The sequence below is a fragment of the Pseudomonas sp. RIT-PI-AD genome (genome assembly GCF_025642785.1).
Taxonomy (GTDB): domain Bacteria; phylum Pseudomonadota; class Gammaproteobacteria; order Pseudomonadales; family Pseudomonadaceae; genus Pseudomonas_T.
Window position 1 is genome coordinate 1 of sequence record NZ_JANZKU010000017.1, and the last position, 56915, is coordinate 56915.

Sequence of the window (56915 nt, forward strand, 5' to 3'; positions counted from 1 at the left end):
GGCGACCGAGGAGCAGACCTCGGTGGTGGAATCGCTGAACATGGACATCACCGAGATCAACACCCTCAACCACGAAGGCGTGGAAAACCTGCATGCCACGCTGCGCGCCTGTGCGGACCTGGAGCAGCAGGCGGTACGCCTGAAGCAGTTGGTGGACAGCTTCCGCATTTGACGACGGGGATCAGGCCGCCTCGCGTGAAGCGGCCAGCGTCCGAAAGTCCCCATCCGAGGAAAATATTCAGGCGGAGTATTGACTTAGCTCCGCCCCCTGCGTAAATTTCGCCACCTCGCAAGGCGATCGGCTGATTAGCTCAGCTGGGAGAGCACCTGCATCACACGCAGGGGGTCGGCGGTTCGATCCCGTCATCAGCCACCAAATTGCGAGACTGGGCGAAAGTCCAACTGAAGCGCAGCGGTAGTTCAGTCGGTTAGAATACCGGCCTGTCACGCCGGGGGTCGCGGGTTCGAGTCCCGTCCGCTGCGCCATATTTGCTTCCACAGGCCCCCTGAACGCCTGGAAGCTACGAAAAAGCGGCCTTGAGCCGCTTTTTTCGTTTCTGATTCACTGAAACCCATCTCCAGCCAGTTACTTGCACGCGTTCGAGTACACCGCGGGCGGCGCGTGTGACCATCCCTCGCCATCGTTTTTTCGTTCGGTTCTTCCTAGCGCTGGGCCCTGTAGCCATTCCGGGCCCGGTAGGAGATGTCCGATGACTTCAAGCCCTAGGCGATGACCGAAACGGGGATGGTTCATTTCTTCGGTCGGTGACGGCTCGCAGCGCCGATGTTTTCGTTTCCATCGACAGGCACTTACGCACTTATTCCGGTATCCCTCCCGAGGCGATGCCTGTCGGAGGAGGGAGAGGCTATGCCCTTAGAGGCCATGCCTAGTCGACGGCATGGATTCAAAGCAAGGAGAAGCTGGCGGAAACCCTATGAGCCTGCCTTCGGCAGACGAGCAGGCGGCATGCCGGACGCCTAGGCATTCCGGAATGCCGCCATAAGGGATGGTTGCAGGTATGTCGGAGCAGCTGGCACTCAGTCCTCTATCTCAGAGGATGTTGAACGGATACTCGGTGATGATGCGCAGGTCGTCGGCCTGGCCACCGCGTTCCCCGCTGCGATAACTGGCTGCACGGACTCTGAAGGATAGATTTTTTGCAGGCCCACTTTGAATGACATAGCGCGTTTCGAAGTTTCGCTCCCAGGCTTCGCCATCCAGGTCAGTACCGGACCCATTCTTGAAATCGTAGCCTTTCACGTAGCGAGCCATGAAGCTCAAGCCGGGCACGCCATAGGGTGCCATGTTCAGATCGTAGCGGACCTGCCAAGACTTCTCGTCTTCGTAGTCGAAGTCGGAATATTGAACGGAGTTGGCAAACCAATAATTAGCTCCGCCGTCAGGGCCGTAAATGTAATCGCCTTTACCGGTGACTGCCTGATAAGCCGCTGAGAAGGAATGTGCGCCCAGGCTGTATATGGTCCGGAAACTCCAGATGCGGTTATCCAGATCGCCGCTGCGGGCAGTGCCTATGCTCTTGGTGTCGTAACCGTTGAAATCGAAAGTTAGCGACTGCTCGTCTGAAAGCGGCAAGGCATAGTTGGCATTGATGTAGTACTTCCGAAAGTAATCTTCGGTCTTCGCATAGTAGAGGCTTGTAGACAAGCGATCGGTGAGTTTATAGACGCCCCCGAGATAGTCGACCGAGGTCATCCGTGCGCTGTCGTAGGATGATTGATTGCGGTTCGTCAATGCTGTCAGATGACCGGCATCTATCTGCAGGTTCTTGAACTCTTTACTGGTCAATGTCAGTCCGTCCAAGGTCTCCGGCAGGAGGCGACTATCGGACGTATAGGCTACGGGGACCGAGCCTAGCTGAGTGCCGTACTTCAGGACCGTATTCGAGATGCGCATTTTGAATACACCGCCGCCCTTGGAGTATTCGTCCTTTGCACCGTCGCTGTCGGCCTCCAGGAGGTTGGTGCCGCCGCCGTAGCGACCTCCGCCAGTATCCAACTTCATGGCGTACATGCCGATCAGGTCAATGCCGAATCCAACCGTGCCCTGCGTGAAGCCCGACTCCACTATCCCGACAAAGCCCTGCGCCCATTCCTCGCCGTAGCTCTGCGCGGCGTTGCTCGCACGGTTATCGCGATTCATATACATGTTGCGGGCTTTTATCGACGCCTTGGTGCCATCGATAAAACCTGTCGATTCCGACTGCCCATTGGCAAGTGCAACCGGGCTGGTCAACAGGGAAAAGATAACGGCGGTAGAACTGACTTTGCTGGCATTCATTGAAGCGGCTCCTCATACATTATCCCTCCGCAAAAAGGCGGAGAGTATCTATCGGCAGTCGTTCAGCGTGCAGAGACGGCCTGCCTTATAGGCGGCAGTACCTTTTTAAAAGCTGATTTCCAGTTCGGCAGATTTTTATCGAGCGGTTTTAACGTATTTCTGATCCGTCTAGCTTTCGAATAAGAATGCGGGCGCGATAAGTAAGCGTACTTACTCACGCTTCCTCGACTCAGGAAAGGCGACGGCTTTCGGCGACTATACCAGTGGCTTCAGAGGGAGCACATACGTCATCTAGTTGACCTCAGCGTAAGCCAAGCTTACGCTCGGGCAATGGCTAAATTCCTTATCCCGTCGTTGAACTGGCTCCGCGTCTTCGAGGCTGCAGCCAGACACCAGAGCTTTTCCAAAGCGGGAAAGGAGCTTTACATGTCCGGCGCTGCGGTGAGTCAGCAGGTTTTTGCGTTGGAAACCTGCCTCGGTCGGCCACTGTTCGAGCGTACTGCCAACCGAATCCAGCTAACGCCAGAAGGCAGTGATTTCCTCCCTACCGTTCAAATCTCCCTGGGCGCGATCGAGACCAAGGCGGCCTCGCTTTTCGCGCCGAAGCGAATCGAGCGGGTGTCGCTGCTGGCCAGCCAACTGATGGCCATGAGTTGGCTGCCGCGCGTATTGGCGGAGTTCGATCGGGACAACCCTTCCATCCGTGTAGAGCTTCTGATGGAGGGGTCGCACATGAAGGACGTGCCCGATATCGCGATCCGGTTCGGTGAAGAGCCCCAGCTCGTCCGTCACCCTGGAAGGCTGATGGGGCTCTCGTATGTAGTCCTGTGCCGGAAGGAAGACGTCGCCAACATCAACTCCCTCGATGACTTGCTGTCGTTTCGTCTTTTGGAAAGGACCTCTCACGCCATGGGGTGGATGGGACTGCTCAGCCATCACTTCGGTCCCATGCAGGGGCGGCAACTCAAGCTCGAGAAGGCGGATGTCACGCCACTGGCTCTGATGATGGTAAGCCAGGGTCTGGGCCTCGCCGTTTGCCCCGTGCCGGTTTCTCTCCCCCTGGCCGATGCCCTGGGCCTGGAGGTATGTCCCTTGGTCCCGCGGACTCCCGGGCCTGGAATCTACTACCTGGAGCATCCGTCGAATCGGCCGCAGAGTGCCGCCGTTCAAAAGCTTGAACAAGCGCTGCACGCGGCGGCCCAGGCATCCATGCGAGCCCATCACATGTAGCTGGGACCGTTGTTCCGGCGCCGGCGGGCTGGACGGGTTACAGAGTCGGCGGATTGCCAAGATGAACGACGATGCCGGGGGCGTTTCGTCGGGCGCTACCCTTCCTGGATATCCCGCTTGCTCCGCGACGCAATTGCATGCGCCGCCTGTATGAAATCCTCGACATACCGGGCGTTGCGGCTCGTCCTCATCCGGCCGAGCAGGAAATGGTCGTCTATTATCGGAGTCAATTGGCGGATCGCTACCCTGCCGACAGCGGTACCCGCCATGGCCGGGTGCATGATGCTGACGCCCATCCCGGCGGCGACGAACTCGCACACCGACGGCGCGGTATTCGCTTCCAGGATATAGCGCGGAGTCAGGCCATGCTGGGCGAAGGCATCATCGGTGATGCGACGCATCTCGACGCTATTGTCGAAGGCGATGAACGGCTCGTCCTTTAGCTGTTTGATGCTGATGCTTCTCTTCCTGACCAGTGGGTGACCCAGTGGAAGCAAGCAAATAAGCGGTTGACGCAAGAGCGGCTGCAATTCCAGGTCCGGATGATCGATGTTGGTGTTGAGCAGCCCTACGTCTATCTGGCGGGTAGCCAACCAATCGGCCAAGACCACCGAAGCCCGAACCTTCACCGACACGAAGACTTCCGGATGGATTTCACGGAATCCGGCGATGACCTCTCGGGTGAATGCGCCCGATAGCGCCGGCAACACGCCGACGATCAGGTGACCGCCTTCTTCGCGTTTTACCACCTCCACGGCGGATGCCAGCTGATGCAGGCCGGCGAAGATCCGATCGACTTCCTGATAGAGGCGCATGCCTTGGGGGGTAGGGGCCAGTCGCCCCTTGGTGCGCTCGAACAGGTGCAGGCCGGTCTGGTGTTCCAGTTGCGCCAGCAGCTTGCTGACCGCGGGCTGGGTCACGTAGAGCGCAGTCGCCGCGGCGCTTACCGTTCCGCTTTCTATCACGGCACGGAAGGCCTCCACCTGCCGTAGATTGATAGTCATCACCCTATAACCTCTTGGAATGGAACACCCGTAAATAGTGTTTGGACATTCTAGGTTGGCGAATTGGAAGATATCAACGACACCTTGATAGGCAGGTCGCAACCCATGCTTTACGCAGTCAAACGAATCCTGCTGGGAATCCCCACCCTTCTGGTCATGTTCACCCTCATCTTCCTGCTCGTGCGGGTAGTGCCGGGCGACGCCGCGACCGTAATCCTCGGCGACCAGGCCAATGCTGCATCGCTGGCTGCGCTGCGTATTCAACTCGGCCTGGATCAACCGCTTTGGCAGCAGTACCTCTCAGCGCTATGGGCGGCGATGCGAGGCGACCTCGGCGTATCGATGGTGACCAACAGGCCGGTGATGGAGGAAATACTCCGGGTATTGCCCCACACGTTGAATCTGGCCGCCGCATCCATGCTGCTCGGATTGCTTCTGGGGTTGCCCATGGGGATATTCGCGGCCTTGTACCGTAATCGCTGGCCGGATTATGTCGGGCGTCTCTTTTCGCTGATCGGGCTTTCTCTGCCCGCATTCGTCGCGGGCATCTTGTTGCTCTTGGTTTTCGCCATCCAACTTCAGTGGTTCCCGGTCATTCCGATGGAGGGCGGTTTCTTCGAAACCTTGCGAGCCCTGGTATTACCCGCCATTACATTGGGCTTCGTGATGAGCTCATACGTGGCACGGGTCACCCGCGCGTCGATGCTCACTGTATTGGACGAGGACTATATACGCACGGCACGGGCAAAAGGCATTGCGCCCTTTCGTTTCATCATGCGCCATGCCCTGGCCAACGCCTTGTTACCCATCATTACCATTACCGGACTTTATTTCGGCACGCTGATTGGAAATGCAGTGTTGACCGAAGTGGTATTCAACCGATCGGGGATGGGCCGACTCATTCTCGGCGCTCTTAACACCCGCGATTATTCATTGCTGCAAGGACTGATGATCGTCTTCGCCGCTTTTATCGTAATGGCGAACGTCATTACCGATCTGCTCTATGGACTGGCCGATCCGCGCGTGAGGGTAGGGCGATGAACGGCCTTGCGTTATTCACCCGCTTTTTCCGTTTGCTGTCGCGGGGCGGTGCATTCGGTTGGCTGGGGTTTGTTCTGTTGGTAGCGATCGTGCTTGCTGCAATCTTCGCGCCCTGGCTGTCGCCCTATGATCCAATTAACCAGGACATCGTCCATCGGCTGTTACCGCCCTCGGCGGATTATTGGCTCGGTACGGATAGTTTTGGCCGCGATGTGTTCTCGCGGATTCTCTACGGCGCCCGCGTCTCCCTGCTGGTGGGCTTCGTTTCAATCCTCATCGCCATTGTCGTGGGAACTGTCATCGGTGTGGTCTCCGGCTATGTCGGCGGGAAGTTCGACCAACTGGTCATGAGCGTCGTCGATGTGATGCTCGCATTCCCCTCGCTTTTGCTTGGAATGCTCGTGGCCGCCGTCCTGGGCGCCAGCCTCGAGAACCTGATCATCGCCATCGCGATTACCGAGATCGCACCTTTCGTTCGTCTGGCGCGGGCTCCGACGCTTGCCTTGAAGGAGCGCGAGTTCGTGGAGGCCGGTCGTGCGCTTGGCTTCAGCCATGGGCGGATCATGGCCGTGCATATCCTTCCCAACCTGATTGCCGACGTGCTGGTGATGGGATCGTTATGGATGGCCACGGCGATCCGGACCGAGGCGTCGCTCAGTTTCATCGGCCTGGGCGTCCGTCCACCGAGCGCCACCTGGGGCGGAATGATCCGCGACGGCTTCGACAACATCCTCGATGCGTGGTGGTTGGCGGTATTCCCGAGCATCGCCGTCTTGCTGGCCGTATTGGCGCTCAATCTCCTGGGCGACGCCTTGCGTGACGCCATCGATCCCAAATATCGCAAGGGCTGATCCGATGACCCCATTACCCTCCCAGGTGTCAGTGGCCGCAGACGATGTCGTCTTGGACATACGGGCGCTACGCACGGAATTCATGATCGGCGGCCAGTGGCACGGGGCGGTTCGCGACCTGACCTTGAGCGTGCGTAAGAACGAAACCTTGGCTCTGGTCGGTGAGTCTGGCAGCGGCAAAAGCATAACGGCCCTGTCGATACTGGGTCTCCTGCCGGAAAAGGTGGCACGGATCGGCGCCGGGCAGTTGCTGTTCGGGGGGCGCGATCTCACCCGCTTGAGCCGCGATCAATTGCGCGACGTTCGCGGCGGGGAAATCGCCATGGTGTTCCAGGAACCCATGACCTCGCTGAACCCCACCATGCGAGTGGGCGAGCAGATTGGAGAAATGATCCGGGCACATCGCCCTCTATCGGCTAAGGAGACGCGGGAGGAAGCGGTAAAGCTGCTCCTTCAAGTGGGCATCCCGTCGGCAGAGCGGCGCGTCGACGATTACCCCCATCAGTTCTCTGGCGGCATGCGTCAGCGAGTCATGATCGCCATCGCGATCGCATGCCGACCAACGCTCTTGCTGGCGGACGAGCCGACGACCGCGCTCGATGTGACGATTCAAGCCCAGGTGCTTGGCGTGCTCGACAAGCTCAAGCGCGAGCAGGGCATGTCGATGCTGTTCATCACCCACAACCTTGGCGTGGTTGCGCTGATCGCCGACCGTGTTGCCGTCATGTATGCGGGGCAGGTCGTCGAGTTGGCGTCGGTCACCGAGCTATTCGCCAAGCCCACCCATCCCTACACCGAAGCCTTGCTGAAAGCCATGCCAAGGGTCGACCGGGATAGCGATGACCTCGCTCCCATTCCGGGTGCCGTCCCCTCGCTCATCAATATGCCCATCGGTTGCGCCTTCGCGAACCGCTGCCCGCTGAAAGAGCCCCGCTGCGAGCAGGAGTCGCCGCTGTTGGCGCCCTTGCCCACCAACGGCGATCACGGCGTCCGTTGTTTTGTCCGCAATCCGGAGGCCCTATGAGCGCGCCCGAGTCCGGTTCCCTGGGAGTCGTCGTCAAGAACCTGCGCAAGCACTACGTCAGCGGCGGCGGCTGGTTCGGCCGCGACAAACAGGTGGTCAGGGCAATCGCGGATGTGTCCTTGACCGTTCCGAAGGGCGTTTCCGTCGGTTTGGTGGGGGAGTCCGGGTGTGGCAAATCGACCGTTGCGCGTGCCGTCCTCCGCCTGGTCGAGCCCGATGACGGAACCATTTTCCACGACGGCGTGGACGTGCGCGCGCTGACCGGCAAGGCGCTCCGGGAACACCGGCGCAACGCGCAACTGGTGTTCCAGGACCCGTTCGCCTCATTGAATCCGAAACGGACCATCTGGCAGACCCTCGAAGAGCCGCTGCGGGTGCATCGCATGGGCAGCGCGGACGAGATCAGGCGCCGCGTCGAACGAGCGATCCTGGAGGTCGGTCTGCCGGTGGAGTGCCTGTCGCGCTATGCGCACGAATTCTCCGGCGGTCAACGGCAACGCATCGGTATCGCACGGGCGCTGATCCTCGAGCCGGATTTCATCGTCGCCGATGAACCCGTATCGGCCCTGGACGTGTCGGTCCAGGCCCAGATCCTGCAGTTGCTTCTGCGGATCAAGGAGGCCCGGGGATTATCCTTTCTGTTCGTTTCCCACGACCTGGGCGTCGTGCGCTATTTCTGCGCGCTCACCAACGTGATGTACCTCGGACGCATCGTCGAGTACGGGCCTACTCGCGAGGTCATGGATGATCCTCGCCACCCCTATACCCGCCTGTTACGCGACAGCTCGCCTATTCCGGATCCGGCCCAACGGATTTCGTTGGTGAGCAGCGCGCAGGAATTGCCATCCGCGGCGAATCCGCCGCCCGGCTGCGCTTTCCATCCCCGCTGCCCCAGGGCCGAAGCCCGGTGCCGCCGCGAGGTTCCGCTACTTCGTTCGGTCGACGGTGGCGCTGGTCGCACCGTGGCTTGCCATTTCCCCCTGTAGCGGCCCCCGGTCGCTCAACGTTGTCTGATGCCTTCGGAGAAACGCAGTGAGTGCAGCTAACTTTATTTACCTGAGTCAGGAAGATGCGATAAGCCATGGCGCTGCCGATGTCGCCGCTACGGTCGATGACGTCGAGCGCACCGTCGTACTGACCTACCAGAACAAGGCGATCGAAGCGCCTACCGCGACGCTGTTCTGGGATGTCGATCCGGCTCTTTTGAGGCAGCCCTTCGTCGGTTACCCGAGCAAGAAACGGGCAAATATCCATGCCGGCTACATTGATGACCATGGCATCAAGAAAGTGGGGATCAAGAACATCCCCAGTAACCCGGATAACGTCAAGAATGGCTACGGTCCCCGGGCTTCCGGATTGGTCACCATCCTTCACCCGGAAAGCGGCTACCCCCTGGCAGTGATGGATGCGATGGTCATCAGTTGCATGCGCACCGGGGTTCTGGGGGCGTTGGGGGTCAAGTATCTGCGGTCGCCGAAGGCCACGACGGCCGCCTTCATCGGCGTGGGCCCGGTCAACCAGGCGGCGCTGCTGGGCGTCGCGGAAGTCATGCCCGAACTGCGTAAGGTTTATGTGTTCGACTACGATAAATCCCGGGCTCGGTTATTCGCCGATAAGTTCTCCGCTCAATTGAATATCGAGATCGTGGTTTGCGATTCCGCAAAAGAAGCAATTCTCGATGCCGATGTAATCTGCCCCGCGACCAGTGTGCAGAATAAGGATGCTGCTTACATCGAATACGATTGGTTGAAAAAAGGCGCGCTCTTCGTGGACCTGTCTTTATGGGATGCGAAATATGAAGTCTTCGAAAAGGCCGCCGCCCTGTTCACCAACTCCGACTTGGTGTTGGAGCGCAAGACGATGACGCCGGCCTGCCTGGTGATGGAAGGTTTCACTCGGGAGGAGGACTTGATAGATATCGGCGGCGTGATCCTCGGCGAGTCTGCTGGCCGCCAGCACGACGACGACATCATCGTGTATTTCGCCCGAGGCTTGGCGCTGTACGACATCATGAGCGGCTACCGCGTATATGAAAATGCGTTGAAAGCCAACGCAGGCAAGAAACTCAGTCTCTGGGAAGGCGACTACTGGCTGTGAACGAGCCGGATCAAGCCGCAGGTCAATCAATACGGAGTGTTATCAGCGAACATTATTGGGGAATTGCATGATGACGAATAAGTGGATGGGCGCGGTGTTGTTGGGGGCTAATCTGTTAGCCGCGAGTTGCGCCGCACAAGCGGTGACTTTGCAGATGGGCATCGGGACATCGGATATCCAGACGTTGGATCTGGACCGGGCGACCGGTTACGACTCGATGCTGTTGAACAACCTCTTCAATGGCCTGGTGCGATTCCCGCCGGGCAGCGCCGACCCCGCGAAACTCGAGCCGGATCTGGCTGAAAAGTGGGAAGAGTCCGCTGATCATCTGTCCTGGACGTTCCACCTGCGCCACGGTGTGCAATTCCATCATGGCTACGGGGAGTTGCATGCCGACGATGTGGTGTATTCGCTGAACCGCGCATCCGATCCGAATACCTCGTCTCAGTCGGCGGCCTTCGAACCTTTCGAAAAAGTTGAGGCGGTGGACCCTTATACCGTCCGTATCACGTTGAAGCGGCCGACTCCAGGATTCCTGTGGCTGGTGGCCAACTATCGGGGAGGCAACATTACCAGCCGCAAGGCGGGCGAGGCGCCGGACAGTAAGTTAGCCACGCAACCTATCGGCACCGGGCCTTTCGAGTTCGCTGAGCATGTCCCGCAACAATACGTAAGGCTGACCGCCCACGAAAAATATTTTCGGGGAAAGCCGAAGATCGACGAAATCTTCTGGCGATTCGTCGCGTCGGACAGCAGCCGAGATCTTGCATTCAGATCGCGCCAGCTCGACGTGATATATGGGCATCGCGAACAGCGCTGGGTAGACAGTGTGAAGGCTCGAAGCGGGGTTACCCTGGACGTATTCGGTCCTGGCGAGTTTCGCGCCCTTTACCTGAACCGTACGATCAAGCCGTTGGACGATATCCGCATCCGTCAGGCCATCGCTTATGCCACCGATGTCGACGAGATAGTCCAGTTCGTCGGCAAGGATGTCAGTCAGAAAGGCTGCTCGGTCGTGCCGCCCGGCTACGTGGGCGTGGATTGCTCTTTCAACTACCACCATGACCTGGAAAAAGCGAAGCAATTGCTGGCGGATGCGGGATACGCGAAGGGCCTCACCTTGCCGGTCGTGGTATCCAACATCTCTTCGATTCTGCCGGTGATGCAGGTGGTGCAGGGGCAACTGGCGAAAGCAGGCATCACCCTCGATATGAAAGTGGTGGACCACCCGACGTATCACGAGGACATCCGCAAGGATCTTAGCGCCATCGTTTTCTATGGCGCGGCACGCTTCCCCGTTGCCGACACTTACCTGACGCAGTTTTATGATTCCAGCTCGATCGTGGGCACCCCCACGGCTGTCACCAATTTTTCCCATTGCAGCATTGGGGATGAAGCGATTCGAGCCGCTCGTGTCGAAACGGATCCGGCGAAGCAGTTGGCGTTCTGGAAAACAGCACAACGGCAAATCAATGATGACGTGTGCGGCGTTCCTCTGTTCGATCTCCGGCAAGTCTGGGCCCACAACAATAATGTCGATTACGGGTATGAACTCGAGGGCGACATCAATATTTCTCCGCCCATCACCGAGTTGACAACGAAGAAGTAAACCCTGGTGGCCGGACATCGACCGATGCCCGGCCATATCGGCCACCTGCGCGGGCTCATTCGAACGGGCTGCTTTGGATGAAGCGCCCCGCCTCGCCGTTGGTGCCTGGGTTGGGTCCAGAGGGCGCCAGTCCAGCCGGCGTCATCGCGATGCCGGAGTAGGGTCGAAGCAGATGCGATGTCCGGGGCGATGGAAGCGCCCCGGCTTTCCGGTTTCCGGGTGCGGCAGCTCGCCTGGTCGCTCGTACCGGTAGCCGCGCCGGCGGTGCCGGTTGCAATCCTGACAGGCGAATGAGGCCGATCCGCTGAAACAGGCGAGCCATTGTGCCGACGGGCATGCCCAGCCGCTGGCCGATTTGTCGACAGGTCATGTGGGACCTGGCGCCGTTCGAAACGCGCGTCGAGCCTGCTCCTGTACCGGAAGTGCCCGATCACGCAGGGCTACGGGCGCGTTCTACGGGGGCATCCGCGGCTCCTGGAGAGCTCGGTCGGTCGCGCCTCCGGTGTCCGGGTAATCCCGGATGAACACCTGCCGAAAGACCACGGCGCAAGGGACCTTGGGGTCGTTCGCCGCCGAAGGGCTTGGGCAGGGCGGCCCGGCCCGGCTCGGCTACGGCAGAGACGTGCGGAATCGCCGAAGGGTATCGTTTTGACCATTGGTTAAATTAGAATCGATATCATTCATGCATTCGCGAAGGGTTCTCAGATGTTTGATACGGCCGTATCAAGTGAGCAGGCTTTCCACGACCTCTATCGCGACCATCGCCCCTGGCTGGAGCAATGGCTGCGCCGGAAGATGGGCAACGGGTGGGATGCGGCCGATCTCAGCCAGGATGCGTTCATCCGCGTACTGACCAGCTCGCAATGCATCGTCGACCTGCAGGAGCCGCGGGCGTATCTGAAAACCATCGGCAAGCGGTTGCTGATCAACTTTCACAAACGGCGCAGCCTCGAACAGGCCTACCTGGACGCGCTTGCGCAATTGCCCGAAGCCTGTGTGCCGTCTCCCGAGCAGCGCTGGCTGATTCTCGAAACCCTGCAGGCCCTGGACGAGTTGCTCGACGGGCTGCCCCCGGTCGTGCGTCGGGCGTTTCTCCTCAGCCAGCTCGAGGGCCTGGGTTACCGGGAAATCGCCGAGCGGCTCGAGGTGTCCGAACGCAGCGTCAAGCGCTACATGGCGCAGGCCTACGAGCATTGCCTGCTGGTGGAGCTGTGCTGAGCGGGGATTCCGCCGACGAGCTCCGGCGTGTCGCGCGATCCGCGGCGCGCTGGTTGGCGCTCATGGAGTCCGGCGCGGCCAGCGCGCATGACCTCGCCGGCCTGCAACGCTGGCGTGAGCGCAGCGCCAGCCACGAATACGCCTGGCAAAAGGCCCAGGCCCTGAGAACGCGCTTCGAAGGGTTGCCGACCGAGCTGGCGATGGCCAGCCTGGATCGTCCGGACCCGAGCCGTCGGCGCCTGCTCAAGGGCGTGCTCGGCCTCGCGGCGATCGCCCCCGCGGCCTGGCTCGCGACTCGCACGCTTCCCCTGGACGCCTGGCGCGCGGACCTGTCCACGGCCACCGGCGAGCGCCGCCGCATCACGCTGGCCGATGGCAGCCAGTTGGACCTGAATACCGCCTCGGCGGTAAACCTCGACGAAGGGCGGCGACGCCTGGCGCTGGTACGTGGCGAGATCGCCCTGCGCCTGGCGGGCGGCGCGCCGTTCAGCGTCGACACCTTGTACGGCGAGGCGAGGCTCGCGGGAGGCGAGCTCTGCGTTCGCCAGGACGACGCCGCGTGCGAGTTTTCCGTGTTCGCCGGTGTCGCCGAGATTCGTCCGAGCGCCTCCGGCGTGCTCGTGCTGGGCGCCGGCCAGCGGGTGCGTCTGGACCGCGCCGGCGTCGAGCCGGTCCACACCTTCGATATCCGGCAACCCGGTTGGTGCCAAGGTGTGATCACGGCGAACGACCGACCCCTGGGCGCTTTCCTGCGCGAACTCGAGCGCTATCGGCCCGGAATCCTGCGCTGGTCGCCGGCGCTCGAGTCGCTACGAGTCACCGGAAGTTTCCGGCTCGACGACACGGATCGAATCCTCGCCCTGCTCGCCGCGAGCCTGCCGCTGGACGTGCGTTCGCGCACGCGTTACTGGGTCACCCTGGTCCCGCGCGGAGCGACGGCCTGAGGCTTGTCCCTTTTTTCTCGCTCGCCTGTCTTGGAAGGTAAGTGAATTAAAAAGAGAGCCTCGCCAATGCCTGCAGTGACCCGCCAACGGAGCCGTCCGCTGTCCGTCGTTTCTTCTCCCACGCTGTGTCTGAGCCTGTTCCTCGGCTTCGGCCCGGTAGCGCCGCTGGCGGCTTACGCCCATGCCGAGGCGCGTCCCTACGACGTGCCCGCCAGCGATCTCGGGTCCGCGCTGACCCGCTTCGCCAGCCAGGCGGGGGTGAGCCTTTCGGTGAACCCGGCGCTGGTGAGCGGTCGCCGTAGCCCTGGGCTGTCCGGCGAATACAGCGTCGACGAAGGCTTCGCCCGGCTGCTGCAAGGGAGCGGATTACGCCTCCAGCCGGTGGGCGCTTCCGCCTATACGCTGATACCCGCCCCGGAGGCGTCCGACGCATTGGAAATCGCACCGACGGCCGTCACCGGTGCTCATTCCGCCTCGGACGCCGAAGGCGAGCCCTATCGCGGCGGGCAGGTCGCACGCCGAGGCTCGCAGGGCCTGCTGGGCGCGCGCGACTTCATGGAAACGCCGTTCAGCATGACCACCTACACCCAGGAGGCGGCCAAGAACCAGCAGGCGCGCACCCTGGGCGACCTGATCGCCAGCGATCCCTCGGTGCGCTCGACCAACCCGGCCGGCGGGCGCTACGAACAGTTCACCATCCGCGGGTTCAGCCTGTTCAACAGCGACGTGTCCTATGGCGGCCTGTACGGCATCCTGCCGACCTATTCGATTGACGTGGAAATGGCCGATCGCGTCGACATCCTCAGGGGGCCGAGCCAACTGATCAACGGCATCTCGCCGCGGGGAAGCGTGGGGGGCGGGATCAACGTCGTTCCCAAGCGCGCCACCGACCAGCCGATCAGCGAATTCACCGGCAGCTATGCGTCCGACAGCCAGGTCGGCGGCGCGGTGGACCTGGGCCGCCGGTTCGGCGAAGGCAATCGCTTCGGTGTGCGCTTCAATGGCGTGAAGCAATCCGGGGATACCGAGTGGGACCACCAAGAGGTCGACCGCGAGATGGCGGTGCTCGGCCTCGACTTGCGTGAGGAGCGCGTCCGGCTGTCGATGGACCTCGGGCATACCGAGCGCGACACCGATGCGCCCCAGGAGCGGGTACAGATTCAAACCGCCGCCCCGGTGCCGCATGCGGACGACGTACGCGACAACTACGCGCAGCCCTGGAGCAAGGCCAGGACCGAGGATACCTTCGGCGCCCTGCGCGGCGAGTTCGATGTCAGCGAATCGGTGATGCTGTACGGCGCCGTCGGGGCGCGAAAAAGCAACCACGACTTCCTGCGCCATGGTGTGTCCGTCAGCGACGCGGCCGGTAATTTCAGCGTCCAGCCCCGCGATTTCACCCGCGACGAAAGCGTCAGGACCGCCAATGCCGGGGTACGCGGCTGGTTGCACACCGGCCCGGTGAGCCACGAGATCAACCTGGCCGCCAACTACTTTTACATGGACTTCGAGAACGGCGGCGCCCGCTACGCCTCGGCCCCCAGCAACCTCTACGACCCACGGGTGACGCCGACGCCGGGCACCCCCACGCGCTCGGATGCGGCGGTGTACACGGAAAACCGTTTCAGCGGCGTGGCGTTGTCCGACACCCTGGGCTTCGCGGCCGACAGGCTGCTTCTGACCCTCGGCGCGCGCTGGCAGCGCGTCAAGGTCGACGACTGGACCGACGGCCTGAAAGGGGACACGGCCTACGACGAGGAAAAGGTCTCGCCCTCGCTCGGCGTGCTGTTCAAGGCCACCGAGCGGCTGTCCCTCTATGCCAACTACCTGGAAGGGCTCAGCCAGGGCAAGATCGCCCCCTCGACCTCGCTGAACGAGGACGAAATCTTTCCGCCCTTCATCAGCCGGCAGGTCGAAGTCGGTGCCAAGTACGACCTGGGTGCGTTCGCCCTGACCGCCAGCGCCTTTCGCCTGAAGCAGACCGCTTACGAGACCAACGCGACCTCCAGGGTCTTCGGCCCCAACGGCAAGCGCGACAACCAGGGCGTCGAACTGAGCCTGTTCGGCGAGCCCCTCCAGGGATTCCGTCTACTGGGCGGCGTGATGTACATCGACAGCGAACTGACCGGCACCCTCGGCGGCACCTTCGACGGCAACCGGGCCCCGGCCACGCCCAGGTTCAACGCCAACCTGGGGGCGGAGTGGGACGTACCCTCGGTACCGGGGCTGACCCTGACCGGGCGCGGCATCTACACCAGCTCGCAGTACCTGGACCAGGCCAATTCCAAGGAGATCGATGCCTGGGAGCGCTTCGACCTGGGCGCGCGCTATGCCTTCAAGGTCGACGACAAGGACGTCACCCTGCGCGGCAACGTCGAGAACCTGTTGAACGAACGCTACTGGGCGTCGGCTGGCGCGTCGGACGACAGCGAGCCGGGCCTGACCCTCTCCACCCCGAGGACCGTCGTGCTGTCGGCGACCCTGGGGTTCTGACGACGGTGGCCCCTGGCTGTCGGGCGGCCTGAAAGGGGCCACTCGTTCAGCGTGCGTTGGGCGTAGGTCTGGAGGAGCGGATCGCCGAGAACGCATATCCCGCTCGCCGGCAGGGCAGGCGGGGGCGAGACGCTTCCACTCGCTTCAGCTCGGGCCATGGGGCGCCGCGCCTGGGCCGAGGCGTCATCGCGCCTGCTTTCTGGAGCAGGCCGCCGCAAATGGCTCGGATGCCGAGAGGTGCCGCCCGCCTCGATAGCGTTCCCTGGGCCTGGGCTCCGCCGAGGGAGGTGGACGCAGCGCACTTGCCGTCTCCTGGGCGAGGCCGGTGCGCTGCCGATCCGGACGGCGATCCCACCCGGGGCGTCGGCCTCAGTCGAGGTCGTCGCAAGTCGTCATCATGGACGCGCGCAACTGCGCATCGGTTATTTTCATGACCCGCACCATGCAGGCGTCGTATTCGCTGCCGGGCTGTTGCTTTTCGGCGCGAACCTGGCCCTGGGGACTTGCCTGGGGTTTTACCTGAGGGCTCGGGCTCGGCGGGGCGAGGATCGGTCCGTTCTGATCGTAGAGCCGTCCGCCGCTGGCGACGCAGTCGAACGCTTCCGGGTTCTTTATGCGAACCGCCATGCCCCAGGATTGCGGGCGCGCCGCGCCCCAGGGGATCGGTGCGATCTTCATCTTCGAGCGTTTGTTCACCACCGCGTCCGCGCCGACGCTGCGCGCGACGTTGGCGAGTTTCAGGTTCATCTTCGCGAAGCCGCCATAGGTGGCCGAGTTGGCGATCGCTCGACCGAGGGGCGTGCTGTCCACGTTATCGGGCAAGGGTTTCGGCAGCAGGCAGATCGGCCCCGTATAGGGCGGCAATGCCGGCTGGGAATCCCGGGTGCGCTGCACGACGGCGCCACCGCAGCCAGAAAGTACGATGGCGGCGAGAGTGATGGATAAAACACGGGGGTACATAGGAACACTCCGTTTTAAAGGAAGGGGATTCTACTCCGTCGGCACCTGCCGAAAGAACGCAAAGGCTTCAGGCCGCGTCGCCCAGGTCGCTGGCGATTGGGTCGTCCCTGCTGCCATGGGCCCCAGAGCGAACCCCGTCCAGGCCTGCGACGAGTCGCTCCCTGGGGGCGGCGGCCACCCGTCGATTGGAGGTGTCGAGCGCTTGGCCGAACGACCTGCCCCCCATGCTCCGCCAGAGCCTCGCGCTACCCTGCGTGCCTGTGTCCGGGCACCCGCCATTCGTTCGCCAGCCCCATGAAAAAGGAACTTAGCCGCATTGCCCTCGTTCTACCGCCAACGTGCCTGCCCCTGGCTGGCCATCGAGGAGAACGCAATGACGAATGACAGAACCCACCTGAAGGGCGCCACCGTGGTGATCGCCGGAGCCTCCAGCGGTTTCGGCCGCGGTTCCGCGCTCAAGCTCGCGGCGCAAGGCGCGCATGTGGTGCTGGCGGCGCGTCGCGGGGCCGAGCTCGATGCCCTCGCGGCGGAAATCCAGGCGGCGGGCGGCAGGGCGCTGGCGGTGCCCACCGACGTCAGCGAGGCCGCGCAGGTCGCCCGTCTGGCCGAGGCGGCGGTCCATGGCTTCGGCCAGATCGATGTGTGGATCAACAACGTGGGGATAGGCGCACTCGGGTTCTTCTGGGATATCCCGGTCGAGGACCACGCACGGGTGATCGACGTCAACCTGAAGGGGCTGATCTTCGGCGCCCACGCGGCGTTGCGACGTTTCCGCACCCAGGGGTTCGGCACGCTGATCAACGTCGGCTCCATCGACAGCGAGGTCCCCCTGGCCTACCAGGCCTCCTATGCGGCCTCGAAGGCCGCGGTGCTCAGCCTCAGCCGGACCCTGGGCGAGGAACTGCGCCTGAGCGGCGAGGCGCGCATCAAGGTCGCCACCATCATGCCCTGGGCGGTCGACACGCCCTGGTGGACCCATGCCGCGAACTACAGCGGTCACGCCCCGCGCATGGCGGCCATGGACGATCCGGAGCGGGTCGTCGATGCCATCGTCAAGGCCTGCCTCGATCCCCAGGAAGAAACGCCGGTGGGGTGGAAGGCCAAGGCGTCGAACCTTTCCCACCACCTCTTCCCGGACCTCACCGAACGGATGTCCGCCGATATCGCCCACCGCGAGGTCGGCAAGGCACGTCCCCTGGCGCCGACCACCGGGGCGATCTACGAGCCGATGGCGGGAACCGCCACCCTCGACGGCGGCATCCGCGCCCGCATGGCGCGGGAAGACGCCGCGAAGGAATGAGGGCCGAAGGTCAAGCGGCGGCTACCACGGTGCCCTGGGCAATCGCGCACAGCTTCTCTTCGCCGGCGTCGATCGCATAGATCTCGCAGCGGCAGACCGCCTGCCGCTTGCCCACGCCGTCGGCATGGGCGCGGGCGACGATGCGCTCGCCCAGCGCCGGTTTCAGGTAGTTGATCTTGTACTCGGAGGTCAGCGCGTTGCCGCCCAGCGCGAGGCCGCCGGCGAAGGTGATGGCATTGTCCGCCAGGTAGCTGAGGACGCCGCCGTGCACGAAGCCGTGTTGCTGCCTGTGCGCGTCGGTCACCGGCAGGCTGATCTCGGCCTCGCCGCGTCCGGCGCCGGTCAGTTGGGCGCCGATGAAACGGCTGAAGGGTTGGGCAGCGAATACCTGCCGGGCGAATTCGCCCAGTTGCCGATCGTCCATCGCGTCGTCCTCGTCAGTCAGGATGCGCCGGCGCCGCTGCGCCGTCCGATCCGAACTATAGGCGCGGGGCCGCCCGGATAGGCGCGAGTGGCGGAAGTGCCCGGCGTTCGTGCCGCTCTGCCATGGGCCCGGGCAGCCGGACCGCCGGGTCAGGCTCCCGGGGCTTCCTGCCAGGCGTCGAAGGGATCGGGGAATCGGCGCCAGCGCTCGCGGCCGCCCTGCATTTCCGTGTCTGTGAGCAGGCAGGTGTCCAGTTCCTCGTCGAGCCGGGCGAAGTCGATGTTCTGGCCGATGAACACCAGCTCCTGGCGGCAATCGCCGGTCTCCGCCTCCCAATGCTCGAGGATCGACCGCAGGCCTTCGTCGTCCGCGGGCCACTGGCTCCTGGGAACGAAACGCCACCAGCGCCCAGCGTGGCCGTAGCGCATCAGGCCGCCGGCCTGGGACCAACTGCCGGCATCCTCCGGCTGGCTCGCCAGCCAGAAGAAGCCCTTGGAGCGCAGCAACCGCCCGTTGCTCCAGGGCCGGTTGAGGAACTCATGGAAGCGCTGCGGATGGAAGGGGCGCCGGGCACGATAGGCGCTGGAGGCGATCCCGTACTCCTGGGTTTCCGGCAGGTGTTCCCCGCGCAGCGCCTTGAGCCAACCAGGCGCCTGGGCGGCGCGTTCGAAGTCGAAGCGCCCGGTGTCGAGGACCTTCTCCAAAGGGATTCTGCCCATGCTCATCGGCAGGATCTCGGCGTGGGTATTCAGGCGGCGCAGGATCGCCGTGAGCTCCTCGCGCTCGGCCGAGGCGATCAGGTCGACCTTGCTGATCAGGATCACGTCGGCGAACTCCACCTGCTCGATCAGCAGGTCGGCGATCGAGCGTTCATCGTCCTCGCCCAGGCTCTCGCCGTGGCTAGCGAGGCTGTCGGCGGCGTGGAAGTCGCGGAGGAAGTTCGCCCCGTCGACCACCGTGACCAGGGTGTCGAGGCGCGCCAGGTCGGCCAGGCTTTGGCCCCGTTCGTCGCGGAAGGTGAAGGTTTCCGCCACCGGTAGCGGCTCGGCGATGCCGGTGGACTCGATCAGCAGGTAGTCGAAGCGCCCGTCGCGGGCCAGCCGGCTGACTTCCTCGAGCAAATCCTCGCGCAGCGTGCAGCAGATGCAGCCATTGCTCATCTCCACCAGCTTTTCCTCGGCCCGGTTGAGGCTGACGTCGCGCTGCACCTCGCTGCCGTCGATGTTGATCTCGCTCATGTCGTTGACGATCACCGCCACCCGGCGGTTCTCGCGATTCTTCAGCACGTGGTTGAGCAGGGTGCTCTTGCCGGCACCGAGAAAGCCCGACAGCACGGTCACGGGGAGTCGTTGGGTCATGGGGTTTCCTCAGGCATCGCGTAGGTGTTTTTCTTTTCGTTCCTGGCGCTCCTTGGCCTCCACGCACAGCGTGGCGGTCGGACGCAGCAACAGGCGTCCGAGGCCGATCGGCTCGCCGGTTTCCGCGCACCAGCCGTATTCGCCGCGGGCCAGGCGGTCCAGGGCTGCATCGATCTTGCCGAGCAGTTTCTTTTCCCGTTCGAGCAGGCGCAGTTGCCACTGGCGTTGCTCCTCGGCACTGCCGACGTCCAGGGGATCGCTGTTGATCTCCGGCTCGCGCAGGGCGTCGAGCCGCGCGCCGGTGCGCGCCCGCAACGCCTGCTTCTGGGTTTCCAGCACCTGCCGGAAGAACGCCCGCTGGGCGTCGTTCATGTAGGCGTCGGCGGGTTGTCGGAGAAGTTCTTCTTCGCTCATCGGGGTCTCGGTCGGAGGCAGGGCGCGGCGTTGGGCGGGGCGCGATCGGCCTCGAGGCGCGCCCGCGGCCACGGCGGTCAGGGTTTCGGCGCGAACCCGGCGAAACGCTTGTTGAACCCGGCGATGCGGCCCTCGACCTTGGTCTGGCGCTGCTGGCCGGTGTAGACCGGATGCGAGGCGCTGGACACGTCGAGGGCGACGTAGGGATAGGTCTGGCCGTCGGTGTGGCAATGGCTGCGGCTGGTTTCCACGGTCGAGCCGATCAGGAAGAACACATCGGCCGAAGTGTCGTGGAACAGCACGGGGCGGTAGTCGGGGTGGATCCCAGGTTTCATGGGGCGCTCCTGTTGGCGGTGGATGGAGAGCAGCGTCTCGATGATCGAGGTGCTGCGGAGGTTGCTTAACAATACGTTATAAAGTAACAATTTAAAAGCATTCGACAGACCTTCCTTTTCCACTGCTTGCGCCTGCCGCCCTTGCGTCGCCAGGCCCGTTCGAGGACCCCCATGCGCCGTTCCCGCTCCGTTTCCACGTTCCGCCTATTCGGGCGAGTCTCGCCCCTGGCCGCCGCCCTGGCGTCGTCGTTCGCCTTCGCCGAGGGCGCCACCTCCCTTTCGCCGGTGGTGGTCACCGCCAATCCGCTGGGCGAGCGTTCGCTGGCGGCGCCCACCACCCTGCTCGAAGGCGACGACCTCAGCCTGCGCCAGGCCAGCAGCCTGGGCGAAACCCTGAATGGCTTGCCGGGCGTTTCCTCCAGCTATTTCGGGCCCCTGGCCAGCCGGCCGATCATCCGCGGGCTGGATGGCGATCGCATCCGCCTGTTGCGCAATGGCGTGGGCGCCCTGGACGCCTCGTCGCTGTCCAACGACCACGCGGTTCCCCAGGACCCCAACAGCGTCGAGCGGATCGAAGTGGTACGCGGCCCCGCGGCGCTGCTCTATGGCGGAAGCGCCATCGGTGGGGTGGTGAACAGCTTCGACAATCGCATCCCCACGGAGGCCATCGAGGGCCTCCAGGGCGCCGGCGAATTACGCTACGGCGGCGCCGACACCACCCGTAGCGCCGCGGGCAAGCTGGAGGCCGGCGACGGCCGTTTCGCCCTGCACCTGGATGCCGATACCCGCCAGTTCAATGACCTGCGCATTCCCGGTTACGCCCACTCCAGCAGCCAACGGGCGCTGGAGGGCGACGAGGGCGGAAGCAAGCACCGCCTGGCGAACAGCGATGGCCGCGCCGACGGCGGCGCGGTCGGCGGCGCCTACACCTGGGCCGACGGCTACCTGGGCCTGTCCTACAGCGGTTACGACTCGAACTACGGTTCGCCCGCCGAGGACTCCGTGCGTATCGCCATGCAGCAGGATCACTACGCCTTTGCCTCGGAAGTGCGCAACCTGCAAGGTCCCTTCAGCTCGGTGAAGGTCGACGCCGGGTATACCGAGTACGAACACAAGGAGATCGACGCCGGCGAGGTCGGCACCACCTTCATCAACGAAGGCTATGAAGCGCGCATCGAGGCCCGGCACCAGCCGCTCGGGCCGTTGGAAGGGGTCGTCGGCGCGCAACTGAGCCAGTCGCGCTTCTCCGCGCTGGGCGAAGAGGCCTTCGTCCCGCACACCGAGACGGACAGCGGCGCGCTGTTCGTCCTCGAGAACTGGGCCTGGAGCGAGCGTCTGGACCTCAGCTTCGGCGGGCGCCTGGAACGTACCCGACTGGACCCGGACGCGAAGGGCAACGCGCGCTTCGCCGAGACCGCGCGCGCCCAGCGCTTCACCGCCGGAAGCCTGTCGACCGGGGCGGTGTACAGGCTGACGCCGATCTGGTCGCTGGCCGGCACGCTCAGCTATACCGAGCGTGCACCGACCTATTACGAGGTCTACGCCAACGGCGCGCACGAGGCCACCGGCACCTACGAGCGCGGCGATACCGACGCGAGCAAGGAGAGGGCCGTCTCCAGCGACCTGACGTTGCGCTTCGACAACGGCACGCACCGGGGCAGCCTGGGGGTGTTCTACAGCGACTTCGCCAACTACATCGGCCTGATCGGCACGGGGCGCTACTTGGACGACGAGGGCGACGAGGTCGCGCCCGGCGCCGACGATGCGCTGCCCGAATACCGCTACGGCGGCGTCAAGGCGCAGTTCTATGGCATCGAGGCCCAGGATCGCTGGCGCCTGGGCCAGGGCCCCTTGGGGCGTTTCGACCTGGAACTGGCCGGCGACTACACCCGCGCGAAGAACAAGGACAGCGGGGAAGCGCTGCCGCGCATTGCGCCCCTGCGCCTGAACACCGCGCTGCTCTGGGAGTACCAGGCCTGGCAGGCGCGCGCGGAGGTCGAACATGCCGCCGCGCAGCGCCGGGTGCCGGAGAACGAGACCGGCACCGACGGCTACACCACGCTCGGCGCGAGTCTCGGCTATCGCTTCGGGGTCGGCGAGAGCCGCTGGCTGGCGTTCGTCAAGGGCGACAACCTGACCAACCAGACGATCCGCTACGCCAGTTCGATCCTGCGGGATGTCGCCCCGGCGCCGGGGCGCAGCATCGAAGCGGGGATCAAGGTCGCCTTCTGACGCGGAGCCGGTTCCGGCGGGCGGCGGCCAGCTTCCATCCCCGCGAAGCGCCCTTTGCCGGCCTTGTGGCGGCGGGCCGGCCTCTCTGGCATGAGGCGCCGCCCGACGTCGGAAGCGACCTGCCGGCGCCGTTATCTGTGGCGCAGCGCCTGGGCCATGGCCTGATCGACATGCCGTCGCCACGCCCGGTCCCGCCAGTCGTCCCGCGCGCTCGGGCCAAGGGCGTTCTGCACCGCTCCCTGGCATTGCCGGAAGCCGTCGTCCCAGCCTTGGGCATAGACCGGCTGGGCGAGGTAGCGTGGGACGTCCTTGGTCAGCCTTTCCAGGCCCGAGGCCGCCTGCCTGCCGCTGCTGCAACCGGCCTCGAAGCCCTCGACGAAGGGCGCGGGATAGCCCTCGGCGAGCATCCGTTCACGGGTGCCCTGGCAACCGCCGAGCAACATGGCCGCGAGGCCGCAGGCCAGGGCCGCGCATCGCCGTGCATGGCGGCGACGGGCCGTTTCAGGTGCGGCTGCCATGGGGATTCTCCAGTGCCTCGCCCAGCCAGGCCTTCACCCTGCACAGCGCCCAGCGACGGGTGCTGCACGCGCCGCTGTCGAGGGCCGCGCGCAGCCTGCCCACGTCGACCTGCCGCAGGTAGCGCTCGGTGTTCCCCAGTCGGTCCTCGCCGCCGAAACCGGCCTGGTGCATTTCCGCCAGCGCCTGCGCTTTGCTCCAGCCCTGATAGAGGATGCGATACATCGCGGCGATCAGGCCCGTGCGGTCCTGCCCGTGCTTGCAGTGGATCAACACCGGACCATTCGCCTGGGCTTCCCGGATGCTGCGCAGCACTTGGATCACATCGGCATCGTCGATGTGGCGGGTGCGCAACGGCAGGTGGACCTGGCGAATCCGCGGGTCCCGCAGCCAGTCCGCGTCGCTGGCCTGGTGCAGGTTGATCAGGGTCACCACCCCCAATGCCTCGAGCAGTGGCTGGGCCGCGCCATCCGGGAGGGCGCTGCGATAGAGGCCGGGCTGCATCCGGTACAGGTTCAAGCGTTTGTCGATGAGTTGCGCCCACTCGACCGGGCGGGTCTTGCCGCGCGGAAAGGGCGCCGCGTGCACCGCGCTCCAGGCGAGCCCGGCGGGCAGGCCAACGGACGCCAGCAGGATCAACCCGAGGAGGCAGGCGCGGTGTAACAGGCCTGGACCTTTCATTGGCTCTGTCTCCCGAACGGCAGGGGTTCGCTGCGCGGCGGACGTTCCGGCGCGGGCCGCCGATAGAGCATGCCCCGGTAGCAAAGCAGGCAGAGCGTCCAGTCGATCAGCAGGGTCCAGAGATTGTGGGAGAGGAAGTGCGCGCCCTGCATCATGCGCCCGAGGGAGAACAGGCTGCCGGTGGCCAGCGCCACCGCCAGGGCGACCCGTGCGGCGCGGGGCTGGCGGTCGCGCAGGACGAAAAACAGCGCCAGCAGGGAGAAGCCCGCCGACGCGTGGCCGCCGGGCCAGCAGCGGCCGGGGTTGTCGCTCGGCGCGCGTGGGGCGAGCAACGGCGTGAAGGTTTCCGTCCCGCCGAATTCGCTCAGGCTCCAGGGGCAATGCATGGCGGTCAAGGTCTTGAGGGGCGCGACGACGCTGGTCGACAGCCCCAGCGCCAGCACCAGATAACCCAGCCGAGGCCGCCAGGGGCGGAAGCGGGCGGTCACCAGGCTGAGCAGGAAGCCGCCGATGGCCAATACACCCAGCAGGATCGACGCCTGCTTGGCACGGTCGTGGAGGATGTCTTCCAGCCAGAAGCTGCGGCGGCCGATGAACCCCTGGCCGGGTTCGTAGAACAGGTGCGCCAGGGCGAAATCCAGGCCTGTCGGGTCGAGCACCAACAACAGCGCCATCAGCGCCAGCGGGATGCCCAGGCCGAGGCGGAAGTCGAAAGGGCGCGAGAAGTGTGGCGAGGGTGCGCGGAGCGTCATGGCAGGACTCCAGTAAGGACACCGCCGCGCGGTGCCCGTGAGGATTTCAGGATCATTGCGCGCTGGGCGGGCGCTGCGGCCACGCGATCAAGCCTTCCTGGAAGGCGTGGCTGGCGCCTTCGTAGTAGGCGATGTCGCGACGTACCAGGCTGTCGCGGTCGCCGACCTTGGATTCGTGGCTCAGGCCCAGCGCATCCTCGTGGCGACGCATGGCCCGGCGTGGGCTGAGGATCGCCAGGTCGTGCCCGTCGAACAGCCCCAGGTGCTGGTAGTTGCCGATCAGTGCGCGTCCCGGCCTGCCCTCGTCGCGCAGCAGGTCGCGGCCGAAGAAGGTCGAGACATAGTTCATGTTCAGCAGGCCGAGGAGGGTCGGGGCGAGGTCGATCTGGCTGGCGACCCGGTCGACCTCGCGCGCCGCGACGACGCCCGGCGCGTAGATGAACAGCGGGATGTGGTAGTTCGCCACCGGCAGGTCTTCCTTGCCGGCACTGCCCGCCGTGTGGTCGGCGACGAACACGAACAACGTGTTGGCGAACCAGGGCTTCTTGCGCGCCTGGGCGAGGAATTGGCCGATGGCGTAGTCGGTGTACTTCACCGCGCCTTCGCGCCCCCTGCCGGAAGGAATGTCGATGCGCCCCGAGGGGTAGGTATAGGGGCGGTGGTTGGAGGTGGTCATCAGTTGCAGGAAGAAGGCTTTGCCCGCCGCATGGTCGGCGTCGGCCACCTTCAGGGTCTGCGCGTAGATGTCCTCGTCGGACATGCCCCAGGCGTTCTGGAACGCCATCTCCGCTTCGCTCACGCTGCTCTGGTCGACGATGCGGTAGCCGTTGCCGCCGAAGAAGGCGTTCATGTTGTCGAAATAGCCGCGCCCGCCGTAGATGAACACGCTGTCGTAGCCTTGGGCGTCGAACTGCTGGCCGAGGCTGGCATAACCGCTTTCCCGCCCGATGCGCTTGACGATGGAGCGTCCGGGCGTCGGCGGCATGGACAGGGTGATCGCCTCCAGCCCGCGGTCGGTGCGCGTGCCGGTGGCGTAGAACTGGGTGAAGGCCAGGCTGTGCTTGCGCAGTTCGTCCAGGTTCGGGGTGAGGCCCTGGGTATCGCCGAAGCTGCCGAGGTACTTGGCGCTCAGGCTTTCCAGGGTAACCAGCACCACGTTCATACGCCGTGGTGCGCCCGGGTGGTCGATGGCCCGACGGATATCCAGCGGGTCCTGGCCGAGGAAGCGGGCATTGGATTCGCTGACCTCGTCGCGCAGCAGGCCGGCGATCTCCGGCTGCGGCAGGGTGGCGTAGAACTGCTGGTAATCCAGTTCGTTGTTGCGGAAAGCGGCGAAGAACTGAAAGGGCCCGTTGCTGGCCAGTTCGCGCTGGAAGGCATTGCCGCCCAGGCCGCGGGGCGCGCCCTGGTCGACCAGCGCGGCGTCCAGCCCGGCCAGGAGCAGCAGGGCGGCCAGGCTTCCCGCCGCCTGGGCCCGGGACAACCGCGGGGCGTCGAGCGCCGCCTGGATCGGCCCGCGCAGCGCGACGGTCGTGCCGATCGCGACGATCGCCAGCACGGCCAGCAGCGGGTAGATCGGATAGGACTCGAGAATGTTATCGACCACCTCCTTGGAGTACACCAGGTAGTCCACGGCGATGAAATTGAAGCGTACGCCGAACTCGTCCCAGAACAGCCACTCCGCGACCGCGGTGAACAGCATCGCGAACAGGCTGAGACCCACCAACCCGAGCAGCAGGCGCTGGTGCCCGCGTCGCTTCCAGAGCGCGGCCGGGCACAGCGCCAGGTAAAGCGCCAGGGGGAGGCTGGCGTAAAGCAGGAAGCCCAGGTCGTAGACCAGGCCGACCCCATAGAGCCGGAGAAGCTGCGGCAGGCCGAGGTCGGCGTCCGCGAAATGGCTGGCCAGCAGCAGGCTGCGGGTGAGGAAGAACACCAGCAGCCAGGCGAGCAGGATGATAGACAGATAGCGGAGTTGCGCGTAGCGGAGCCGAGGCATCGTATGATCCTTGCAGGATGAACGTGCCGCAGTCTGGCCTTGCCCCTGTGAGGCGCTCGTCAAGCCGAAGTGAAAAATCCGTCAAATACCGGAGAACTCCAGACGATGCGTATCCTGGTCATAGAGGACAACCGCGACATCCTCGCCAACGTGCTCGATTACTTGCAGCTCAAGGGCTACGGCGTGGATTGCGCGCAGGACGGCCTGAGCGGCCTGCACCTGGCCAGCACCGCGCATTACGACCTGGTGGTACTGGACATCATGCTTCCCGGCATCGATGGCTATCAGGTGTGCCGGCGCCTGCGCGAGGAAGGGCGCAACGAAGTGCCGATCCTCATGCTCACCGCCCGCGATGCGCTCGACGACCGCTTGCAGGGGTTGCGGGCGGGGGCGGACGACTACCTGGTCAAGCCCTTCGCCCTGTCCGAGCTGGTGGCGCGCATCGAGGCGATCCTGCGGCGCACCCAGGGCGGACGTACGCGCCGGTTGCAGGTGGCGGATCTGCTCTACGACCTGGACACGCTGCACGTCAGCCGCGCCGGCCAACCCCTCAAGCTGAATCCTTTGGGCCTGAGGCTGTTGGCGGTGCTGATGCAGAAGAGCCCGGCGGTGGTGCGCCGCGAGGCGCTGGAAGAGGCGCTCTGGGGCGACGACTGCCCGGACAGCGACGCCCTGCGCAGCCATATCCACCAACTGCGCCAGGTCATCGATAAGCCGTTCGACAAACCCCTGCTGCACACCCTGCACGGCATGGGCTATCGGCTCGCGGAGCAGACCGATGGCCTCTAAGCAACCTTTCGCCCGGCGCCTGCTGATCGCCTTCGTGCTGATGACGGTGCTGGTCAGCGGCCTGTTTTCCCTGAGCATCGTGGCGGTGGTGCATTTCATCGAGGAGCATTTGGTTTCCGAGGAACTGAACCGCGAGCTGAACGAGGTGCTTCACGAGGACCTCAAGCACGGCCGTCCGCCGCGCCTGGACTCGAAGACGCGATTCTTCGCCTCCGCCCTGGAGGGCTACAGCATCCCCAAGCAGTTCTCCGGACAGCCGGAGGGATTCGCCGAGGTGGTCGATCACGACGAGGCGTTCTACGTGTATACCCGCCGCATCAACGGGCACACCTACCTGCTGGTGCAGGAGCAGCGCGACTTCGAGGCCCGCGAGCAGGCGCTGTTCAACGTGGTGCTCGCGGGTTTCCTGCTGACCGTGGTCGGCTCCTGGGCGCTGGGCTTGTTCATGGCGCGCAAGGTGATGGCGCCGATCAGTCGCCTGGCCCAGCAGGTACGCCATCGCGATCAGTTGCACAGCCTGGCGCCACCGCTGGCGCCGGAGTACCCCGACGATGAAATCGGCCAGTTGGCGGCGGCGTTCGACAGCACGCTCGGCCAGGTGCGGCAGGCCCTGGAGCGCGAGCGGCTGTTCACCAGCGACGTCAGCCATGAGCTGCGCACGCCGCTGATGGTCATCGCCACCTCCTGCGAGTTGCTCGAGGAATCGCCCCTGGACCTCCGCCAACGCGAGCAGATCGAGCGGATCGACCGGGCCAGCGGCGAGATGCGCGAGCTGGTGCAGACCTTCCTGCACCTGGCGAGGAACCAGGACGACCAGGTCGCCGCCGGCAGCAGCCTGGCCGGCGTGGCGGCCGAGCAGGTGACCCGCTGGGGCCCCATGCTGGCGGAGAAGGGGCTGGACTTCCAATGGGTGGAGGAGGGCCGCGACGAGGGCCTCTACAACCCGACTTTCCTCGGCGCGGTGATGGCCAACCTGCTGCGCAACGCGCTGCACTACACCGAGCAGGGCCAGGTGCGCCTGGTGCTCGAGTCGGGCGGGTTTCGCGTGGAGGACAGCGGCGCCGGCATTCCCGAGGAACAGCACGAGCAGATCTTCCTTCCCTTCGTGCGCGGCTTCGAGGCCCGTGGCGAGGGACTGGGCCTGGGCCTTTCGCTGGTCAAGCGAATCTGCGCCAAGCAGGGTTGGACGATTGGCGTGCAGAATCTCGCCCAGGGCGGAACCTGTTTCAAGGTGTCTCTGGCGGGGGGCAGATAACGTTTTTTTCACATCCCCTTGACGGTCTCTTGAGGTTCGCCGCCCTAGGGTGGCGCACGTACTTCATCAGGACGTTCGTCATGACCAAGCCCGACACCCTCGAACTCGATTTCTCCCGCAAGTACGATTTCGCCCACTCCCAGCAGTACCTGCGCAAGCACCGGGAGGGGCTGGCACGGCGCCTGTCCCATTGGCGCGACCTCCAGGTGGCGCGCCAGGCGCTGCGGCTGGCCGGCCAGCCGGACCTGGTGCTGGACCTGCCCTGCGGCGCCGGACGTTTCTGGCCGCTGCTGGCGGAACGAGCCGACCGGGTGATCCTCGCCGCCGACAATTCCGCGGACATGCTCGCCACCGCGCGCGCCGCGCAGGCGGCCGAGGTGGTGGCGCGGGTCAGCAGCTTCCAGACCTCGGCCTTCGCCATCGACCTGGGCGCCAACGCGGTGGACTGCATCTTCTGCATCCGCTTGCTGCATCACGTCGAAGCGGCGGAGCATCGCCTGGCGATCCTGCGTGAGTTCCACCGGGTCAGCCGCGATACGGTCATCCTGTCGCTCTGGGTGGACGGCAACTACAAGGCCTGGAAACGCAGGCGCCTCGAGCGCCATCGGGCCCTGGAGGGGCGGGCGACGCAGAACCGCAACCGCTTCGTGGTGGCCCGGCGGGTGATCGAGCGCGAATTCGCCGAGGCCGGCTTCCGGATCGTCGGCCACCGCGATTTCCTGCCCGGCTACGCCATGTGGCGCACCTACGTGCTGCGCAAGCCGAATTGAAGCCAGGCATTGGGTCGCGTCGGCGCCTAGGCGCAACGGCGCGATCCGCCGGGCGAGCGGGGCGGTCACCCGAGCGATGCAACGCCGCGCCCCCGGCGGGGTCCAACCGTCGCTGCACCTTAACCCGCCCCGCACCTCTGGGCCTCAGGGAGGTTGTTCGCGGTATCCCTCGCAGTTCGGCAAGCCCGCTGGCATGGCTTGCGCTGCCCTAGGATCGTGGCGCCCTCTCGGTTTCCGGAGATCCATGACGATGAAAATCCATTACCCCCTTGCCCTGGTCGCCCTGCTCGCGGGCGGCGCCGATAGCCTGGCCGCCGAAGCGGGCCAGGATCTGGTGCCCGGGTTGTTCCCGCGAACGCCCTTTCAGTTCACCGCCCACGGCGAGTTCGTCGCCGGCAGCATGAGCAACGAGGTGACCTTAGAGGTGCCCAGTGGCAAGCGCCTGGTGATCGAAACGGTCACCACCAAGGTGGAAGTCCCCGCCGACCACCAGGTCACCTCGGTGACGGTGCGGACCGACGTCGGCGGTGTCACCGCCTGGCACGAGATACCCGTGTCCAAGGGGGCGACCTTCACCTCGGCTTTCAAAAACAAGCTGAATTTGTACGGGGGGGCCGAGCAGGTCCGCCTCTACGCCGACCCCGGCAGTACGGTGTCGATCATGGCGCACCGGGACGTCGACGTTTGCCCGCCGTTGTGCGGCAGTAGCATGGTGTACATCTCGGGTTACCTGATCTCCGAATACAGCCCCAGCCTGGCGCCTTGATCGCCGCGTCCGCCCGCTCTTGTCAGGCGGACGGACGGGACGGGCCCTCCTGAGTTCGGTCGAGCGAGCGCGGCAGGGCTCCACTCCTTTTTCCGCTCGACCTCGACGGCGCCCTTCGAGGCTGCAAGTCCCTTCCAACGAAAAGCGGCCGGAAGGCCGCGTCCCGCCCGCCGGGGCTCAGTGGCCGCCGGCGGACTCGCTGCTCTTGGCGAAGAAGGGGGGCTTGGCCAGCCAGATGATCAGCACCAGCGCGGCGAACAGCCAGCCCATCAGGGTGAACTGGTCCACCGTCGCCAGCATGTAGGCCTGGTGCTCCACCACCCGGTCGATCTGCGCCGCGCTGGCTTGCGAGGCGCCGCCGAGGTGGTCCAGGTAGCGTTGCGTCGCCGGGCTGTAGGCGGTCACGTGCTCGCTGAGCTGGGCGTGGTGGAAGATCTCCCGGCGGTGCCAGATCCAGGTGGTCAGGGACGAGGCGAAGCTGCCGCCGAGCACTCGGAGGAAGGTCGCCAGGCCGGAGCCGTCGGCGATTTCCTGGGGCTTGAGGCTGGACAGCAAAATGCTGGTGGTGGGCATGAAGAACAGCGCGATACCCAGGCCCATGAACGCCTGCACCGCGGCGATGTGCAGGTAGTCCACGTCGGTGCTGAATTGCGCGCGCATGTAGCAGGACGCGCCGATCACCAGGAAGGAGCCGGCGGCCAGCAGGCGCAGATCGGTCTTGTGGGCGAAGCGCCCGACCAGCGGCGAAAGGAACACCGGCAGGATGCCGATCGGCGCCGCCGCCAGCCCGGCCCATACCGGCGTGTAGCCCATCTGCGTCTGCAACCACTGCGGCAGGATCAGGTTGATGCCGAAGAACCCGGCATAGCCCAGCACCAGCGACAGGGTGCCGACGCTGAAGTTGCGGTAGCGGAACAACCGCAGGTTGATGATCGGGTGTTCGTCGGTGAGCTCCCAGATCACCAGGGCCACCAGGGCGATCACCGACACGGCGGTGGCGCCGAGGATGAAGTTGGATTCGAACCAGTCGAGGTCGTTGCCTTTGTCCAGCACCACTTGCAGCAGGCCGACGCCGAGCACCAGCAGGGCCAGCCCGACGTAGTCGATGGGCTTGTGGACGATGGCTTCCGGACGCTTGCGCAACTGCGTCCACACCACCAGCGCGGCGAAGATGCCGATCGGTACGTTGATGAAGAAAATCCACGGCCAGCTGTAGTTGTCGGTCAGCCAGCCGCCCGAGATCGGCCCGATGATCGGCGCCACCACCGTCACCATCGCCAGCAGCGCCAGGGCCATGCCGCGCTTGGCGGCGGGAAAGATCGCCAGCAGGAGCGTCTGCGCCATGGGGTAGAGCGGTCCGGCGACGAACCCCTGCAGCGCACGGAACACCACCAGTTCCGGCATCGAGCGGGCGATGCCGCAGAGGAACGAGGTGATCACGAACAGGATCACCGAGGCGAGGAACAGTTTCACTTCGCCGAAGCGCCGCGCCATCCAGCCGGTCAGGGGCAGGGCGATGGCGTTGCACACGGCGAACGACGTGACCACCCAGGTGCCTTGTTCGGAGCTCACCCCGAGGTTGCCGGAAATGGTCGGCAACGCCACGTTGGCGATGGTGGTGTCGAGCACCTGCATGAAGGTCGCCAGGGAGATGCCGACCACGGCGAGCGCCATGTTCGCCGGGCGGAAGGTGTTTTCGCTCATGACTGCTCCGCTCAGCGCCTGGCCATGCCGGCGTCCCGGCCAGCCGGGGCGTTGCTCCGGATGATCCGCTCGATCAGCGCGTCGGCCTCGGCCAGTTGGCGTTCGTAGACGTCGGTGGCGAAGCGTGGCTGGCTCAGGGGTTTCTGCGCGAGCAACTCGCCGTCCTGGTCGTGCAAGTCGACGGTAACGTCGGTGGACAGGCCGATGCGCAGCGGATGTTCTTTTAGGTTGTCCGGCTCCAGGCGGATGCGCACCGGCAGGCGCTGGACGATCTTGATCCAGTTGCCGCTGGCGTTCTGCGCCGGCAGCAGGGAGAACGCCGTGCCGGTGCCGACGCCGAGGCTCTCGACGCGGCCGCGATAGCGCACGTCGTCGCCATAGAGGTCGGTGTGCACCTCCACCGGCTGGCCGATGCGCATGTCGCGCAGCTGGGTTTCCTTGAAGTTGGCGTCAACCCAGATCTGCTCCAGGGGCACCACCGCCATCAGTGGGGTACCCGGCTGCACGCGGCTGCCGACCTGCACCGAGCGCTGCGCGACATAGCCACTGACCGGCGCGATCAGACTGCTGCGCGCCTGGTTCAGGTAGGCCTGGCGCATCTGCGCGGCGGCGGCCTTGACGTCTGGATGGGAGGCCACCTCGGTTTCGTCCACCAGCGCCGAGTTGGTATCCAGTTGCTGCTGCGCGGAAGTCAGGGCGCTCTGCGCGGAAGTCAGGGCGTCGCGGGAGTGGGACAGTTCCTCCTGGGAAATCGCCCCACCCTGGGCGAGCTTCTGCCGGCGCGCGTAGTCCGAGCGGGCACGCTCCACCTCGACCCGGCGCGAGGCGACTTGGGCCTTGTAGGAGTCCACGTTGCTGTACAGCCCGCGCACCTGGCGCACGGTCTTCGCCAGGTTGGCCTCGGCGCTCTGCAACGCCACTTCGCTGTCACTCGGGTCGAAGCGCACCAGTTCCTGGCCCTGCTGGACGAAATCGCCGTCGTCGGCGGCGATGCTCACCACGGTACCGGTCACCTGCGGGGTGATCTGCACCAGGTTGCCGTTGATGTAGGCATCGTCGGTGTTTTCGTGGAAGCGGCCGTAGAGCACGTGATAGAGGTACACGCCGAGGCCGGCGAGCAGGACCACCACGACCAGACCGATCAGCAGCAGCTTGCGTTTGCGCGGGTTGCCCTTGGGCGCGTCCTGGTCGGCGTTGGCGGCCTTGTCGTCGCGGGGCGCCGCGGGCGTCTCGGGTCGTTCCTGGTCCGCGGTGTTGGCGGGGGTATGTGGCGTGGTATCGGCCATGGTCACGTCCTCAATTCGAACTGTTCGCGGCCGCCGCCAGGGGCGGCGGCGTGATGGAAGGTTGGTAGCCGCCGCCGAGCGCCTGCATCAGCAGCATGGCGTTGTCGATGCGTTCGGCCGCCAGGCTGGCCAGTTGGCGGTCGGCTTGCAGCAACTGCTGCTCGACGCTCAGTGCATCGAGGTAGCTGCCGATGCCCTCGCCGTAGCGGCGCATGGCGATCTCGTAGGAGCTGTGGGCGATGTCGCGAGCGCGTTGCTGCTGCTCGATCTGCCGTTCCAGGGCGCGCAAGCGGGTGATGGCATCGGCCACGTCGCCCAGGGCGCCGACCAGTGTCTGGTTGTACTGCGCCACCACCAAGTCGTAGTCGGCATCCGCGCCGGCCAGGTCGGCGCGTCGGCGCCCGCCGTCGAAGATCGGCAAGGACAACGCCGGAGCCAGGTTGAAGTAGCGGCTCGGCGCGGCGAACAGCGCGTCGCCGAGCAACGATTTCACCCCGGCCGCGGCGCTCAGGTTGAGGTTGGGGTAGAACTCGGTCTTGGTCGCGGCGATGTCGCGGGACGCCGCTTCCACCCGCCAGCGCGCCGCCACCAGGTCCGGGCGCCGGCCGATCAACTCGGCCGGCACCTGTTCCGGCAGACTGACCGCGGTCGGTGCGATCAGGCTCGGACGCGGCAGTTCGGCGCCGCGGTCCGGGCCCTGGCCGAGCAGCACGGCGAGGCGGATCTGCGCGCCGCGCACCTGTTGTTGCGCGGCGGTCAGCGCGGCTTCCGAGGCGGCTTCGATGCTCTGGGTCTGTTGCAACTGGAATTCGCTGTCCAGCCCGGCGCCCACCCGGCGCTGGGCCAGGTCGAGCATGTTGCGGGTACGTTCGAGGTCCTGCTCGGCGATGTCCTGGGTGCTGTAGGCCAGACCGAGGTCGTTGTAGCCCCGTGCCACGTCGGCGGCCAGGCTCAGGCGCGCGGCCTGCCGATCCACTTCGGCGGCGCGGGCGCGGCCCAGCGCGGCCTCCCAGGCGTCGCGCTGGCCGCCCCAGAGATCGAAGGTGTAGCTGCCCTGCACGGCGAGGGTGCGCAGGGTGCTGTAGCGTCCGCCGTTGCCCGAGGGGTCGTCGGCCCGCGCCAGTCGCGAACGGCTGATTTCGGCGACGGTGCCGATTTCCGGCATGCGCGCGGCGTCCGCGGCCAGTGCCGCGGCGTCCGCCTGGCGTGCGCGGGCGGCCGCCACCTGCATGTCCGGATTGCTCGTCAGCGCCTCGCGGATCAGGCCGTCCAGGCGGGCGTCGCCCAGGTCGTTCCACCAGTCGGCGCGTGGCCAGGCGGCCGCCGACAGCGGGCCGTCGAAGGTGCGCTCGCCGTGCAGGCTGGCGGCGTCCAGGGGCTTGCCCTGCGGGTCCAGGCCATGGGAGGAAACGCAGCCGGCCAGGACCAGGGCGATGCTGAGCGCTATGAGAGGAACTCGATGATTCATGTTCGGAGCTCTCCGGGGGTGTCCGGTGCCGAGGGGGTGAGCAGCTTGCCCAGCAGGCGCTGGAGCTCGTCGAACTCGGCGGGTTCGAGCGGGCCGGTCAATTCGTTCATCGCGTCGGCGGCGATGCGGTTGATGTGTTTGCTGAAAGCCCGGCCCTGCTCGGTCAGATGCAGGCGTACCTGGCGACGATCCGCCGAGCTGCGCTCGCGTTCGATCAGGCCCTTGCATTCCAGGCGGTCGAGCATGCGGGTCATCGCGCCGCTGTCGAGGGACAGCGGACGGCATAGCGTGGCGGGCGTGTCGAGGTTGTCGCGGGCGAGCAACAGCAGGACCTTGAACTGCGCGACCGTGACGTCGTGGGGCGCCAGGTGCTTGTCCAGCAGGCTGTCCTTGCGCTGGTTGACCAGGTGGAGCAGGTGGCCCAGGGAGTAATGCACGGGAAAGGTCTCTCGATCGAAATGTGCCAATGCAGTATCTGCCTAGTCAGATAGAGGCGCTCATTCTACTGCCTAGGCAGATAAAGCAAAGGTCAGTTTCGACAACAATCCGTTCCGGCCAACGCTATCTGTGCCCTCAGCGAGACAGTGAGGCGGGCGTGCGGCGGCTGCCGAGATTTCCTCTCGCGGCGGGCCGGGCGGCGATCCAGCGCGCCCCGACACCGAGGCGTTGGCGTGTGGCCCCGCCGCCTCGGGCGGCAGGCACGCCGTACCGCGGATTGCCGAGTTTTTTGCTGAACCCCTTGCCGGGGCGTCGATCAGACACACGCAGCCGGCGCGTCGGCCGCGCCACCTCCCAGGGATTCGTCATGTCAGTCAACAGGCCCAGCAAGTTGCGGCGCGCCATCACCGGCCCGCTGCTGTTTTTCTTCATCCTCGGCGATGTCCTCGGGGCCGGGGTCTACGCCCTGGTGGGCAAGGTCGCCGGCGAGGTCGGCGGGGCGATCTGGTTGCCGCTGCTGGTGGCGCTGGGTTTCGCGCTGTTGACCGCGGCGTCCTATGCCGAACTGGTCACCAAGTATCCTCATGCGGGCGGTGCCGCGGTCTTCGCCCGGCGCGCCTTCGGTTCGCCGATGCTGTCCTTCCTGGTGGGGTTTTGCATGCTCGCCGCCGGCGTCACCAGCGCGGCCGGCCTGTCCCTCGCGTTCGCCGGCGACTATCTGCGCAGCTTCCTGCCGGTTCCGACCGCCTGGGCGGCGCTGGCCTTCCTGCTGGCGATCGGGGTGCTGAATGCGCGAGGGGTGAAGGAGTCCCTGGGCGCCAACCTGGCGATGACCCTGGTGGAGGTGTCCGGCCTGCTGCTGGTGGTGGTGCTCGCCGGGCTGTATTTCCTCTCGGGGCAGGGCGACCCGTCCCGCGCGCTCGAATTCAAGGAAGGCGTGACCCCCACCACGGCGGTGCTCGGCGCGGCCTTGCTGGCCTTCTATTCGTTCGTGGGTTTCGAAGTGTCGGCCAACATGGCCGAGGAAATCGAGAACCTGCGCCTGTATCCCCGCGCGCTGTTCGCCGCCCTGGGGGTCGCCGGCGCGGTCTATGCGCTGATCGGCATCGCCGCCGCGGGAGTGCTGCCGCCGGCGACCCTGGCGGATTCATCCGCGCCCCTGCTGGCGGTCGTCCAGGCCACCGGCTACGGGGTGCCGCCGGTGTTCTTCTCCTTCGTCGCACTGGTCGCCGTGGCCAATGGCGCGTTGCTCACGATGATGATGGCCAGCCGGTTGGCCTTCGGCATGGCCGAGGAAGGGCTGCTGCCGCGGGCGTTCGGCCGGGTGCTCGCGCGCCGGCGTACGCCCTGGGTGGCGATCATCGTCACCACCTGCGCGGCGATGCTGCTCACCCTGACCGGCACGCTGCAATTGCTCGCCGAGACCGTGGTGCTGCTCCTGTTGTTCGTGTTCATGAGCACCAACCTGGCGGTACTGGTGCTGCGCAAGGATCGGGTCGAGCATCAGCACTTCCGCGTTCCCGCGGTCATCCCGGTCCTGGGCATCCTGTCCTGCCTGGTGCTGCTGGCCCAGCAGGAGCCCGGGGTCTGGCTGAGGGGCGCGGCGATGCTGGCGGTCGGTGCGCTGCTGCACCGTTGGGCCCGCAACGGGCTCCGCAGCGACCGCTGAAGCGATCGCGCACGCGATTCGCCAGGACGCCAGCGAAGGCCGAAGCACCCGCCCCGTCCCGCGAAGTCGAGCGAATCGGGGAGGGACGGCGATGCACGACCCGCCTCGCGTCCGCCCCGGGGCTGCGCAGGCGGGATCAGATATCCAGGCAGATCTTGCCGAAGTGGCGATTGGTTTCCTGGTAACGGAAGGCCTCGACCATCTCGTCCAGGGCGAAATGCCTGTCGATCACCGGTCGCATGCCGTTGGCTTCGATGGCCCTGATCATCTCCTGTTGTTGAGTCCGGCTGCCCACCAGCACTCCTTGCAGGCGCAATTGCCGGATCAGCGAGGCGACCACCGAAAGGTTTCCGCTGACGCCGGTGAGGATGCCGATCAGCGCGATATGCCCGCCGATGCGCGCGGCGATCATCGACTGTTCCAGGGTGGAGGGACCCCCCACCTCGATGACGTGGTCGACGCCACGGCCATCGGTCAGCTCGCGCACGCGCTCGCCCCAGGCCGGCGTCTCGCGGTAGTTGATCAGCTCATCGGCGCCCAACGCGCGCAGGCGTTGCAGCTTTTCCTCGCTGGAGGAGGTGGCGATGACGCGGGCGCCGGCCATCTTGGCGAATTGCAGGGCGAACAGGGACACGCCGCCGCTGCCTTGAACCAGCACGCTGGCGCCGGGTTTCAAGGCGCCGTCGACCATCAGCGCGCGCCAGGCGGTGAGGCCGGCGGTGGTCAGGGTCGCCGCCTCGGCGTGGTTGAAACCGGCCGGCGCGTGGGTGAAGGCGGTGGCCCGGGCGGTCACCGCTTCGCGGGCATAGCCGTCGATGCCGTCGCCGGGCACGCTGGCGAAGCCCTCGACCCGGGGTTCGCCGTCCAGCCAATCGGGAAAGAAGGTGCTGACCACATGATCGCCGACGGCGAATTCGCTGACGCCGGCGCCCACGGCGATCACCTCGCCGGCACCGTCGGCCATGGGGATGCGCGGTTCGTGGGGTCCCCACATGCCGCTGACCACCGCGAAGTCGTGGTAATTGAGCGAGCTGGCGCGCAGGCGCACGCAGATTTCGCCGGCTTCCGGCGCCCGGGCCTCGCAGGTGCCGCGGGTCAGATTGTGATAACCGCCGCCGGGTTGGACGAACAGGGCCTTGTAGGTCATGGGGCTTCTCCTGGGGGAATGAATCGATTTCATATTTTCGAAAATAACGAAATATAAAGCCGCTGAAAAAATCACAGCTCGTGCTTCAGCCGCTCCGCGAATGCGTCGATCGCGCGCTCGTTGCGCCGGTAGTAGGTCCACTTGCCGATCCGCGTGGCCTGGATCAGGCCGGCCCGCTGGAGGATGGCCAGGTGGCTGGAGGCGGTGGAGGGCGAGAGGTCCGCCTTGCGTTGCAGGTGGGTGACGCAGATACCGATGCCCTTGGGGTCGCCGTGTTCCTGGGGCGGGAAGTTGCCCTCGGGATCCTTCAGCCACTCCATGATGAGCATGCGGGTGTCGTTGCCCAGCGCTTTTATCTGTTCGAGGATCATCGGGGGATACTACGGGTTTTTACGAAATGATCAAACCCTGTACAGCCTGAGGGGACGAAAGGTCCTGCTGCTAGGGGGTGTCCATCCAGGCGCCGGGCGGTGCCGATGACCGTTGACAAGCGAAAGGGTCTACCGCATTCTTTTCAAAGGTTCATCCAATGAACCTAGATAAGCGCTTCCGAGGTTTCCGTCGAAAGCCCATAAGAACAATAAGGAGACACCATGAAGACAAGAGATGGCGCCCATTTCGCTCATCGGAGTCCTGGTCGACGGTCGCCCCGGCAGCTCGCCGCGGCTATCGCACTCGCGGGCGTGGCAGTGTGCCAACCCGTATGGGCCAAGATGCCGCTGAAAATCTGCTTCGTCGACGACCGCAGCGGCGCGGCGGCCGACACCGGCATCCAGAGCTACAACGGCTTCCAGCTGGCGGTGGCCGAGGCGAACGCCGCCGGCGGCATCGGCGGCCGGCAGGTGGAAGTCGTCGCCTACGACGGCAAGACCGACCCGCAACTCACCGCCACCTTCGCCAGCCGCTGCGCGGAAGACGACGAGACCCTGGCCATCATCGGCGGCAACCCCGCCGCGCCCGCCGCGGCGATGATTCCCATCGCCAGCGAATACGAAATCCCCTACCTGATGCTGTCCGCCGGTACCGACAACCTGACGGACCCGCCGGCGCCGTTCCACTTCCGGGTCGGCCCGCGCAATTCCCAGGACGCCAACGCCATCGCCGATCTGGTGCACAGCCAGGGCTTCAGCCGTATCGCGATCATCAACAACTCGCTGCCCTTCGGCACCGACAGCGCCCATGCCACCGAGGCGGCGCTGAAGAGCAAGGGCGTCGAGGTGGTGATCCAGCAGACCTACGACATCAACGCCACCGACCTGTCGCCGCAGGTCAGCGGGGTGCGCAATGCGAACCCCGACGTGGTGCTGGTGTTCCCCTACGCGGCGGATGGCGCGCGGGTCCTGCGCACCATGCAGCAACTGGGCATGCAGACGCCCCGCATCGTCGCCCGCAGCGCCCTGCTCGATACCCTGCGCGAACTGGCGGGCTCCGCCAGCGACGGAGTGATGATCCCCAACACCGTGGACATCCACCGGCCCGACGTGAAGCAGTTCTTCGACAGCTACAAGGCGCGCTTCGGCGTGGCCCAGCCGACCATGTACCCGGTGCTCGGCTACGACGCGGCGAAACTGGTGTTCCGTGCCATCGCCAAGCCCGGCGTGGCGGCGGCGCTGGATGAGGAAGACCTGCCGGCGGTGCGCAAGGCGATCCGCGACGCCCTCGTCGAGGACGGCCATTACGCCGGCCTGCAGGGCAAGGCGGGCTCCACCTATCAGTTCGGCCCGGACCGCCGGCATGGTCCGGCGGACACCGATTGGTTCGTCTTCGTCCAGGTGGCGGGGAACGGCAAGCAATTGGTCGAACCCGATCTCGCTTCCTTCAAACCCAAGCCCTGACGGGCCACGACCGGGCTTCGCCGGCGCTGGCCGCGAAGCCTGAAAGGAAAGCCGCTATGGAACAAATCGGAGTCATCCTGCTGGCCGGCCTGACCAACGGCAGCGTGTACGGCCTGGTGGGCCTGTCGATTTCCCTGATCTACGGCACCAACAGGGTGATCAACTTCGCCCAGGGCGAATTCGTGATGCTCGGCGTGATGTCGGCGATCCTGTTCATGGTCACCTTCAGCCTGCCGCTGATCGCCGCCCTCGCGGCGATCCTCGCCGTGGTGGTAGTGGCCGCCCTGGCGCTGGAGCTGGGGGTGTACCGGCCGCTGGCGAAGCGCGGCGCCCCGCCGCTGACCATCATGATCGGCACCCTGGCGGCGGCGATCATCGCCACCGGCGGTGCCTTGCTGGTCTGGGGGCCCTTGCAGCTTTACGTGCCCAACGTGCTGCCGCTGGAGGCGATGAAGGTCGGTCCGCTGATCACCAACGCCCAGCAGATCGCGATCATCCTGGTGTTCGCGGTGCTCCTGCTGCTGACCTGGCTGCTGCTCTACCGCACCAGTTTCGGCCTGTGCATCCGTGCCACCGGGGTCAACTCGAGGGTGGCGCTGCTGATGGGCATCCGCTCCCAGCGCATTGTCCGGTTCGGCTTCATCTTCAGCGCGGTGATCAGCGGCATCGTCGGCCTGCTGGTGGGGCCGCTGCTCGGCGGCCAGGTCGGCATGGGCGTGACCCTGACCGTGAAGGGCTTCATGGCGGCCATCCTGGGCGGGCTCGGCAGCCCCTTCGCCGCGGCCGCCGGCGGCGTGATGATTGCCATCGTCGAGGCGCTGGTGGCCGGCTACGGCTCCAGCCTCTATGCCGAACCCATCATCTTCGGGCTGATCCTGCTGATCCTGTTTTTCCGTCCCTATGGGCTCTTGGGCGATTTCGAAGCCGGGAGGCGCTGAGCATGAACAAAACCCACACTCCCAGCCTGTGGAAGGTGCCGCTGGCGCTGCTGCTGCTCGGCCTGCTGGTGCCGCACCTGCTGAGCAGCGGTTTCCACCTGCGGCTGGCGTCGATCGTCTGCATCTACACCATCCTCTGCGCCGGCTTCAACCTGCTCTACGGCTACGCCGGGCAGATCTCCATGGGGCAGCAGGGGTTCTTCGCCCTGGGCGCCTACGCCTACGCGCTGCTGACGGTCAAGGCGGGCTGGCCGGTGTACGCGGCCCTGCCGGCGAGCCTGGCGCTGTGCGCCCTGGTCACCCTGCTGATCGGCATCCCGCTGCTGCGCCTGCGCAGCCACTACCTGGCGATGGCGACCCTGTGCTTCGGCCTGATCTTCGCCGGGGTCGCCAGCCGCTGGATCGAGATGACCGGGGGCACCGCCGGCATGATGGTGCCGAGCCTGGCGTTCGCCGGGCATACGCTGAGCCGCACCGAGCTGTACTACGCCTTGCTGGTGGTCATGGTGGCGGTGCTGCTGATGCAGAACTTCATCGTCGGCAGCCACCTCGGGCGGGTGCTCTGCTCGTTGCGCGGCGACGAGACGGCCGCCGAGTCGCTGGGCGTCAACGTGGTCGCCTACAAGCTGCGGATCTTCGTGCTCAGCTCGGTGCTCGCCGGGCTGGCCGGCATCGGTTTCGCCCTGGTCAGCCGCCAGGTCAATCCCAGCTTCGGCGAATTCCCGATCCTGGTCACCGTGCTCACCGTCGCCGTGGTCGGCGGCCTCGGCACCCGCTACGGCGCCTTGCTCGGGGCCGTGGTGGTGGTGCTGGCGCCCCAGGGGCTGGCACGGTTCGGCGACTTCGAAACCATCATCTATGGCGTCTGCCTGCTGCTGTTCCTGCTGTTCATGCCCCATGGACTGTCGGGATTCCTCCAGAACCTCGTGGCGCGCCTGGCGCGTCCGGCCAAGCCCTTAACGCCGCTGAAGGTGAGCGAATGATGAACGCGATGACCCATGCGAAATCCCTGACCCGCGAGGTCATCCTCGATATCCAGGGCGCCACCAAGCATTTCGGTGGCCTGGTGGCGGTCAACGACGTGTCGTTCAAGGTGGACAAGGGCCACGTGTTCGGCCTGATCGGCCCCAACGGCGCCGGCAAGTCGACGCTGTTCAACCTGGTGACCGGGGTGCTGGCGCCGAGCGCCGGGGAGATCGGCTTCGCCGACCGCTCCATGCTCAAGGCGCCGCTGCACCGGCGCAGCGCCCTGGGGATGGCGCGCACCTTCCAGATCGTGCGGGTGTTTCCCGGCTTGACGGTGCTGGAGAACGTGATGATGGGTTTCCATCACCAGCTCATCGACGGCATCCTGCCGTCGCTGCTGCGCGCCGTGCAGGTCATGCGCACCGAACGCGCGCTGCGCGAGAAGGGGCGCGAGCTGCTGGCCTTCGTCGGCCTGGCGGAGCGCGCCGACGAACTGGTCGAGCACCTGCCCCACGGCCAGTTGCGCCTGCTGGAGATCGCCCGCGCCCTGGCCAGCGAACCCCACCTGCTACTGCTCGACGAGCCGGCCGCCGGGCTCAACGACGGCGAAACCCGCCACCTCGGCGCGCTGATCGCCAAGCTCAACCAGCAGAACGCACTGACCATCCTGCTGGTGGAACACAACATCGACTTCATGATGGGCCTGTGCGATCGCATCGCCGTGCTCGACCACGGCTGCAAGATCGCCGAGGGCACGCCCTGCGAAATCCAGGCCGACGAAAAGGTCATCGAGGCCTATCTGGGAAGGGGGGCATCCCATGCTCAAGGTTGAAGGGTTGCGCGCGGGCTACAACGGTTCCGACGCCATCCGCGGCGTCTCGCTGGAAATTCCAACCGGCCAGGTGGTCGCGGTGCTCGGCCCCAACGGCGCCGGCAAGTCGACCCTGGTCAACGCGATTTCCGGGCTGACGCGCATCCACCAGGGGGAAATCCTTTTCGAGGGCCGCGCCATCACCCGCCTGTCGCCGCCGGAAATCGTCGAGCTGGGCATCATCCAGGTACCCGAGGGGCGCCAATTGTTCGGCCCGCTGACCGTCGCCGAGAACCTCAGCCTCGGCTTCCAGCGGCTGCGCGGGCGCAAGGGCGCCAGCGCGTTGTTCCGCCAACGGCTGGAATACGTCTACGAGCTGTTCCCGCGCCTGCACGAGCGCGCCGGCCAGCGCACGGTGACCCTCAGCGGCGGCGAGCAGTCGATGGTCGCCATGGGCCGCGCGCTGATGGCCGATCCGCGCCTGTTGCTGCTGGACGAGCCGTCCATCGGCCTGGCGCCGCTGGTGGTCGAGCTGCTCTTCGAGGTGTTGAAGAAACTTCGCGAGAGCGGCCTGACCATGCTGGTGGTCGAGCAGCACGCCGAGGAATCGCTGCGCCTGGCCGACTACGGCTACGTGATGGCGACCGGCGCGATCACCGCGCAGGGCACCGGCGAAGCGCTGAGCCAGAGCGACGCCCTGCAGCATTCCTACCTGGGCGAAGTCCAGGCGCCGCGGGCCAGGGTGCCCGCATGAGCGAGCCCGGCTACGACCTGGCGGTGGTCGGCGGCGGCCTGGCGGGCCTGGTCGGCGCCCTGCGCGCGGCGGAACTGGGTGCACGGGTGGCGCTGTTCGAGACCGGCGCCGAGCACAAGTACGCGGCCAACTCGCGTTTCACCGGCGGCGTCTTCCACGTCGCCTTCCAGGACATCCTGGCCCCACCGGAGGTCCTGGAGGAGGCGATCCTGGCGGCGACCGGCGGCTTCGCCGATCCCGCCCTGGCGCGTGCCCTGGCCCAGGACGCCGGCCGCGCGGTGGCCTGGCTGGCCGAGCAGGGCGCCGACTACGGCGTCGGCGGCCCGCTGCCATTCATGGGCCACATGCTCAAGCCCTTCAGCCTGCGCGAGCCGGGGTTCGCCCGGCACTGGCCGGAACGTGGCGCCGATCGCCTGCTGGCCGAACTCGAACGCCGCTTGCTGGCCCGTGGCGGGCGGTTTTTCCGGGCGACCCGGGCGCGCCGCCTGAACATGGTGTCCGGGCGTTGCCGCGGGCTGGAGGTGGAGCACGCCGACGGCAGCCGCCGCGCTGTCGAGGCGAGCGCGGTACTGCTCGCCGACGGGGGGTTCCAGGGCGATCGCGAACGGGTCAGGCAACACCTCTCGCCGCGGCCGGAGTCGCTGTGCACGCGCGGGGCGGGCACCGGCGTCGGCGACGGCCTGGCGATGGCCGAAGCGGTCGGCGCCAAGACGCTGCACCTGGACAGGTTCTACGGCCACGTGCAGTGCGCCGAAGCGCTGACCGACGAACGCTTCTGGCCCTATCCGATCCTCGATATCGTCGCCTCCGCGGCCATCGTGGTGGACGCCCGGGGTCAGCGCTTCACCGACGAAGGCCTCGGCGGCGTCGCGCTGGCCAACGCCATCGCCGCGCTGGAGGACCCCCTGTCGGCGTTCGTGATCATGGACGAACCCCTGTGGAACCGCGCCGGCAAGGAGTTCCTGCTGCCGCCCAATCCCTACATCGAGCGCCTCGGCGTGGCGGTCCACCGGGCGCCCAGCCTGGCGCTGCTGGCCGAGGGTCTGGGCATGCCGGCGGCGACGCTGAGCAAGACCGTCGATGACTACAACGCGGCGCTGGTCACCAGTCGCGGCGCCTGCCTGCGCCCGCCGCGCAGCGGCCAGGGTTCGACCCTCGCCCGCGCGCCGGCGATGATCACCACCCAGCCCTTCATGGCGATCCGCCTCTGCGCCGGGATCACCTACACCATGGGCGGCATCGCCATCGATGCTCATGGCCGGGTTCTGGATCGCCACGAGGCGGCCATTCCCGGCCTGTTCGCCGCCGGCTCCACCACCGCCGGGCTCGAGGGCGGGCCGAACAGCGGCTACGTCGGCGGCCTCGCCAAGGCGCTGGTGTTCGGCTTGCGCGCCGCGGAACGGGCGGTCGAGGAATCGGCCCGCCGCGGCTGACGGCCGCCTGCGGCCCCTGGCTTCAGTCGCCGAGCGCCGGCGAAGTGGAGCGGCGGCGGGTCGGGGCGGCGATGCAAAAGCTGATCCGCGGCGCCTCCGGGCCGATATGGAACCCCATCCGCCGCTGCCGCAGGTCCATGTCGGCGACGGTCATGCGCTCGTAGCGACGCAGGTGTTCGAGCCAGGACGCATCGCGGACCTGTTCGATGTAGCGCCCGGGGACCGCGGCGTCGGCGTACAGCGCCCAGGACAGCGCGCCCTGGCTGAGGCGCGCGCGCCGGGTTTCCTCCATCACCGCGAGGAAGGCTTCGGCGCCGTCCACCTCGATCTGGTACTCGATGATCACCAGGACCGGGCCGCGCGCGCCGTCGGCGATCTGGCAGTCATCCGGCGGTTGCAGGTCCTGGGCGATGCTCAGGTCGCGGTCGAGGCCGTCGCCGATGCGCACGCGGCGGCTCGCCAGCAGCACCAGCAACGCGGAGGCGGCGGACAGCGCCAGGGCGCTGCGCAGGTCGGTCCAGCCGGCGACGTGGCCCCAGGTCGCGGCGCCGAGGGCGCTGCTGCCCATGATCGCCATCATGTAGATCGACATGCCCCGCGCGCGCACCCAGTCGGGCAGGGCGACCTGGGCCGCCAGGGTGACGCCGTTGGCCACCGAGATCCATGCCATGCCGCTCAACAACAGGGCCGGCAGCGCCCAGCGGACATCCGGCGCCAGGCCTGCCGCGCAGGTGGCCAGGGCATGCAGCAGGCCGCCCCAGAACAGCACCTGGTCGGTATCCAGGCGGCGGCGCAGGCGCGGCAGCAGCACCCCGGCGGCGATGGCGCCCACGCCCAGCGAGGCGAGCATGAAGGTGAAGGTGCCGGCGTCGCTGCCGGGAAACCGGCGGGCCAGCACCGGCAGCAGCGACACCAGCGCGGTGGAATGGAAAAAGAAGATGAAGATGCGCAGCAGCACCCGGCGCATCGGCAGGGATTGGCGGACGTGCTGGGCACCGGCACGGATCGCCGTCAGCAGGCGCTCGCGGGGCAGGCGTTGGACAGTACGGGTGCTCGGCCAGCGGTAGACGACGAAGACCATCGCCACCGACAGCCCGGCGTTGAGGGCGAACACCGCGCCGATGCCCAGGGCGCCGATGGCCGCCCCGGCTACCAGCGGGCCGACGATCCGCGACGCGTTCATGGCGATGCTGTTCAGCGCCAGCGCGGCGGGCAGTTCGGCGCGGGGCACCAGTTGCGGGACGATGGCGGCGAACACCGGCCAGCGCATCGCCAGGCCGATGCCGTTGGCGAAAGACAGCGCCAGCAGCAGGACGGGCGTCATCAGGCCGTAGAGCAGGGCCGCCGCGGTGAAGGTGCCCACCGCGCCGACCCACAGCTGCGTGGCCATCGCATAGCGGCGCCGGTCGAGCATGTCGGCGATGGCGCCGCTGGGCAGGCCGAGGAGAAACACCGGCAGGGTCAGCGCGGTCTGCACCAGCGCCACCATGGCCGCGGAATCGGTCAGCGAGGTCATCAGCCAGGCCGAGGTGACGTCGTTCATCCACATGCCGACGTTGGCCACCAGCCAGACGATCCACATGCTGCGGAAGGCGGCGTGACGCATCGGTGACAGGGCGCCGCTGGGCGCGCCCGCGGCCTCGGGCGGTTGCGGATGGTCAGGGTTCATGAAGGACCTCCAGGAGGGATTGGGCATTCGCGCCGACGCCGGCGACGGGAGCGTGGCGAATGCAGCCGGTCGTGCTGTGGAAACAGTCTATAGGTTCATTGGATGGACCAAAATACCCATTGCCTCTTTATCCGCTCCCGCAGCCATGCGGGCGCCTTGACAAAGGCGAAAACGCTCAGCATTATTTCAAAGGTTCATCCAATGAACCTAATAAGGATTCCGACATGGAACACGATCTTCGAGACCGCGTGCGTTACGAGGCCCGCGATGGCCGCGCCTACATCACCTTCTGTCGTGACGAGAAGCGCAACGCGCTGACCTACGAGATGTTCGATCGGCTGATGGAGCACATCGACACCGCCGAACGCGACGACGACGTCCGGGTGATCATCTTCCGCAGCGAAGGGCGCGACTTTTCCACCGGCCACGACCTCGCCCAGGTCGGCGGCGCCGAGTACGGGTTCTCCAAGGACCCCAAGGCGCGGCGGCCCAGCCAGCGCGCGCGGCTGCATTTCGATAAGCGCCATGTCGAGCAATTCCGCCAGATCTTCTACTGCGTCAAACCCACCCTGTCCCTGGTGCAGGGCTGGTGCGTCGGCGCCGGGCTGTACATCGTCGAGGCCAGCGACCTGGCCATCGCCGCCCGCGACGCCAAGATCGGCCACCCCGAGCAGAAGATGGGCCTGGCCGGCGCGGCCTACCTGACCAGTTGGAACATCCTCGCCATGGGCCCGCGCAAGGCCCGCGAGATGCTCCTGCTCGGCGAGGTGGTGGACGGCGAGGAAGCCGCGCGCATCGGCCTGATCAACAAGGCGGTGGCGCCGGAAGAACTCGCCGCCGCCGGCGAGGAATGGGCCGAGCGCATCGTCCGCCTGCCGCGCGACGCCATTGCCATCGGCAAGGCCGCGACCCACCTGGCGATGGACTCCCTGGGCATGACCTCGCAGTTCGTCCACGGCTACATCGGCCATGCGCTGGGCACCAACATCCGCTACGAGCCGGACGAGGTGAACTTCATGAAGGAGCGCCGCGACAAGGGCACCACTCAGGCGGCGCACACCCGCGAGAAGCACTACGACGAAAGCGCATCCGCCAAGCCGGCCGATGCCGCCAGCGAATGAGCCCGGGCGAACCTTCGAGGAGATGAATCCATGATTGCAGACATGACGGGATCGGTTGCCGTGGTACTCGGCGGCACCAAGGGCATCGGCCGGGAAAGCGTGCGCAAGCTCGCCATGAGCGGCGCCCACGTGGTCATCCAGGGCCGTGACGAAGAGGCGGCCGCCAGCCTGGTGGAGGCGTGCGCGCAGTATTCCGGCGAGCGGCTGTTCGTGCAGAGCGACCTGCTCGCCTATGCGGGCATCGAGCAGGCGGTGGCGACCGCCAAGGAGCGCTTCGGCAAGGTCGACGTGGTGGTCGCCAGCGGCGGCCCGCGCGAGCCGCGCCCGCAACTGTTCGTCGACATGAGCCCGGAGGAGGGCATCGCCTGCCTGCAGAGCCGCCTGATGCCGCGGCTCAACGCCCTGCACGCGGCGGTGAAGTACATGCGCGGGCAGAACTACGGCAAGGTGATCCTGGTGACCACCGACGCGGCGCGCATTCCCACGCCGAGCGAATCCATGATCGGCGCCGCCGGCGCGTCGATCATGTTCCTGACCCGCGCCCTGGCCGCCGAACTCGCCGGGCTGGGCATCCGGGTGAACGCGGTGGCGACCACCTTGACCACCGGCACGCCGGCCCACGAGCGCTTCCTCGCCGCCCGCGAGCAGGGCTCCCAGGAGGTGATCGTCAAGGCTTTCACCAAGGCCGAGCAGCGGGTCAAGTTCCGCCTGAACACCGCCGAGGACCTCGCCGAATACATCCTCTACCTGGCCAGCCGCGACTCCGACCAGGTGTCCGGCTCGACCCTGAGCATCAACGGCGGCCTGTCCTTCCCCAGCTATTGAGCGACCCATTCAACGCAGGAGGGGCGACATGGCCCGCAACGAAGAACACGAAATGCTCCGCGACTCGATCCGGCGCATGGTCGCCCGGGACGTGGCGCCGCTGGTCCCGTCGATGGAGGGCAGCGACCGTTTCCCGGAAGAACTGGTGCCGATCTTCGGCGACATGGGCTTGCTGCAACTCTGGTTGCCCGAGGAATACGGCGGGCCGGGCGGCAACCTGACCACGGTGTGCATCGCCAAGGAGGAGATCGCCAAGGTCTCGCTGGCGGCCGCCACCCTGTGCGGCAACAACTCGATCTCCTTCGTCCTGCCGATCCTCCACTACGGCACCGAGGAGCAGAAGAACCGCTGGCTGCCGCTGGCCGCCGAGGGCCGGCTGGTGTCGGCGATCGGCATCACCGAGCCGCAGACCGGTTCCGACGTCTCGTCGCTGCGCACCCGCGCGGTGCGCGACGGCGACAGCTACGTGATCAACGGCCAGAAGAGCTGGATCACCTGGGGCGGCAACGCGCACTTCCTCCTGCTGTTCGCGCGCACCTCGGATGCGCCCGGCTCCGACGGCATCAGCGCCTTCATGGTGGACACCCGTACCCCGGGGTTCCGCGTCGGTCGCCAGGAACACAAGATGGGCCGCCACGGCTCGCCCAGCCACGAACTGTACTTCGAGGACATGCGGGTGCCCGCCGACTGCCTGCTGGGCCAGGAAGGCGAAGGCTTCAAGGCCTGCATGAAGGTGCTCGACCTGAACCGCCCGACCATCGCCGCGACCTCCCTGGGCCTGGCCCAGGGCGCGCTGGACGTGGCGGTGCGCTACGCCCAGGAACGCCAGCAATTCGGCAAGCCGGTGGGGCACTTCCAGGGCATGCAGTTCAAGCTCGCCGACATGGCCATCCAGATCGAGGCCGCGCGGTCCCTGCTGCGCACCTGCACCGAGGAAATCGATTCCGGCGACCACGCGCGCATGACCCTGCTGTCGTCGATGACCAAGTGCTTCGTCACCGACATGGCCATGACCGTCACCACCGAGGCGGTGCAGGTGCTGGGCGCCTACGGCTACTCCAAGGAATTCCCGGTGGAACGGATGATGCGCGACGCCAAGGTCAACCAGATCATCGAGGGCACCAACGAGATCCACCGGATGATCGTCGGCCGCCGCCTGCTCGCGTCCTGAACCGCCACACGACCGCCATAACGACAAGAGCCGCTTAGCGGCATAGAAGCAACCGGGCGCGGCGATGACCGTCGCCCGAGGGAGACTGACGATGAAGACGCCTGTGTTGATTATCGGGGCGGGCCCTATCGGCCTGGCCCTGGCCGGGGACCTGGGGTTCCGCGGAGTGGACTGCATGCTGATCGAGCGCACCGACGGCGCGGTCCTGCAGCCGAAGATGGACATGGTGGGCATCCGCACCATGGAGTTCTGCCGGCGCTGGGGCATCGTGCCCTGGGTCGAGAGCGCCGGCTACAACCGCGACTACCCGCAGGACTGCGCCTGGGTCACCACCCTCAGCGGCCATGAGTTCGGCCGCGAGGTCTTCCCCTCGCCGAAGGACGAGAAGTGCCCGCCGCAAAGCCCGCAGAAACGCGAGCGCTGCCCGCAGAACTTCTTCGACCCGGTGCTCAAGCGTTTCGCCAGCCAGTTCCCCGGCGTGACCCTGGCCTACCAGACCGAACTGGTGTCCTTCGAAGAGAAGGCGGACGGCGTGACCGCCCTGCTGCGCGACCTGCAGACCGGCGAGGAACGCCGCGTCGAGGCGCAGTTTCTGGTCGGCACCGACGGCGGCGCCAGCCAGGTGCGCCAGTCCCTGGGCATCCAGATGACCGGCGAGCCGGCGCTGACCTACACCACCAACGTGGTGTTCCGCTGCGAAGGCCTGGAGAAGCTGCACAACCTCAAGCCCGCCTACCGCTACATCTTCATCGGCCCGGAAGGCACCTGGGCGACCCTGGTGGCGATCAATGGCCGCGACCAGTGGCGCTTCTCCCTGGTCGGCGACGACAACCGCCTGACCCACACCGAGGAATACATGCGCGCCGCGGTGATCCGCGCGGTCGGCCGCGACTTCGATTTCGAGATCCTCTCGATGCTGCCCTGGGTGCGGCGCCAACTGGTGGCCGAGTCCTACGGCACGCAGCGGGTGTTCATCGCCGGCGACGCCGCGCACATGACCTCGCCGACCGGCGGCTTCGGCATGAACACCGGCATCCAGGACGCGGTGAACCTGTCCTGGAAACTCGCCGGCTACCTGCAGGGTTGGGGCGGTCGCACGCTGCTGGATTCCTACGAGGTGGAAATGCGCCCGGTGGCGCTGCGCAACGTCGCCGAGGCCACCGGCAACCTCAAGCGGATGCTTTCGCCGCGGGTCAGCTCGCCCTCGCCGGCGGTGTTCGAGGACGGCCCGGAAGGCGATCGCGCGCGGGTGGAGTTCGGCAACGCCTACACCGAGCAGATGAAGCGCGAGTGGTTTTCCATCGGCATCCACCTGGGCTACATGTTCGAGGGGTCGCCGATCATCGTGCCGGATGGCACGCCGCAGCCGCCGGACGAAGTGTCCACCTACCGGCCGACCGCGCGTCCCGGTTCGCGGGCGCCGCATGTGTGGCTGAGCCCGGGCGAGTCGCTGATCGACCTGTTCGGCCGCGAATTCGTCCTGCTGCGCTTCGGCGCCTCCGCGCCCGAGGCCGGCCCGCTGGAGGTGGCGGCGAAGCGCCGGGGCGTGCCGTTCAAGGCCCAGCGTATCGACAACCCGGAGGCGGCCGCGCTCTATGAGCGGCCTCTGGTCCTGGTGCGCCCGGATGGCCAGGTGGCCTGGCGGGGCGATGCCTTGCCGGACGACGTGGAAGGCCTGCTCGATACCTTGTGCGGCATTCGCCACGACGCCTGACCGGCACCGGCTGCGCAGCGTCCGGGGCCACATGGCCCCGGGCGGCTGCCTTGGCATTTCATTAGGGACGATTCCGGCGGGTTGGCCCGGGCGATGCCAGGTGCGTCCTCCGCGCGAATCGCTGCCCCCAGCGCCTCTTTTCCGGCCCGTGCTCGCGCGCACGGGCCGAGCGCGGCCTCAGGCGTCGTCTTCGGCGCCTTCCGCCGGCTTCGCCCGTTCTTCGTACTGGGTCATGTAGTGACGACCGAGGGCGGTGAGGTGCCTTTTCATCTCGGCGGCGGCCTTTTCCTCGTCGCGGGCGCGCAGGTAGCCCAGCAGCTTGCGGCGCGAGGCGATGACCTTGGCATTGGTCGCCGGCACCATGGTCTGGAGCAGCTTGCGGTGGATGTCCATCAGGGCGTCCACCAGGATCAGCAGGACCGGGTTGTTCGCGGCTCGGGCCAGGATCACGTGGAAATTCAGGTTGATCTTCAGGCGTTCCTCGGCGTTTCCCTGCTGCGCCGCCTTTTCGCTGGCATCCAGGTTCGCCTCCAGTTCGACGAAATCCGCCTCGCTGGCGCGGGCGCAAGCCAGGCGGGTGACCTCCACGCCGACGATCATCCGCGCCTCGATGAGGTCCGCCGGCTGGATGACGCCGAGGCGGTAGAGGTCGGAGAAGCCCGACACCACCGCGTCGCTCTGGCCTTCGCGGACGAAGGCGCCGCCGGTGGCGCCCTTGCGGAATTCCAGCAGGCCGGACATTTCCAGAGCCCTCAGGGCTTCGCGCACGGTGTTGCGGCTGAGGTTGAACTGCTCGGCCATCTCGCGCTCCGGCGGCAGGCGGTCGCCGGGTTTCAACAAGCCATTGCTGAGCTGGTCGCGGATCTGTTCCGCGACCTCTTCGAAGGCTCGGCGGGTCTGCACGGGTACGTAGGCGGGGCGGGGGCGTAGCGCGTTCTTATCCACGATTTCTTCCTGTACGGGCTGGTACTCCAGCCGGCAGTATACGTGAATTGGTTTATCCATTGAAATTCGACGTCAAGGGTCTCGGGCGCCTGCCGCGCGCCGCGCGGGCGGGCGTGGTCCCGCTGCAGGAGCGACCCCAATGGATAGACGCGGTGTTGACAAAGCCGATTCCCGGGCGCAGTCTTTTTCCAAAGGTTCATCCAATGTACCAAAGAGCAACGATCCTTCGGGATCACCGGCATATCAGGGGAGAGGTATGGATAGTTCAGCAGCGGATAGGGCGACCACCGTCGGGAATTCCCCCGCGAACCGGCCGGATCGCGAGCACGAGGCGGAGCGTCCCCTCGACGGCATCGTCGTGGTGGAGACCTCGAGCTTCCTCACCGGCCCCTTCGCCTCGCTGATGCTCGCCGATCTGGGCGCCGAGGTGATCAAGGTCGAGCCGCCGGGCGGCGACGGTTTCCGCAAGTTCGGCCACGCCCGTGGCGGCTTCGGCGCCTCCTGGACCAACGCCAACCGCAGCAAGCGCAGCATCGTCATCGACCTCAAGACCCCCGAGGGCGTGGCCCGGATCAAGCGCCTGCTGGCCCGCGCGGACATCCTGGTGGAGAACTGGCGGCCGCGGGTCGCCGCTTCCCTGGGACTCGGCCAGGAGGTGTTGAGCGCGCTCAACCCGCGGCTGATCCGCCTGTCGATCACCGGCTTCGGCGACACCGGGCCGCTGGCCGCGGCGCCGGCCTTCGACTCGCTGATCCAGGGCCGCACCGGCATCGTCAATGCCGAGGGTCGCAACGGCAGCCCGGCGGTGACCCCCTTCAACATGGTCGACAAGGTCACCGGCGCCTTCGGCGCGCAGGCGGTGCTGGCCGCGCTGTACGCCCGTGAAAGGAACGGGCGCGGCAGCCACGTCAAGCTGCCGATGCTCGACGTGATGGGTTATTTCAACTTCCCCGACATGTTCCAGCACCGCACCTTCGACGGCGACACCAGCGGCTGGAAGCCGCCGCAGTCCCAGGTGTTGCAGACCGCCGACGGCCACGTGGTGATTTCCCCGGCCAACGGCGCGCAGATGTCGAAGACCCTGAACGCCATCGAACGGCCCGAATGGAAGGACGACTTCAAGAAGATGCCCGACCCGGTGCTGATGGCCGAGGAGTTCTTTCGCCGCGTCGGCGAGGTGGTGGCGCAGAAAACCTCGGCCTTCTGGCTGCAACGTTTCGCCGAACTGGACGTGCCGGCGGCCCCGGTGTTCGATTTCGACCAGTTCCTCGACGACCCGCAGGTCGCCAACAACCGTATCTTCAACCAGGTGATGTCGCCGGTCGGGCCGATCCGCGCCGCCAAGTATCCGGCCGAGTTCGATGGCCGGCAGATGCTGCCGCGCTCGGGGCCGCCGGCCATCGGCGAGCACGACGGCGAGATCGAGCCGGCCGCCGGCCCGGCGGGAGCGGCCTGATGAAGGTGCGCGCGGCGATCGCCTACGGCCAGCACGGCCAGGTCTCGGTGGAGACCGTCGAACTGGCGCCACCGGGCCCGCGGGATGTGCTCATCCAGATGAAGGCGGCGGGTATCTGCCATTCGGACATGAGCTTCATCAATGGCGAGCGCAGCGGCGTCGAGTACCCGATCGTGCTCGGTCACGAAGGCGCCGGGGTGGTGCTGGAATGCGGCCGCGAGGTGACCGGCGTGAAACCGGGCGATCACGTGATCCCGGTGGGCGTGCCCGAATGCGGCGCCTGCCCGGCCTGCCTGAGCCTGAAGACCAATCTGTGCGACGAATATTTCCAGGCCTGGCCGGAGCGGCCGTTCCGTTTCGACGGGCGTTCCGCCAAGGGCTTCTGCGAGCTCGGCACCTTCGCCGAAGCCATCGTGGTGCGCGAGACCCGCGTCGCGAAGATCCGCCCCGATGCGCCGCTCGACGTGGTCTGCTGCCTGGGATGCGCCGGCGCCACCGGCCTGGGCGCGGCGCTGTACACGGCACGCGTGGAACCCGGCAGTAGCGTGGTAGTGTTCGGTTTGGGCGGGATCGGCCTGAACGTGGTCGAGGGCGCGCGGCTGGCCGGCGCCCGGCAGATCATCGGGGTGGATACCAATCCGGCCAAGGAAAGCTTGGTCAGGCGCGCCGGCGCGCAACATTTCGTCAATCCGCACGGGGTGGACGACCTGCTCGGTCACTTGCGCGAGTTGACCGGCGGCGGCGCCGACTACAGCTTCGAGTGCGTGGGCCAGCCCCGCACCCTGCGCGATGCGGTGGAATGCACCCGGCCCGGCTGGGGCACCACGGTGATGATCGGCGTGTTGCCCGGCGCACAGGAGATCGCCTTGCGCCCGCGCGCGCTGCTGGAAGGCCGTCGGCTGCTCGGTTCGTACCTGGGCAACACCAAGACCCGAACCCAGCTCCCCGGCCTGGTGGATCTGTTCATGGAAGGCCGAATATCCCTGGATTCGTTGATTTCGCACCGCATCGGACTGGAGCGGATCAACGACGGGTTCGCCTGGCTGGCGAGCGGCGCGGCGACGCGCACGGTCATCGGCTTCTGACGCACCCCCGGAACCGCGTTACGTATCAGCGAGATGCCAATAACAATAAAAGGTGACAACCATGAGCAGCAACGATTCCAGAGCTCCGTCCTTTCCCATGAAGCGCTGCCCGTTCTCCCCGCCGCCGGAGTACGCGCAGATTCGTGAGGAAGCCCCGATTTCCAAGGTGACCATGCCGGATGGCTCGCAGGCCTGGCTGATGACCCGCTACGACGATGTCAAGGCGGTGCTCGGCGACAACCGCTTCTCCACCGATGCCTCGACGCCCGGCTACCCGTTCATCGCCCCCGCACGCGCCGCGCTGTTGATGAACGAAAAACCCAAGACCCTGATCCGCCTCGACCCCCCGGAGCACACCAAGCACCGGCGGATGCTGACCAAGGAATTCATGCTGACCCAGGTCGAGGCCATGCGGCCCTTCGTGCAGAAGACCGTCGACGAGTTGCTCGATCACCTGGAGTCGCTGGATTGCAGCGAGAACCCGGTGGATTTCGCCGAGGAATTCGCCCTGGCGCTGCCCACCACGGTGATCGCCAACCTGCTCGGCGTGCCCTACGAGGACCGCGACTTCTTCCAGGAGCGCGCCCAGGCCAAGCTCGACCTCACCGCCGACCCGGAGGTCCCGCTCAGAGCCGGCGAGGAAATGCGTGCCTACCTGGACAAGCTGATCGAGGAGAAGATGAGCAGCCCGGGCAATCGCGACGACTTGATCAGCCGGCTGATCAACAACCAGGTGGTGCCCGGCCACCTGAGCCGCGAGGAAGCCCTGGCGACCATCGAGCTGCTGCTGATGGGCGGCCACGAGACCACCGCCAACATGATCGCCCTGGGAACCCTGTCGCTGCTGATGAACCCCCGGCAGAAAGACGAGTTGATCGCCGATCCCTCGCTGGTGAAGAACGCCGTCGAGGAAATGCTGCGCTTCCACACCATCGTCCACTACAACGGCCCGCGGGTGGCCCTGGAGGACGTCGAGGTGGGCGGGCAACTGATCCGCAAGGGCGAGGGCGTGATGGCGATGATCAGCGCGGCCAACCGCGACCCCGAGCAATTCCCCAACCCTGACGCCTTCGACATCCATCGCGAAGCGCGCCACCACGTGGCCTTCAGCTACGGCCCGCACCAGTGCCTGGGCCAGCAACTGGCGCGGCTCGAATTGCAGATCGTGTTCACCTCGCTGTTCCAGCGCTTCCCCACCCTGGAACTGGCGGTGCCGGTGGAGTCGCTGCGCTTCAACCACGACGCCTTCGTCTACGGCATCAAGTCGCTGCCGCTGAAGTGGGCGTCGAAGACTCCGAAGAAGTTCTTCTCGGTGGACTACTCGCGCTGCGTCGGCGGCGGGCTGTGCGTAATGGCCGCGCCCAAGGTCTTCGCCCAGAACGAGGACGACGGCCTGGTCATCGTGCTGGACGAGAACCCGCCGCCGGAAGAGCACGAGGCCGTGCGCGAAGCGGCGCGGCTGTGCCCGGCGCTGTGCATCCACATCGACAAGTAACGGTGTGCCGACCGGGGTCCGCGACCCCGGTGGCGGGAGTGAGTCATGACCAATGAAGGCATCACCATCGTCGGCAGCGGCCAGGCGGCGTTCCAGCTCGCCGGCTTCCTGCGCGACGAAGGCTACGTCGGCCGTATCCGGCTGATCGGCGACGAGGCGCACCTGCCGTACCAGCGGCCGCCGCTGTCCAAGGCCTACATGAACGGCGAGGTGGAAGCCGAGGGCCTGAGCTTCCAGACCCTGGACTACTACGCCCGGCGCGGCATCGAGCTGCACATGGGCGCGCCGGTGGTGCGCATCGACCGCGCCGCGCACCTCGTCGAGACCGCCGACGGCGAGCGCCTGGGCTATGCCCACCTGGTGCTGGCCACCGGGGCGCGCAACCGCCGCCTGCCGGCCCTGGGCCTGGCCCAGCCGGCGGTGCTGGACCTGCGTGGCCTGGACGATGCGCGGGGGATTCGCGAGCGGCTGGCGGCGGCGCAGGACATCCTGGTGATCGGTGCCGGCTTCCTCGGCCTGGAATTCGCCGCCGTGGCGGCCAAGAAGGGCGCGCGGGTGAACGTAGTGGAGGCCGGCCCGGGGCTGATGGGCCGCGCGGTCTGCGCGGTCGTCGGCGACGCTTTCCGTCGC

The 56915-nt window shown here is 66.3% G+C and carries 51 protein-coding genes and 2 tRNA genes (1 of these 53 running past the window's edge); 34 read left to right on the top strand and 19 right to left on the bottom strand.

The window, feature by feature from the left end; translation table 11 throughout:
* From OGL92_RS15020 to OGL92_RS15030, 3 genes are all read left to right on the top strand, one after another.
* Positions 1-172, top strand: a 172-nt coding sequence (locus OGL92_RS15020; protein ID WP_263145038.1) for a hypothetical protein, incomplete at its 5' end; no start/stop codon positions are given.
* A 128-nt stretch (positions 173-300) separates the two neighbouring features.
* Positions 301-376, top strand: a tRNA-Val gene (locus OGL92_RS15025).
* Positions 377-409: 33 nt separating this feature from the next.
* Positions 410-486, top strand: a tRNA-Asp gene (locus OGL92_RS15030).
* Positions 487-1051: 565 nt separating this feature from the next.
* Here the strand turns inward: OGL92_RS15030 and OGL92_RS15035 are convergent.
* The gene (locus OGL92_RS15035; protein WP_263144835.1) at positions 1052-2299 is read right to left on the bottom strand and encodes an OprD family porin; all 1248 of its coding nucleotides are present in this window, start codon (positions 2297-2299) and stop codon (positions 1052-1054) included.
* Positions 2300-2629: 330 nt separating this feature from the next.
* Here OGL92_RS15035 and OGL92_RS15040 point away from each other — a divergent pair, with 330 nt between their 5' ends.
* Complete coding sequence (locus OGL92_RS15040; RefSeq protein ID WP_263144837.1) at positions 2630-3529, top strand: LysR family transcriptional regulator; 900 nt, start codon at positions 2630-2632, stop codon at positions 3527-3529.
* A 95-nt stretch (positions 3530-3624) separates the two neighbouring features.
* Here OGL92_RS15040 and OGL92_RS15045 read toward each other — a convergent pair whose 3' ends face one another.
* The gene (locus OGL92_RS15045) at positions 3625-4533 is read right to left on the bottom strand and encodes a LysR substrate-binding domain-containing protein (RefSeq protein WP_263144840.1); all 909 of its coding nucleotides are present in this window, start codon (positions 4531-4533) and stop codon (positions 3625-3627) included.
* 105 nt (positions 4534-4638) lie between these two features.
* Here OGL92_RS15045 and OGL92_RS15050 point away from each other — a divergent pair, with 105 nt between their 5' ends.
* The 9 genes from OGL92_RS15050 to OGL92_RS15090 all read left to right on the top strand — a co-directional run bounded on the left by OGL92_RS15050 (position 4639) and on the right by OGL92_RS15090 (position 15807).
* Positions 4639-5574 carry an ABC transporter permease gene (locus OGL92_RS15050; protein WP_263144844.1) on the top strand — a complete coding sequence of 312 codons (936 nt, stop codon included), beginning with the start codon at positions 4639-4641 and terminating at the stop codon, positions 5572-5574.
* Entirely contained in the window at positions 5571-6425 is an 855-nt protein-coding gene (locus tag OGL92_RS15055) for an ABC transporter permease (RefSeq protein WP_263144846.1), read from the top strand. Before OGL92_RS15050 ends, OGL92_RS15055 begins: the two co-directional genes overlap by 4 nt.
* 82 nt (positions 6426-6507) lie before the next feature.
* Entirely contained in the window at positions 6508-7449 is a 942-nt protein-coding gene (locus tag OGL92_RS15060) for an ABC transporter ATP-binding protein (protein WP_263144849.1), read from the top strand.
* A complete protein-coding gene (locus OGL92_RS15065) occupies positions 7446-8435 on the top strand; it encodes an oligopeptide/dipeptide ABC transporter ATP-binding protein (protein WP_263144850.1) in 990 nt (329 codons plus the stop codon). Before OGL92_RS15060 ends, OGL92_RS15065 begins: the two co-directional genes overlap by 4 nt.
* A gap of 46 nt (positions 8436-8481) precedes the next feature.
* Positions 8482-9546, top strand: a complete 1065-nt coding sequence (locus OGL92_RS15070) for a hypothetical protein (RefSeq protein WP_263144852.1) — start codon at positions 8482-8484, stop codon at positions 9544-9546.
* A gap of 67 nt (positions 9547-9613) precedes the next feature.
* Complete coding sequence (locus OGL92_RS15075; RefSeq protein WP_263144855.1) at positions 9614-11155, top strand: ABC transporter substrate-binding protein; 1542 nt, start codon at positions 9614-9616, stop codon at positions 11153-11155.
* Positions 11156-11860: 705 nt separating this feature from the next.
* Entirely contained in the window at positions 11861-12373 is a 513-nt protein-coding gene (locus tag OGL92_RS15080; RefSeq protein WP_263144857.1) for a sigma-70 family RNA polymerase sigma factor, read from the top strand.
* Entirely contained in the window at positions 12370-13317 is a 948-nt protein-coding gene (locus OGL92_RS15085; protein WP_263145041.1) for a FecR domain-containing protein, read from the top strand. Before OGL92_RS15080 ends, OGL92_RS15085 begins: the two co-directional genes overlap by 4 nt.
* A 66-nt stretch (positions 13318-13383) precedes the next feature.
* A complete protein-coding gene (locus OGL92_RS15090) occupies positions 13384-15807 on the top strand; it encodes a TonB-dependent receptor (RefSeq protein WP_263144858.1) in 2424 nt (807 codons plus the stop codon).
* 369 nt (positions 15808-16176) lie between these two features.
* Here the strand turns inward: OGL92_RS15090 and OGL92_RS15095 are convergent, their stop codons facing one another.
* On the bottom strand, positions 16177-16767 hold the full coding sequence (locus tag OGL92_RS15095) for a hypothetical protein (RefSeq protein WP_263144861.1): 591 nt from the start codon (positions 16765-16767) through the stop codon (positions 16177-16179).
* 373 nt (positions 16768-17140) lie between these two features.
* On the opposite strand from OGL92_RS15095, the gene OGL92_RS15100 reads away from it, so the two are divergent.
* Positions 17141-18067, top strand: coding sequence for an SDR family NAD(P)-dependent oxidoreductase (locus OGL92_RS15100; protein WP_263144863.1), 927 nt, complete (start codon positions 17141-17143; stop codon positions 18065-18067).
* Between the two features lie 10 nt (positions 18068-18077).
* Here the strand turns inward: OGL92_RS15100 and OGL92_RS15105 are convergent, their stop codons facing one another.
* The 4 genes from OGL92_RS15105 to OGL92_RS15120 form a co-directional block, all read right to left on the bottom strand.
* Positions 18078-18491, bottom strand: coding sequence for a PaaI family thioesterase (locus tag OGL92_RS15105; protein ID WP_263144865.1), 414 nt, complete (start codon positions 18489-18491; stop codon positions 18078-18080).
* Positions 18492-18640: 149 nt separating this feature from the next.
* Positions 18641-19849: a zinc metallochaperone GTPase ZigA gene (gene zigA / locus OGL92_RS15110; protein ID WP_263144868.1), complete on the bottom strand. Its 1209-nt coding sequence runs from the start codon at positions 19847-19849 to the stop codon at positions 18641-18643.
* A 9-nt stretch (positions 19850-19858) separates the two neighbouring features.
* On the bottom strand, positions 19859-20263 hold the full coding sequence (gene dksA / locus OGL92_RS15115) for an RNA polymerase-binding protein DksA (protein WP_263144870.1): 405 nt from the start codon (positions 20261-20263) through the stop codon (positions 19859-19861).
* 77 nt (positions 20264-20340) lie between these two features.
* Complete coding sequence (locus tag OGL92_RS15120) at positions 20341-20598, bottom strand: type B 50S ribosomal protein L31 (RefSeq protein WP_263144873.1); 258 nt, start codon at positions 20596-20598, stop codon at positions 20341-20343.
* A 171-nt stretch (positions 20599-20769) separates the two neighbouring features.
* Here OGL92_RS15120 and OGL92_RS15125 point away from each other — a divergent pair, with 171 nt between their 5' ends.
* Positions 20770-22830, top strand: a complete 2061-nt coding sequence (locus OGL92_RS15125; RefSeq protein ID WP_263144874.1) for a TonB-dependent receptor — start codon at positions 20770-20772, stop codon at positions 22828-22830.
* A gap of 131 nt (positions 22831-22961) precedes the next feature.
* Here the strand turns inward: OGL92_RS15125 and OGL92_RS15130 are convergent, their stop codons facing one another.
* Genes OGL92_RS15130 through OGL92_RS15145 form a run of 4 tightly spaced genes read right to left on the bottom strand, consistent with a single transcriptional unit; the run spans position 22962 to position 26775 of the window.
* Positions 22962-23348: a hypothetical protein gene (locus tag OGL92_RS15130; protein WP_263144877.1), complete on the bottom strand. Its 387-nt coding sequence runs from the start codon at positions 23346-23348 to the stop codon at positions 22962-22964.
* The gene (locus tag OGL92_RS15135) at positions 23332-24027 is read right to left on the bottom strand and encodes a tyrosine-protein phosphatase (RefSeq protein ID WP_263144879.1); all 696 of its coding nucleotides are present in this window, start codon (positions 24025-24027) and stop codon (positions 23332-23334) included. The genes OGL92_RS15130 and OGL92_RS15135 overlap by 17 nt, the downstream gene beginning before the upstream one ends.
* Positions 24024-24779: a phosphatase PAP2 family protein gene (locus OGL92_RS15140; RefSeq protein WP_263144880.1), complete on the bottom strand. Its 756-nt coding sequence runs from the start codon at positions 24777-24779 to the stop codon at positions 24024-24026. Before OGL92_RS15140 ends, OGL92_RS15135 begins: the two co-directional genes overlap by 4 nt.
* Positions 24780-24831: 52 nt before the next feature.
* Positions 24832-26775: an LTA synthase family protein gene (locus OGL92_RS15145; protein ID WP_263144882.1), complete on the bottom strand. Its 1944-nt coding sequence runs from the start codon at positions 26773-26775 to the stop codon at positions 24832-24834.
* A 105-nt stretch (positions 26776-26880) separates the two neighbouring features.
* On the opposite strand from OGL92_RS15145, the gene OGL92_RS15150 reads away from it, so the two are divergent.
* From OGL92_RS15150 to OGL92_RS15165, 4 genes are all read left to right on the top strand, one after another.
* Positions 26881-27564 (top strand): response regulator transcription factor, encoded by a 684-nt coding sequence (locus tag OGL92_RS15150; protein ID WP_263144884.1) that lies wholly within the window; start codon positions 26881-26883, stop codon positions 27562-27564.
* A complete protein-coding gene (locus tag OGL92_RS15155; RefSeq protein ID WP_263144887.1) occupies positions 27554-28819 on the top strand; it encodes a HAMP domain-containing sensor histidine kinase in 1266 nt (421 codons plus the stop codon). Before OGL92_RS15150 ends, OGL92_RS15155 begins: the two co-directional genes overlap by 11 nt.
* Before the next feature lie 80 nt (positions 28820-28899).
* Positions 28900-29589 (top strand): class I SAM-dependent methyltransferase, encoded by a 690-nt coding sequence (locus OGL92_RS15160; RefSeq protein ID WP_263144890.1) that lies wholly within the window; start codon positions 28900-28902, stop codon positions 29587-29589.
* Between the two features lie 244 nt (positions 29590-29833).
* Complete coding sequence (locus tag OGL92_RS15165) at positions 29834-30355, top strand: hypothetical protein (protein ID WP_263144891.1); 522 nt, start codon at positions 29834-29836, stop codon at positions 30353-30355.
* A gap of 177 nt (positions 30356-30532) precedes the next feature.
* Here OGL92_RS15165 and OGL92_RS15170 read toward each other — a convergent pair whose 3' ends face one another.
* The 4 genes from OGL92_RS15170 to OGL92_RS15185 are packed head-to-tail and all read right to left on the bottom strand — an operon-like array spanning position 30533 to position 35250.
* The gene (locus OGL92_RS15170) at positions 30533-32059 is read right to left on the bottom strand and encodes a DHA2 family efflux MFS transporter permease subunit (RefSeq protein WP_263144893.1); all 1527 of its coding nucleotides are present in this window, start codon (positions 32057-32059) and stop codon (positions 30533-30535) included.
* Positions 32060-32070: 11 nt separating this feature from the next.
* Positions 32071-33345, bottom strand: coding sequence for an HlyD family efflux transporter periplasmic adaptor subunit (locus OGL92_RS15175; RefSeq protein ID WP_263144894.1), 1275 nt, complete (start codon positions 33343-33345; stop codon positions 32071-32073).
* A gap of 10 nt (positions 33346-33355) precedes the next feature.
* Positions 33356-34813: an efflux transporter outer membrane subunit gene (locus tag OGL92_RS15180; RefSeq protein ID WP_263144896.1), complete on the bottom strand. Its 1458-nt coding sequence runs from the start codon at positions 34811-34813 to the stop codon at positions 33356-33358.
* Positions 34810-35250 carry a MarR family transcriptional regulator gene (locus tag OGL92_RS15185; RefSeq protein WP_263144898.1) on the bottom strand — a complete coding sequence of 147 codons (441 nt, stop codon included), beginning with the start codon at positions 35248-35250 and terminating at the stop codon, positions 34810-34812. Before OGL92_RS15185 ends, OGL92_RS15180 begins: the two co-directional genes overlap by 4 nt.
* Positions 35251-35618: 368 nt before the next feature.
* On the opposite strand from OGL92_RS15185, the gene OGL92_RS15190 reads away from it, so the two are divergent.
* Positions 35619-36920: an APC family permease gene (locus OGL92_RS15190; RefSeq protein WP_263144901.1), complete on the top strand. Its 1302-nt coding sequence runs from the start codon at positions 35619-35621 to the stop codon at positions 36918-36920.
* 136 nt (positions 36921-37056) lie between these two features.
* Here the strand turns inward: OGL92_RS15190 and OGL92_RS15195 are convergent, their stop codons facing one another.
* Both OGL92_RS15195 and OGL92_RS15200 read right to left on the bottom strand, forming a co-directional pair.
* The gene (locus OGL92_RS15195; protein WP_263144903.1) at positions 37057-38067 is read right to left on the bottom strand and encodes an NAD(P)-dependent alcohol dehydrogenase; all 1011 of its coding nucleotides are present in this window, start codon (positions 38065-38067) and stop codon (positions 37057-37059) included.
* A gap of 71 nt (positions 38068-38138) precedes the next feature.
* Complete coding sequence (locus OGL92_RS15200) at positions 38139-38438, bottom strand: winged helix-turn-helix domain-containing protein (protein WP_263144905.1); 300 nt, start codon at positions 38436-38438, stop codon at positions 38139-38141.
* A 342-nt stretch (positions 38439-38780) separates the two neighbouring features.
* Here OGL92_RS15200 and OGL92_RS15205 point away from each other — a divergent pair, with 342 nt between their 5' ends.
* Genes OGL92_RS15205 through OGL92_RS15230 form a run of 6 tightly spaced genes read left to right on the top strand, consistent with a single transcriptional unit; the run spans position 38781 to position 44804 of the window.
* Positions 38781-39902: an ABC transporter substrate-binding protein gene (locus OGL92_RS15205; RefSeq protein WP_263144907.1), complete on the top strand. Its 1122-nt coding sequence runs from the start codon at positions 38781-38783 to the stop codon at positions 39900-39902.
* A 56-nt stretch (positions 39903-39958) separates the two neighbouring features.
* Positions 39959-40840, top strand: coding sequence for a branched-chain amino acid ABC transporter permease (locus OGL92_RS15210; protein ID WP_263144909.1), 882 nt, complete (start codon positions 39959-39961; stop codon positions 40838-40840).
* 2 nt (positions 40841-40842) lie between these two features.
* Entirely contained in the window at positions 40843-41823 is a 981-nt protein-coding gene (locus OGL92_RS15215; RefSeq protein WP_263144911.1) for a branched-chain amino acid ABC transporter permease, read from the top strand.
* Positions 41820-42638 carry an ABC transporter ATP-binding protein gene (locus tag OGL92_RS15220; RefSeq protein WP_263144912.1) on the top strand — a complete coding sequence of 273 codons (819 nt, stop codon included), beginning with the start codon at positions 41820-41822 and terminating at the stop codon, positions 42636-42638. Before OGL92_RS15215 ends, OGL92_RS15220 begins: the two co-directional genes overlap by 4 nt.
* Entirely contained in the window at positions 42625-43371 is a 747-nt protein-coding gene (locus OGL92_RS15225; RefSeq protein ID WP_263144913.1) for an ABC transporter ATP-binding protein, read from the top strand. Before OGL92_RS15220 ends, OGL92_RS15225 begins: the two co-directional genes overlap by 14 nt.
* Positions 43368-44804: an FAD-binding protein gene (locus tag OGL92_RS15230; protein WP_263144914.1), complete on the top strand. Its 1437-nt coding sequence runs from the start codon at positions 43368-43370 to the stop codon at positions 44802-44804. The genes OGL92_RS15225 and OGL92_RS15230 overlap by 4 nt, the downstream gene beginning before the upstream one ends.
* Before the next feature lie 22 nt (positions 44805-44826).
* Here the strand turns inward: OGL92_RS15230 and OGL92_RS15235 are convergent, their stop codons facing one another.
* The gene (locus tag OGL92_RS15235) at positions 44827-46473 is read right to left on the bottom strand and encodes an MFS transporter (protein WP_263144917.1); all 1647 of its coding nucleotides are present in this window, start codon (positions 46471-46473) and stop codon (positions 44827-44829) included.
* Between the two features lie 224 nt (positions 46474-46697).
* Between OGL92_RS15235 and OGL92_RS15240 the strand changes: the two genes are divergently transcribed.
* The 4 genes from OGL92_RS15240 (at position 46698) to OGL92_RS15255 (ending at position 51304) form a co-directional block, all read left to right on the top strand.
* The gene (locus tag OGL92_RS15240) at positions 46698-47594 is read left to right on the top strand and encodes an enoyl-CoA hydratase/isomerase family protein (RefSeq protein WP_263144919.1); all 897 of its coding nucleotides are present in this window, start codon (positions 46698-46700) and stop codon (positions 47592-47594) included.
* A 30-nt stretch (positions 47595-47624) separates the two neighbouring features.
* Positions 47625-48419 (top strand): SDR family oxidoreductase, encoded by a 795-nt coding sequence (locus tag OGL92_RS15245; RefSeq protein WP_263144922.1) that lies wholly within the window; start codon positions 47625-47627, stop codon positions 48417-48419.
* Between the two features lie 28 nt (positions 48420-48447).
* Entirely contained in the window at positions 48448-49590 is a 1143-nt protein-coding gene (locus OGL92_RS15250) for an acyl-CoA dehydrogenase family protein (RefSeq protein ID WP_263144925.1), read from the top strand.
* Between the two features lie 91 nt (positions 49591-49681).
* The gene (locus OGL92_RS15255) at positions 49682-51304 is read left to right on the top strand and encodes an FAD-dependent oxidoreductase (RefSeq protein WP_263144928.1); all 1623 of its coding nucleotides are present in this window, start codon (positions 49682-49684) and stop codon (positions 51302-51304) included.
* A gap of 177 nt (positions 51305-51481) precedes the next feature.
* Here OGL92_RS15255 and OGL92_RS15260 read toward each other — a convergent pair whose 3' ends face one another.
* The gene (locus OGL92_RS15260; RefSeq protein ID WP_263144930.1) at positions 51482-52249 is read right to left on the bottom strand and encodes an FCD domain-containing protein; all 768 of its coding nucleotides are present in this window, start codon (positions 52247-52249) and stop codon (positions 51482-51484) included.
* A gap of 256 nt (positions 52250-52505) precedes the next feature.
* Between OGL92_RS15260 and OGL92_RS15265 the strand changes: the two genes are divergently transcribed.
* From OGL92_RS15265 to OGL92_RS15280, 4 genes are all read left to right on the top strand, one after another.
* Entirely contained in the window at positions 52506-53705 is a 1200-nt protein-coding gene (locus OGL92_RS15265; RefSeq protein WP_263144932.1) for a CoA transferase, read from the top strand.
* The gene (locus OGL92_RS15270; RefSeq protein ID WP_263144934.1) at positions 53705-54790 is read left to right on the top strand and encodes a zinc-binding dehydrogenase; all 1086 of its coding nucleotides are present in this window, start codon (positions 53705-53707) and stop codon (positions 54788-54790) included. The genes OGL92_RS15265 and OGL92_RS15270 overlap by 1 nt, the downstream gene beginning before the upstream one ends.
* Before the next feature lie 61 nt (positions 54791-54851).
* Entirely contained in the window at positions 54852-56285 is a 1434-nt protein-coding gene (locus OGL92_RS15275) for a cytochrome P450 (RefSeq protein WP_263144936.1), read from the top strand.
* Positions 56286-56330: 45 nt separating this feature from the next.
* Positions 56331-56915, top strand: partial view of an FAD-dependent oxidoreductase gene (locus OGL92_RS15280; protein ID WP_263144938.1) — the 5' portion only. It continues 666 nt past the right edge of the window; the window shows 585 of its 1251 coding nt (coding positions 1-585); the start codon lies at positions 56331-56333; its stop codon lies beyond the right edge, outside the window.

Coding starts and splice junctions, on each gene's coding strand:
- OGL92_RS15035 (WP_263144835.1), bottom strand. CDS start 2,299: ATGAATGCCAGCAAAGTCAGTTCTACCGCCGTTATCTTTTCCCTGTTG.
- OGL92_RS15040 (WP_263144837.1), top strand. CDS start 2,630: ATGGCTAAATTCCTTATCCCGTCGTTGAACTGGCTCCGCGTCTTCGAG.
- OGL92_RS15045 (WP_263144840.1), bottom strand. CDS start 4,533: ATGACTATCAATCTACGGCAGGTGGAGGCCTTCCGTGCCGTGATAGAA.
- OGL92_RS15050 (WP_263144844.1), top strand. CDS start 4,639: ATGCTTTACGCAGTCAAACGAATCCTGCTGGGAATCCCCACCCTTCTG.
- OGL92_RS15055 (WP_263144846.1), top strand. CDS start 5,571: ATGAACGGCCTTGCGTTATTCACCCGCTTTTTCCGTTTGCTGTCGCGG.
- OGL92_RS15060 (WP_263144849.1), top strand. CDS start 6,508: ATGATCGGCGGCCAGTGGCACGGGGCGGTTCGCGACCTGACCTTGAGC.
- OGL92_RS15065 (WP_263144850.1), top strand. CDS start 7,446: ATGAGCGCGCCCGAGTCCGGTTCCCTGGGAGTCGTCGTCAAGAACCTG.
- OGL92_RS15075 (WP_263144855.1), top strand. CDS start 9,614: ATGATGACGAATAAGTGGATGGGCGCGGTGTTGTTGGGGGCTAATCTG.
- OGL92_RS15080 (WP_263144857.1), top strand. CDS start 11,861: ATGTTTGATACGGCCGTATCAAGTGAGCAGGCTTTCCACGACCTCTAT.
- OGL92_RS15090 (WP_263144858.1), top strand. CDS start 13,384: ATGCCTGCAGTGACCCGCCAACGGAGCCGTCCGCTGTCCGTCGTTTCT.
- OGL92_RS15095 (WP_263144861.1), bottom strand. CDS start 16,767: ATGTACCCCCGTGTTTTATCCATCACTCTCGCCGCCATCGTACTTTCT.
- OGL92_RS15100 (WP_263144863.1), top strand. CDS start 17,141: ATGACGAATGACAGAACCCACCTGAAGGGCGCCACCGTGGTGATCGCC.
- OGL92_RS15105 (WP_263144865.1), bottom strand. CDS start 18,491: ATGGACGATCGGCAACTGGGCGAATTCGCCCGGCAGGTATTCGCTGCC.
- zigA (WP_263144868.1), bottom strand. CDS start 19,849: ATGACCCAACGACTCCCCGTGACCGTGCTGTCGGGCTTTCTCGGTGCC.
- dksA (WP_263144870.1), bottom strand. CDS start 20,263: ATGAGCGAAGAAGAACTTCTCCGACAACCCGCCGACGCCTACATGAAC.
- OGL92_RS15120 (WP_263144873.1), bottom strand. CDS start 20,598: ATGAAACCTGGGATCCACCCCGACTACCGCCCCGTGCTGTTCCACGAC.
- OGL92_RS15125 (WP_263144874.1), top strand. CDS start 20,770: ATGCGCCGTTCCCGCTCCGTTTCCACGTTCCGCCTATTCGGGCGAGTC.
- OGL92_RS15130 (WP_263144877.1), bottom strand. CDS start 23,348: ATGGCAGCCGCACCTGAAACGGCCCGTCGCCGCCATGCACGGCGATGC.
- OGL92_RS15135 (WP_263144879.1), bottom strand. CDS start 24,027: ATGAAAGGTCCAGGCCTGTTACACCGCGCCTGCCTCCTCGGGTTGATC.
- OGL92_RS15140 (WP_263144880.1), bottom strand. CDS start 24,779: ATGACGCTCCGCGCACCCTCGCCACACTTCTCGCGCCCTTTCGACTTC.
- OGL92_RS15145 (WP_263144882.1), bottom strand. CDS start 26,775: ATGCCTCGGCTCCGCTACGCGCAACTCCGCTATCTGTCTATCATCCTG.
- OGL92_RS15150 (WP_263144884.1), top strand. CDS start 26,881: ATGCGTATCCTGGTCATAGAGGACAACCGCGACATCCTCGCCAACGTG.
- OGL92_RS15155 (WP_263144887.1), top strand. CDS start 27,554: ATGGCCTCTAAGCAACCTTTCGCCCGGCGCCTGCTGATCGCCTTCGTG.
- OGL92_RS15160 (WP_263144890.1), top strand. CDS start 28,900: ATGACCAAGCCCGACACCCTCGAACTCGATTTCTCCCGCAAGTACGAT.
- OGL92_RS15165 (WP_263144891.1), top strand. CDS start 29,834: ATGACGATGAAAATCCATTACCCCCTTGCCCTGGTCGCCCTGCTCGCG.
- OGL92_RS15170 (WP_263144893.1), bottom strand. CDS start 32,059: ATGAGCGAAAACACCTTCCGCCCGGCGAACATGGCGCTCGCCGTGGTC.
- OGL92_RS15175 (WP_263144894.1), bottom strand. CDS start 33,345: ATGGCCGATACCACGCCACATACCCCCGCCAACACCGCGGACCAGGAA.
- OGL92_RS15180 (WP_263144896.1), bottom strand. CDS start 34,813: ATGAATCATCGAGTTCCTCTCATAGCGCTCAGCATCGCCCTGGTCCTG.
- OGL92_RS15190 (WP_263144901.1), top strand. CDS start 35,619: ATGTCAGTCAACAGGCCCAGCAAGTTGCGGCGCGCCATCACCGGCCCG.
- OGL92_RS15195 (WP_263144903.1), bottom strand. CDS start 38,067: ATGACCTACAAGGCCCTGTTCGTCCAACCCGGCGGCGGTTATCACAAT.
- OGL92_RS15200 (WP_263144905.1), bottom strand. CDS start 38,438: ATGATCCTCGAACAGATAAAAGCGCTGGGCAACGACACCCGCATGCTC.
- OGL92_RS15205 (WP_263144907.1), top strand. CDS start 38,781: ATGCCGCTGAAAATCTGCTTCGTCGACGACCGCAGCGGCGCGGCGGCC.
- OGL92_RS15210 (WP_263144909.1), top strand. CDS start 39,959: ATGGAACAAATCGGAGTCATCCTGCTGGCCGGCCTGACCAACGGCAGC.
- OGL92_RS15215 (WP_263144911.1), top strand. CDS start 40,843: ATGAACAAAACCCACACTCCCAGCCTGTGGAAGGTGCCGCTGGCGCTG.
- OGL92_RS15220 (WP_263144912.1), top strand. CDS start 41,820: ATGATGAACGCGATGACCCATGCGAAATCCCTGACCCGCGAGGTCATC.
- OGL92_RS15225 (WP_263144913.1), top strand. CDS start 42,625: ATGCTCAAGGTTGAAGGGTTGCGCGCGGGCTACAACGGTTCCGACGCC.
- OGL92_RS15230 (WP_263144914.1), top strand. CDS start 43,368: ATGAGCGAGCCCGGCTACGACCTGGCGGTGGTCGGCGGCGGCCTGGCG.
- OGL92_RS15235 (WP_263144917.1), bottom strand. CDS start 46,473: ATGAACCCTGACCATCCGCAACCGCCCGAGGCCGCGGGCGCGCCCAGC.
- OGL92_RS15240 (WP_263144919.1), top strand. CDS start 46,698: ATGGAACACGATCTTCGAGACCGCGTGCGTTACGAGGCCCGCGATGGC.
- OGL92_RS15245 (WP_263144922.1), top strand. CDS start 47,625: ATGATTGCAGACATGACGGGATCGGTTGCCGTGGTACTCGGCGGCACC.
- OGL92_RS15250 (WP_263144925.1), top strand. CDS start 48,448: ATGGCCCGCAACGAAGAACACGAAATGCTCCGCGACTCGATCCGGCGC.
- OGL92_RS15255 (WP_263144928.1), top strand. CDS start 49,682: ATGAAGACGCCTGTGTTGATTATCGGGGCGGGCCCTATCGGCCTGGCC.
- OGL92_RS15265 (WP_263144932.1), top strand. CDS start 52,506: ATGGATAGTTCAGCAGCGGATAGGGCGACCACCGTCGGGAATTCCCCC.
- OGL92_RS15270 (WP_263144934.1), top strand. CDS start 53,705: ATGAAGGTGCGCGCGGCGATCGCCTACGGCCAGCACGGCCAGGTCTCG.
- OGL92_RS15275 (WP_263144936.1), top strand. CDS start 54,852: ATGAGCAGCAACGATTCCAGAGCTCCGTCCTTTCCCATGAAGCGCTGC.